This window comes from Saccharothrix sp. ST-888, from assembly GCF_000955975.1.
GTDB lineage: Bacteria > Actinomycetota > Actinomycetes > Streptomycetales > Streptomycetaceae > Kitasatospora.
On record NZ_JYJF01000008.1, the window covers coordinates 1 to 57,671 of the forward strand.

The following is a 57,671-nucleotide window of genomic DNA, read 5'->3' on the forward strand; positions in this document are numbered from 1 at the left end:
GGCGGGACATCTACGATGCCCTGCCGATCACCCCCGAGGAGACCGTCTTCGGCCAGAACTTCGTCGGCTGGAACAGCAGTTACGACGCGAGCCCGATCCCGGTCGAACAGATGCGGGAGTGGCGGGACGCCACGGTGGCACGCATCCTGGCCCTGCGCCCCCGCCGGGTGCTGGAGGTCGGCGTCGGTACCGGCCTGCTCCTGTCGCAGGCCGCACCGCACTGCGAGTCCTACTGGGCGACCGACTTCTCCGCCACCGCGATCGACGCACTGGCCGCCCAGGTGGCCCGGCAGGACGGCCTGGCCGACCGCGTCGTGCTGCGGACCCGCCCGGCGCACGACACCGACGGGCTGCCCGCCGGATCGTTCGACACCATCGTGCTGAACTCGGTGGTGCAGTACTTCCCGTCCGCCGACTACCTCGCCGAGGTGGTCGAGCGGCTGATGCGGCTGCTCACCCCCGGCGGCGCCCTCTTCGTCGGCGACGTCCGCAACCTGCGGCTGCTGCGCCCGCTGGCCACCGCCGTCCAACTGCACCGGGCCGCCGACGGCACCGATCTGCCGACGGTGCGCCGAGCCGTCGAACAGTCCCTCCTGGTCGAGAAGGAACTCCTGGTCGACCCGGACCTCTTCACCGTCCTGCGCGAACGCGGCACGGACATCGGCGCCGTCACGGTGGAGGTCAAGCGCGGCCGGCACCACAACGAGCTGAGCCGCTACCGGTACGACGTCACGCTGCGCAAGCACCCGGCCGCCCGGGCAGCCTCGGTGGAGACGTCCGAACTGGACTGGGGCCGGGACGTGGACGGCCTGCCGGGCCTGCGCGGACTCCTCGCGCGGCAGGACTGCGGCCCGGTGCGGATCACCGGGGTGCCGAACCGTCGCGTGGCGCGCGAGACGGCCCTGGCCCGGGCCGTGCAGAGCGGGGACGTTCCGCTCACGCAGCTGCTGGACCGGCTGCACGCCCCGGACGACGACGGCCTGCCCGACCCGGAGGACTTCCATGCCCTCGGGGACGAGCTCGGCCGGCGCGCGGTCGTCACCTGGTCGGCCACCGCTCCCGACGCCGTGGACGTCGTGTTCGCCGGACCGCACCAGGACTCTCCGGCCGAACCCCACCGGCCGGTCCGGGACACCGGCCGAGCGCTGTCCTCCCTCACCAACCGCCCGACCGGGAGCCGCGGCACGGGCGCCCTCATCGATGAACTCCGAGAGCGGCTCCGCGAGCGGCTGCCCGACTACCTCGTGCCCTCGGCCTTCGTCGTCCTCGACGCGCTGCCGCTGACCGCCAGCGGAAAGCTCGACCGGCGTGCCCTGCCCGCCCCCGACCTGGGGACGGCCGGAGCCGGGAGGGCGCCGCGCACCCCGCAGGAGCAGCTGCTCGCAGGGCTGTTCGCCGACGTGCTCGGGCTCGCCCAGGTCGGCGTCGAGGACAGTTTCTTCGACCTCGGCGGGCACTCGCTGCTGGCGACCCGCCTGGCCTCCCGGGTCCGGGCGACCTTCGGCGCCGAGCTGGAGGTGCGGACGCTGTTCGAGACCCCGACCGTGGCCGGGCTGGCAGCCCGCCTCGACGGCTTCGTCACGGCGCGGCCCGCGCTGACCGCCCGGCCGCGGCCGGAGCGGATCCCGCTGTCCTTCGCGCAACGCCGCCTCTGGTTCCTGCACCGCATGGACGGGCCCGGTGCCACGTACAACATGCCGCTCGCGCTGAGCCTGACCGGTCGGCTCGACCAGGATGCGTTGCGGGCCGCACTCGCGGACGTGACCGCCCGGCACGAAAGCCTGCGCACGGTGCTCCGGGAGGCGGACGGCGTTCCCTACCAGCTCGTGCTGGGCGAGGCCGACACGTGCCCGGACCTGACGGTGACCGAAGTCGACGAGAACCGGCTGTCCGAGCGGCTGGCCGAGGGGGCCCGGCGCGGCTTCGACCTGGCCGCCGAACCGCCGATCCGGGCAGAGCTGTTCGCGCTCGCTCCGGACCGGCACGTCCTGCTGGTCGTGGTGCACCACATCGCCGGCGACGGCTGGTCGATGGGCCCGCTCTCCCGCGATCTCGCGGCCGCCTACGCGGCCCGTTGCCGGGGCGAGGCGCCGCAGTGGTCGCCGCTGCCGGTCCAGTACGCCGACTACACCCTGTGGCAGCGCGACCTGCTCGGCGACGCCGCCGACCGAGGCAGCCTGTTCGCCCGGCAACTCACCTACTGGAAGGGGGAGTTGTCCGGCCTGCCCGACCAGGTGCAGCTGCCCGCCGACCGGCCGCGCCCGGCCGAGGCCTCGCAGCGGGGCGGCCGGATCGAGGTCCGGCTGGACGCCGACCTGCACCGGGACCTGCGGAACCTGGCCACCGCGCACGGCGCCAGCATGTTCATGGTGCTCCAGGCGGGCCTCGCCGCGCTGCTCACCCGGCTCGGCGCCGGTGACGACATCCCGATCGGCAGCCCGATCGCCGGGCGCACCGACCAGGCGCTGGACGAGCTCGTCGGGTTCTTCGTCAACACCCTGGTGCTGCGCACCGACACCAGCGGTGACCCCGGCTTCGCGGAACTGCTCGGCCGGGTGCGGCAGAAGGCGCTGGCCGCCTACGCCCACCAGGACGTGCCGTTCGAGTACCTGGTCGAGGTGGTCAACCCGGCCCGGTCGCTGGCGCACCACCCGTTGTTCCAGGTCATGCTCGCCCTGCAGAACGCCCCGGTGGGCGAGTTCAGCCTGCCCGGGTTGGAGACCGGCCACCTGGAGGCCCCGACCGGCACCGCGCGGGTCGACCTGACCGTCAGCCTGGTGGAGCAGTACGGCGCGGACGGCAGCCCGGCGGGCGTGTTGGGCGCGGTGGAGTACGCGACCGACCTGTTCGACCCGGGCACCGTGGAGCTGCTGTTCGCCCGCTGGGCGCGGCTGCTGCGCGCGGCGACCGCCGACCCGGACCGGCCGATCGGCCGGATCGACATCCTGTCCGGCGAGGAACGCCACCGGCTGCTGGACGAGTTCAACCGGACCGACGCCGAGCTGCCGGAGGCCGGCCTGCCGGAGCTGTTCGCCCGCCGGGTGCGGGCCACGCCGGACGCGGTGGCGGTCGTCGCGGGCGGTACCGAACTCACCTACCGGGAGCTCGACCTGCGGGCCAACCGCCTGGCGCGGGCGCTGATCGGCCAGGGTGTCCAGCCGGAAACCCCCGTGGCGGTGCTGGTGGAGCGTTCGGCGGAGCTGGTCGTGGCGATCCTGGCGATCGTCAAGGCGGGCGGTGCCTATGTGCCGCTCGACCCGCGGTTCCCGTCCTCCCGGATCGACCTGATCGTCCGGGAGACCGGGGCGGCGCTGGTACTGACCGAGGATGTGCTGACCGCCCTGAGCCAGGCCGAACCCGACGACTCCGACCCGGAAGTCGGCTGTGACCCACGGCAGTTGGCCTACGTGATGTACACCTCCGGCTCGACCGGCCGACCGAAGGGGGTGGGTGTCACCCACCGTGACGTGGCGGCGCTGGCGCTGGCCCCGTGCTGGCGCGAGGGCGGCCACGAGCGGGTGCTGCTGCACTCGCCGACGGCCTTCGACGCCTCGACCTACGAGCTGTGGGTGCCGCTGCTCGGCGGCGGCCGGGTCGTCGTGGCACCGCCCGGCCGGCTCGATCTCGACCTGCTCCAGGGCGCGGTCACCGACCACGGGGTGACCGGGCTCTGGCTGACCGCCGGCCTGTTCCGCTTGGTGGCCGAGGAACGGCCGGGGCTGCTCACCGGGGTCCGCGAGCTGTGGACCGGCGGCGACGTGGTGCCGCCGGCGGCCGTCGCCCGGGTGCTGGCGGCCTGCCCCGGCCTCGCGGTGGTCAACGGCTACGGCCCGACCGAGACCACGACCTTCGGCGCCCACCACCGGGTCCGCGCCCTCCCGGATTCCGCCGCGACCGTGCCGATCGGCCGGCCGATGGCGAACATGCGGGCGTACGTGCTCGACGCGGGACTGCGGCCGGTGCCGCCGGGCGTGGCCGGAGAGCTGTACCTGGCCGGGGCGGGCGTGGCCCGGGGCTACCTGGGCCGGCCCGGCCTGACGGCGGAGCGGTTCACCGCGGACCCGTACGGGCCCGCGGGAGCGCGGATGTACCGCACCGGCGACCTCGCCCGGTGGCTGCCCGACGGCACCCTGGAGTTCGCCGGCCGCGCCGACGACCAGGTCAAGCTGCGCGGCTTCCGGATCGAGCCCGGCGAGGTCGAGGCCGTCCTCGCCGGGTGCCCGGGTGTCGCGCAGGCGGCCGTCGTCGCCCGCGAGGACCGGCCGGGCGACCGGCGGCTGGTCGCCTACCTGGTCCCCGAGTCCGAGGGTGCCGTCGAGCCCGGCGAACTGCCCCACCGGCTCGGCCGCGAACTGCCCGAGTACATGGTGCCGTCGGCGTTCGTCACCCTCGACCGGCTGCCGCTGACCGCCAACGGGAAGCTGGACCGGGCCGCCCTCCCGGCACCCGAGTACGACGCGGCGGGCACCGGCCGCGGCCCCCGCACGCCGCAGGAGCAACTGCTGTGCGCCCTGTTCGCCGAGATCCTCGGCCGGGACCGGGTCCACATCGACGACGGCTTCTTCGACCTGGGCGGGCACTCGCTGCTGGCCGCCCGCCTGGTCTCCCGCGTCCGCGAGACGCTCGGCGTCCAGGTGGGCCTGCGCACCCTGTTCGAGGCGCCCACCGTGGCCGGTCTCGCCGACCGGCTGGCCGTGAACGACCCCGAGGACGCCTTCGACGTCGTGCTCCCCCTGCGGCCGACGGGCAGCCGCCCGCCGCTGTTCTGCATCCACCCCGGCGGCGGCATCAGCTGGTCCTACTCCGGACTGCTGAACCACATCGGCCCGGACCACCCGGTGTACGCGATCCAGGCGCGCGGCCTCGCCCGGCCCGAGGACCTGCCGGCCTCGTACGAGGAGATGGCGGCCGACTACGCCGACCAGATCCGCAAGGTCCGGCCCGACGGCCCCTACCGGCTGCTCGGCTGGTCCGCCGGCGGGCTGATCGCCCACGCGATCGCCTGCGAGTTCCAGGCCCGTGGGGAGCGGACCGACGTGCTGGCGATCCTCGACGCCTACCCGGTGCAGGACGTCCGCTTCGAGGAGGTGCCCGTGCCCAGTGAACGGGACGTCCTCGTCGGCATCCTGGACTGCGACCCGGACGAGCTGGGCGACGAGTCGCTGGACTACGCCGAGGTCGCCGAGATCCTCGGCCGGCGCGGCAGCGCCCTGGCCGGCCTGGACGAGCAGCGCATCGAGGCCGTCGTCCGGATCATGATCAACAACGCCAGGCTCGCGGTCGACCACGCCCCGAGCCGGTTCGACGGAGACCTGCTGCTGTTCAACTCCACGATCGACCGCACCGACGACTCGGCCGGCGCCGGCATCTGGCAGCGCTACATCGCCGGACGGGTCGAATCGCACGACATCACCACCCGCCACGACCGGATGACCCAGCCGGGTTCCTTGGCCCAGATCGGACCGATCCTGGCCGCCCGGCTCGCCGAGGCCACCGGCGACAACCCCACCCCCACCAGGAGGACTGACCGATGAGCAACCCCTTCGACGACCAGGACGGCACCTTCCTCGTGCTCGTCAACGAGGAGAACCAACACTCGCTGTGGCCGCAGTTCGCGGACGTCCCCGCAGGCTGGACCGTCGTCCACGGTCCCGACACCCACGCCGCCTGCCTCGACCACGTCGAGCGGAACTGGACCGACATGCGGCCCCAGAGCCTCGTCGACGCCATGGCAGCCCAGCGGTAGCGCGGCCGACGTGACCTCCACCGACACCCTCGGCGGCGCCGCCCCCGGCGCCGCCGCCCCGGCCGAGGCCCGCCCCGGCGCGGACCCGGCCGGGGCCGCCGACGTCGCCGGGCCCGCCGCGGTCGCCGACCTCGCCGCGGAGCTGAACACGCCCGAGGCCCGCCGGGACCCGTATCCGTTCTACGCCCGCATGCGGCGCGAGAGCCCGGTCCACCGCAGCGCCCAGGGCATCTGGTACCTCACCCGGTATGCCGATGTCGACGCGGCCCTGGGCGACTTCCGGCTGTCCAACGACCGGGACCGGATGACCCGCGCCTACGGGACGCTCGGCGGCGACCTGAAGGCCCTCGGCCGGCTCACCGACCGGCTCGGCCGGGTGATGACCAACACCGACCCGCCGGACCACGCCCGACTGCGCAAGCTGGCGAACCGGGCGTTCACCGCCCGGCGGGTCGAAGCCCTGCGCGCGGGCGTGCAGAGGATCGTCGACGGGCTGGTCGACGAGGCCGTCGCGGCCGGACCGGCCATGGACCTGCTGGAGGCGGTCGCCTCCCCGCTGCCGCTCGCCGTGGTCTGCGAGCTGTTCGGCATCCCGCCCGAGGACCGCCCGCAGGTCAAGACCTGGTTCAGCCGACTCAGCAGGCTGACCGAGGACATCGACAAGTCCGAGGCGGTGATCGACGAGTACGAGGAGTACCTCGCGGAACTCGTCCGCCGACGTCGGACCGATCCCGGTGAGGACCTGATCAGCGCCCTGGTCGCGGCGCAGGCGCAGGACGACCGGCTCACCACCGCGGAGATCCTGTCCACCTGCTTCGTCCTCATCACCGCCGGCGACGAGACGACCACCCACCTGATCGGCAACAGCACCCTCGCTCTGCTGCGCCACCCCGACCAACTGGCCCGGCTGCACGAGGACCCGGCGCTGATCCGGACCGCCGTCGAGGAACTGGCCCGCTACGACACGCCGACCCAGGCGATCGTCCGGGTCGTCGCCGAGGACCTTCCGATCGGTGGGCTGGCCCTGCGCGAGGGCGAGCTGGTGTACCTCTTCCTCGGCGCGACCAACCGAGACCCCGACCGCTTCGACGATCCGGACCGCCTCGACCTGGCGCGGGCCGGCAACCGGCATCTGAGCTTCGGCAACGGCCCGCACTTCTGCCTCGGCGGCCCGCTGGCCAAGCTCCAGGCCGAGGTGGCCATCGGCACCCTGGCCCGCCGGCTTCCGCACCTGCGGCTCGCCGACGAGTCGGCCCTCCAGTGGAAGCCCAACCCGCTTCAGCGGCGGCTCGACGCTCTGCCGCTCACCTACTGACACCTCACCACCGCAAAGGAGTTTGACCATGGCCCGGGAGTTCCAGGTGCGCCGGGAGCAGGACCTGCCCGTCGCACCCGAGCAGGTCTGGCAGGCCGTTGCCACCGGGGTCGGCAACCTCGGCTGGCTGTACCCCATGGAGGTCGAACCGCGCGTCGGCGGGGCGGTCACCCGCGGCGGAGGCACCGTCGTGGAGTGGGAGCCACCGCGACGCTTCGCCGTCCGGGCCACCCTGGACGGCGGCTTCTCCAACACGCTCAGCTACCACATCGAGCCGGGCGACGGCGGGACGAGCCGGCTGCGGATGGGCATCCACTGGGTACACGAGGGCGTGGTCGACGAGGGCTGGGACACCAAGGCCGACGCGGCCGAGAAGCACGTCGGCTTCTACCAGCACAGCCTGGCCGAGTACCTCACGCACTTCGCCGGCCGCCCCGCCGTCTACGTCAAGGCCGCCAGGCCCGAACCGACCTCGGACCCGGCCGAGTTCGCCGCCCTGCGCCGACGCCTCGGCCTGGACGACGACACGGCCGTCGGCGACCGGCTGTCGCTCGAACCTCCGAGCGGGGACGGCGCCCGGGCGGACGTGGTCGTGGACTACCTCAGCCGCGACTTCGTCGGCCTGCGCGGTCCGGACGCGCTGTACCGGTTCTTCGACGGCAGCTCCTGGAACTGGCCGATCTGGCTGGGCCACCACTTCTTCGCCAAGGACGCGGACGAGCAGCGGGCCGTGCAGGCCTGGACCACCTGGCTCAACGGTGCTTAGCCCCGCTTCCGACGCCGACGAACGACCGAACACCGAAGGACCTCCGATGGAGACACTGCTCTACACCGCCGAACTCATCGAGCAGGGCGGCAGCTACAAGCTCGTGGTGCAGGACCTGATGCGCGACACCGTGCAGACCACGCCCGTTCCCAGGACCGCCGTGGACAGGCTCCCGGTGTTCCTGTCGGCGCTCAGCTCCAAGCTCAACTCCTCGCTGCCGCACGGCCGGTGGTAGCCGGTGGAGCAGGTGGCGACAACGACCGTCCGGGCGTCCGGCGCGCCGCCCGGCCGGAGCGACCCGAAGGTATGGTTCCGCGTCCACCGACGAGCACGGCAGCCGAGGCTCCGCCTGGTCTGCTTTCCGCACGCCGGCGGCTCCGCCCAGTTCTTCGAGAGCTGGCCCGCCCTGCTGCCCGCCGACATCGAGCTCCTGGCGGTCCGCTACCCGGGGAGACAGAACCGGTTGCTGGCCCCCTTCGCCCCGGACCTGCCGTCCCTCGCGGACGACATCCACTCGGCCCTGGACGCCTACCTCGACCGGCCGTTGGCGCTGTTCGGCCACAGCATGGGTTCGTCGGTGGCCTATGAGGTCGCGCTGCGGCTGGACAGTCGCGGCCTCGCCCCCACCCGCCTGCTGGTCTCCGGCCGCGCCGCCCCGCACCACGCCGCCCGCACCGGCCTGCACACCACCGACGACGAGACGCTGATCGCGGCGGTCCGGCAACTGGGCGGCCCCGGATCGGAGGTCTACGACGACCCGGAGCTGCGAGAACTGGTCCTTCCGGCGCTGCGCGCCGACTACCGGCTCATCGAGACCTACCGCCCCCGGCAGCCACGACCCCTGCGCTCACCCGTCGTCGCGTACGCCGGGGACAGCGACCCCCACTGCCCGCCGGACGGCATGCGTGCCTGGTCCGAACTGACCGGCCCCGGCGGTTTCGATTACCGCTCCTTCCCGGGCGGCCACTTCTACCTGGCGTCGTCCGAGTCCGACCTGCTGGCGGACATCACCGCCCGCCTCGCGTGAACGCGGCGGCTCGGCCCGGCGTCTGCCCGGCCGAGCCGCTGATGCGGCGGGACGTCCGACGGGTCGCTTCAGTGGGAGCTTCGGCCTCGTCCACTTCAACTGGGATGCGGCGCCGTACCCCGAGGGCGCGGTACGTCTGGTTGTGACTGAGCGTTTTAGTTGGCGGGTGAGCGTTGTGCTTGGCGGGTTGAGCACTGGCGGTCGAGGGTGGCCGCGAGTTGCTCGACGTAGGTGCGCCTCCAGCCGTCGACGTTCGGCCAGCATCATGGTCGCGGCGCGAGTCGTCGGGTGGTCGCCCCGAGAAGCTCCGAGAGGCCAGGTCGCAATCACTAGAGCGCCGGTGAGGTGCACATTGGTGAAGTAACGGGCGGACTCCTCTGCGGGGTGGTCGGGGCTGAGCATGCCCAGGACCCGCCGCTGGAGCGCGAGGTGTCCAGGCCCTCCCATCGTAGGGATCGGTGTCGTTGAGTTCGCCTACGTAGCCAGTTGGTCGTGGACGTGACAGCCGGGGTCGAACTTCAGTCTCATCTCTGCCGGGAATCCCAACTCCCCCGACAGTCACGGCCTCTATGTTGCGGGGGAGGGTCACAAGCTGATCCGAGAAGGTGTCAGGCGCAGAGTTGAGGCGCTAACATTCTGGCGTGTCGCGTTCGTTCATAGCGTGACGAGTCGCGCGGGGGGCGCAGATGGTCTCTGAAGCAACTTCATCCAAGCACCAGGCCAACATCGACGGGCAGCTCAAGGTGCGGGACGTGGTCCGCGACGTGGTGGCCGAGATCGCTCCGACGGAGTTGGTCCTGGTGGACGGGCTGGCTCGCTTCGACGACGCCACGGCAGTTCGGAGGTTGCGCCCACAGGGTGGGCGACGGGAGCCGCTAGGGTTCGGCCTGGGTGAGATCGTGACCCTGGTGACACCGGTGGTGTGGCTGGCTCTGGACGAGACGGCCAAGAAGCTCGCGGAAACCGCGTCTGACGCTGCGGTCAAGGGCGGCCGTGCCATGCTTCGCAAGGTCTTGCGCAGGCCGACTGCACCGGTAGTCGTGCCCCCTCTAACTCCTGCCCAACTCGCCGAGGTGCGCGAGCGGGTGCTGGAGACCGCGTCCCACCGAGGTCTGGAGGCGGCGCGTGCCGAAGCCATCGCTGACGCGGTGGTGGCCAGATTGGCGCTCGCAGCGGCAGATCCGGATCCGCAGGGACCGTCCGGTCCGACCGGCGCCGGCACCCCGAGCTAGAGCCGGGGTGCGGGATGACCACAGTGCATCCTCGGCCAAGACTGGACGAACGTGCGATGGTGGCCGGCACGACGACGCGTTTCGCGTTGCTGCTCGTCCTAATGCTCGCGAGTAGCAGCTCGATGCTGCGACTGGCCCTCGCCGCCGCCGGACTCGATGAGGGCTCCGAGTGCCTTTATGCGGCCGGTGGTAGCGTCAACGAGTCGCCTTCCGCCGAGATCACTCGAAGCGCTGCCTACCGAGCCTGCATCGCCCATCATGTGCTGCTGCCCGGGTGGGCCTCCCCGGTGGCGCCCGTCATCCTGTTGGTCCTGGCCAGTGGCCTGTTCCTCGCCCTTCCGGTCTGGAAGACACGGCGCAACCGGGTTATCCCCCTGGCGGCGGTGGACCACGACGGACGGATCCTGCGTCAGCTGGAACAACTGGCAGCGGTGGCCGGGTTGGAGCGGGTGCCGCGGGTTGTAGTGGATCCGTGCGCCGCCTCGACCGGCGCCGTGGTGTTCGGGCGCAATCGTCGGCCGACAGTGTGCCTGCACGGTGGCCTGCTAGCCCGAAGGACCGTGGCACCGCAGGATTTCGAGGCGGTACTGCTGCACGAGCTGGCCCACATCCGCAACGGTGACGTGACTCTCGCCTACGCGACGGTCGCCCTGTGGCGGGTGTTCATCGCTGCTGTGCTCCTTCCCTATGCGGCGGGCTTCGGGGTACTCATCCTCACCGCGTTCGTACAGAAGCCGCAGCCGTATCAGATCGGCCTGCCGACGTGGCGCGCCCTCGTGCTCCCGGTGCTCATGACGGTGGTCGTCTATCTCGCGCGATCGGATGTGCTGCGCAACCGGGAGTTCCATGCTGACCTTGCCGCCGCCCGATGGGGGGCGGACCCGCACATCTGGGGTGCCGTCGCACCGGCGCCGACCGCGCGGGTGCTGACCCGCGCATGGCGTGGGTTCAGCGAACTCTGGCGCACGCACCCACGGTGGGATCTGCGTAGAGAAGCGCTGGCCGACTCGGCGTTGGTGTTCGAGGTGCCCGCGCTGCCGATGTTCCTGACGGGGACCGCCGCTGTGCAGGTCAACGCCCAGCTGTGGCTTATAACGGGTGAGTACGGCCTGGCGACTCAGTGGGCATCGAACCTGGCGATGGCGCTCGTGCCCGCCGCACTGATCACCGGGGTCGTGGGGGTCGCCTCGTGGCGTGCGGTGGTCCACCGGTTGCTGACCGAGCGACGTCGGTTCTCCGGTGCACGAGCTGGCTTGTGGCTCGGCATCGGGATGACGGTCGGGGAGATGTTCGCGAACCGGATCGCGACATTCCAGTGGCTGCCCGGCGAGCCTGTCGTCGTGCTGCTGGTCGTGCTCGCGGGCATGGCGTTCGCCTGGTGGGTCGCCCAGTGCGCGCACCTGTGGGCCACTGTCTGGCGCGGGCGGACGATCCACCCGCCGATGGTGCTGGTTCTTACAGGGGCCTGCCTGGCGTTGTGCGCGTGGTTCTGGTGGTGGCAGGGCCCCGGTGTGATCCTCGCGAACGAGCAGGGCCTGCTGTCCCACCCGCTTGGCCCAGGAAACGAATCGAGCCTGGTGGATCCCACCGGGCAGCACACCACAACCTACGCCGTGACCGAGGTCGCGGTGTCACTGCTAACCACCGCCACCGCTGTTCCGCTGGCGCTGCCGGCAGTCGCCGTGCTGTGGGTGGTGCCCGTGCTGGCCTGGGCGGTTCGCCCCCAACCCAGGACCTGGGTCCGCCGTGCTGTCCAGGGAACCACCGAGACCGATGTCCAAGGCGACCCGCTGCCGGCGCTCCGTCGCGCACTGCTCGCCGGACTGTTCGGCGGAGTTCTGTGCTGGGCCGCTGTCGCGGGCGTGAAAGCCTACATGCACACCTGGCAGCCGTCGGCCCTAGGGCTCACCGGCGGCATCCTGTTCCAGGGCTGGGTGTCCGCCGCCATCCTGGCGGGAGTCGCGGTCGCGGCCGTCGCAGCGAGCCTGCTCGTCCGCCGCTACCCGCTGATCGCCGCGCTCGTCGCAGCCCAGATCGCGGTGCTGGCGGGCTACGGCGGAATGTGGGCGCTGACCGCGTCGGACGGCTGCATCCCGGCCCTCAGCACGTTCACGACTGCTTGCGAATGGAGACCGGCCGCGATCTGGCAGGGCCTCCAGTACCTCCTGAGCAGCCTTCTTGTCCTCGCCACTATTGTGGCCATCGCCTCGGCCGCCGTCACGTCCGTGGTCCGGCGGCTGCTACGGCGATGGACACGCTCCGCGATCCCTCCGTCGCCCAGGAAAGAGCTCCGGGGGCTGCTCGCCCGCCGCCTGGCTGTAGGGGTGGTGTGCGCTGCGGCGATCGGGGTTCCCGCATCCGTTCTGATACTCCCGGAACCCCAGGGCAACAGTGCAGCCGGGCAGGACGCGAACCCTTCCGCCAACCCAGTACTCGCCGCTCAGGCGTCGGACCAGGCGGACGCCTGGTACAGCCTGGGCGGGCGGGACCTGGTTCTCCGTTACAACGCCGACCTCGGTCGGCTGCGTGCCATCTCGGGTGCAAGTAACGCATCGGACAGTGACACTCTGTCTCAACTCCGGTCGGTCTGCGTCGCGTTCGGAAAGCTCGGGAAGGACGCAAGCGACTACTTCCCCACCCCGGACCCTCGGGTCGAGCCAAGCTGGCAGACCTTCACCACGATGGTGGCAAAGAGCAGTCAGGACTGCCTGAGCGGCCTGGACCAGAACGACAGCGCCACCGTCGTCACAGGAGTGGAGGACCTCCGGCAGGCGACGAGCGCCCTCGACTCGGTCCTCACCTGGGTCACCGCTGAGGAGTCCACCGTCGGCACGCCCATCCCGAAGCCGAGCGCGCCTGTCGCCTCACGGCTGTCCGGGCTACAACTGCAGGGAGCGCTGTTGCCGTCCACGGCATTCGGCAAAGACTTCCAGATGCTAGCCCAGACCGAGCAGAACAGCAGCACCAGCCCCGAACCCAAAACGCCGAGGTTCCGCGCGACCGCGCCATGCCAGGAGCTGGTCGGCACCGGCGGCAACGAGGGCTTCGGTGAGACGAGCTACGCCGAGGCGACGGCGCTGGCCCCGAACGGTCTCTACTACACCCAGGCGGTGTACGAGTTCGACTCGACCGCCACCGCTTCGCAAACATACGAGGAGATGTCCGCGACACTACGCGGATGCTCCAGCGGCGAGACGCTCAACTACGGCCTCGGACCCGCGACCCCCATGCGCTACACGCTCACCGACCCGTCCTCGCCGCCCGGGATCGGCCAAGCCGCGCTCTGCATGGACCTAGTCGGAAAGTTCGCAGAAGATGAGGTGTACAGCAAGCAACTGATGGCGCTCGACGGTACACACATCTACAACGTAGACATCGTCGCGCCGTCCCCGGACGAACTCTCTCAGACACCCACAGTCGAGACCGTCACTCGCCAACTGACCAGCAGTATCACGGCCGCCGGCGGTGGATGAACCGCGTGCGGAAGCTCACCTGATCGAGCATCAGGAACTGTGCATCCTCTGCTGGAAGGCCCTCAGTCCAGCGGCTTTGGCCTCTCGACGCTCGGTCAGTGTCGGGCGCTCGGTGTCGAACTGAGGGCGGGGCTCACCGGGCCCGGACCAAAGGGAACTTCCGGAACGAAAGCCCTTCTCAGCCTCCTCCATAGGCGCCAGCCGGCATCGGGCCCGGCGCTGATTCTCCTCGTCCAGGTCATCGAACAGCTGCCGCACCTCGCCTATCAGGACCTCCCCGCCGGGTAGATCCACGAAGCGTCCCCGAACGGCAGTGCCAGATTCATTGCCACGCGCCGGTGCGCCACCGAGGATCGCTGGAGAGCCGGGCTGGAGCAGCAGCGGACACGCGGTGGGCAAAGGATCATCGATCGCGCACGAGTGCGACCAGACAGGGCTAGTGTCCGCTGAATCGGCGTCCGGAGAGACCATGCCTTCAGGACACCTGCAAAGTGGCCGCTAAAGCACCAGAATCACCAGAAATCCGACGATCAGAACCGCAAGGGGGCACTACCCTGTCCGCTCTCGCGCTCACCCGCCAACTAAAACGCTCAGTCACGCTGGTACCGGGACCTGATCGCCGCCCATCGGGCGCTCCACGGACGGTAGTTGGCGCGCCGCGACCGGGCTGGTGCCGTGTGACGCGACAGCCGGGGCTGCGAGTCGAGCGGCGTTTGCCAGGGAGGAGTGCGGAAACCACCCGAGTCGGCTCTTGCGGCGGGGCGCTCGTTCGGACAACTTCGTACCCAAGGTCCGCCTGATCGTCATACTCCGGCTGCTTCAGCGCTGTTGGCTATACAGGTCTGCTCCTCAGCATGTCACCGCCCCACCCTCGCGCGACTCTGTCCCGTGCTCCCCGATCCATGTATCGAGAGGCTTCGCCATGCCACTGCGCAGACTTCCCGGGCGCGTCCGCGCCACAGCCCTGACGGCGGTCATCTCCTGTCTGGTCGCCCTGGTCGGCGCCTTCGCGGTGGCCCCGGCCGCGCAGGCCGCCGTCGTGTCGGGCCCGATCACCGGCCTGGCCGGCAAGTGTCTGGACGACTCCGGTGCCGGCACCGCCGACGGCAACCAGATCATCCTGTGGCACTGCACCGGCGCGGACAACCAGACCTGGACCCTGCCGGGTGACGGCACCATCCGTACGCTCGGCAAGTGCCTGGACGCCACCGCCGGTGGCACCGCCGCGGGCACCTACGCCGACCTGTACACCTGCAACGGCCAGGGCCGCCAGCAGTGGGCGGTGCGGGGGACCACGCTGGTCAACCCGGTCTCCGGCCTCTGCCTGGACGCCTTCGGCGGCAGCTCCACCGATGGCACCCGGATCGATCTGTGGACCTGCGGCAGCGGCCAGGCCAACCAGCAGTGGACCGTCCCGGCCGCCGGCTCCACCAGCAGCGACAACCTGCTGGTCGACCCGGGTGCCGAGTCCGTCGCGATCTGCTCGCCCAACGGCCTGGACGGCATGACCGTCCCGGGCTGGACGATCACCAGCGGCATGCCGAACCTGGTCTGCTACGGCGCCAGCGGCTACCCCGACGCGAGCACCCCGGGCCCGACCGGCCGCGGGACCGCGTTCTTCGCCGGCGGAGCCACCGGTAACTCCGGTCTCTCCCAGGGCGTCGACGTCTCGGCAGCCGCGCAGTCGATCGACACCGGTACCGTCGGCTACAACCTCTCCGGCTGGCTCGGCGGCTACGCCGCACAGAACGACCGGGTCGGCCTGAACGCCACCTTCCTGAACGCCGCCGGCGCCACCCTCTCCACCGCCCAGATCGCCCCGGTGACCAGCACCGACCGAGGTCTGAGCACCGCGCTCCTGCAGCGTACGGCCACCGGCACGGTCCCGGCCGGCACCCGCTCGATCAAGGTCGACCTGGCCTTCACCTGGACGGCCGGCAACACCACCGACGGATACGCCGACAACCTCTCGCTCACCCTGACCACGGCGGTGCCGACCCCGGTACTGACCGCTCCGGTCAACTCGGTTCCCGGCTATGACCACGTCTTCCTGGTCTACATGGAGAACGAGAACTACGAGAACATCATCGGCAACACGTCGCAGGCCCCGTACATCAACAGCCTGCTCCCGCAGGCGACTTCTCTGACCAAGGCGTTCGCCACCACCCACCCGAGCGACCCGAACTACGTCGCACTGGCCGGGGGCGGCCTGTACGGGCTGACCGACAACAGCGTCTCGACCACCACCATCAACGCCCCGCACCTGGGCAACTCGGTGGAACAGGCCGGCAAGACCTGGAAGGAGTACCTGGACGGCGCGAACGGCAACTGCGACACGTCGAGCCACGGCTACTACGCGCCGGACGACGCACCGTTCTACTACTTCCAGAACATGAAGAGCAACGCCGCCTACTGCCAGGCGCACATGCAGCCGCTCACCCAGATGACCGCCGACCTGCGGTCCACGGCGACCACCCCGAACTTCGCCTGGTTCGCCGCCGACGACTGCAATGACATGGAGGCCTGCGGCACCACCGCCGGCGACAACTGGCTCAAGCAGACCCTGCCGACCATCCTCAACTCGCCCGCGTGGACCACCCAGCGCTCGTTGCTGATCCTGACCTGGGACGAGGGCGCGACCAAGGCCTACGGCCCGGGCTACCCCAACCGGATCCCGACTCTGCTGCTCGGCTCGCAGAACACCGTCAAGACCGGCTACCAGTCGAGCCAGCGCACCGACCAGTACGGCCTGCTGCGCACCATCGACGGCGCACTCGGCCTCAACCCGCTGACGAACAACGACCGCTACGCGGCCACGGTCAACGACGCCTGGCAGTAGACCTCGACCAGGGGCCCGGTCACCGTACCGGGCCCTCCCGGCCGGGGCCCGGTACGGTGACAGCCTGGTCGGCGGACCGAGGGCTGCCAGCAGCGCTCCGGCCTCCGGGTGCGCCGTTCTCACTCCACGGAGGGTCTCGGAGTGTGCTGGACGGCGCTGTTCACCTCCGGCATCGGCGGTGCCGGGTGGCCGCGCCGTCGGTGCAGCCAGATGTAGAGCAGCAGGCACGGCAGCAACAGGAAGCCGACGCCGAGAACGAGGAACGCCGTGAGGCTGCTGATGTGCCGGATCAGCCAGTCGAAGTTCTGCCCGAAGAAGCCCACCACGAAGGACAGCGGGAGGAACACGGTCGCGAGGATCGTGAGCCGCTCCATCGTGGCGCTCTGCCGGAGATTGATCCTGTTCTGCTCGACCGAGATCACCGCGATGTTCGCTTCCAGGACGGTGGCCAGCAGGTCGCGTTGGGCGGCGACCTCCTCGTTGACCAGCAGGAGATGGTCGTGCACGTCGCGGAAGTACGGCAGGAGTTCGGTCGGTGACCTGCTGGGCTGGAGCCGCCGGGCGAGCACGGCGAGCAGCGGGTGCACGGCGCGGTAGAAGTCGGTGGCCTCACGGCGCAGGAAGTAGATCCGTTCGGTAGGAGCGACCGTGCCGGAGAACACCGTGGCCTCGATCTGCTCGATGTCGCGTTCGAGTTCGGCGACGACGGGCGCGTAGCTGTCGATCACCTGGTCGAAGATCGCCCACAGTGTCGAGACGCTGCCGGTCCGCAACAGTTCGGGGCGGCGTTCGAGCCGGCTGCGGGCGCCGGCCAGCTCGCTGGCGATGCCCTGGCGGACGGTGATCACGAAGTGTTCGGCGAGGAAGACACTGATCTCGCCGGTGTCGATCTCCTCGCGCTCGTCGTCGTAGCGTGCGGTGCGCAGGATGATCAGCTCGGTGCCGTCCTCGTACTGCTCGGCCTTCGGCCGCAGGTGGAAGGCCTGGGCATCCTCGACGGCGAGTTCGTGCAGTCCGAAGCTCTCACGTACTCTGACCAGTTCCTCGGGGCCCGGCTCGAACATGCCCAACCAGACGAACCCGCCCTGCGCGCAGCGCGAGGCCGCCTCCTCCAGCGGCATGAGGCCCTCGTGCTGACGGCGTCCGTCGCGGTAGTGCGCGCAGTCGACGATCATGGCTTCCTCCTCACGCCCGGCCGACCGTGCCGCGTCTCGCCCCGCCGGTGGCGTAGCGCGCCGTGGACTCACAGCAATAGATGCTCCTCCGATTCGGCCGGACCCGCCCCACGGCGGGTCCGGGCGTCCGCTCCGGGCGTGCCGGGACGTCGTTCCGCTTCCGGTTGTCGCCTCCGTTGGAGAACGTCACGGTCGGAGAGCGGCACGCGCCGTCGGTCAGGGGGTGCCGAGGACGAGGACGGTGCGGGGCGGGTCGGGGCCGGTGGGGCAGGCATGGCGCGACGACGGGGCCGAGGTTCCGCTCGGCGGACCGGCCCGCCGAGCGCTGCCGGCGCTGCTGCCGGTCCGCCCCGGTGAGGTGGTCTCCGCCGACCGGCTGGCCGAGGAGGTCGACCCGGCCGCCGCGGACGGCGACCACCGCATCGCCTACGCCCGCTGCCAGGAGCAGCTGCGCGAGTACGCGACCGGCTGCCGGAAGATGGGCGACGGCGTCGCGAAACTCATGGTTCCCGACAGCCGCTTGATGGCCTCGGCCCTCAACCGCCACTACAAGGTCATGCCCTACCTGCCGGGAAAGAACATGGCCGCCAGGATCGCCCGTCGAACCGCCGAGAACATCACGCTCCCCGACTACCCCAACGTCCTGGCCCCGGCACCGATGACAGGGTGCCCGACGGGCCGAGGGCTGCCACCGGCGCTTCGGCCCGCACTGCCCGCCGGTCGTCCGCACCTCCGGCTGACTCCCGCACCGTGGGATCCGGCACTCATCGACGCGATGGCCGAACTGCGCGTCGCCGTGGTCGAGGAAGTGATCGCCGACGTGCTCCTGGAGGACCTGGACCGCCCGTCGAAGTGATGATCGATCAGCTGATTGTCGGTTTGGACGATTTCCTGTCATTAACACCCGAAAGGATGCGAGGATTCGTCTCCCCGGTCGGAGCTGACCGGATGTCAGAGGAGAACCACGTGCGACGAACCATATTGAGATCCGTTGTGGGAGCGGCAGTTACGGCGGTGCTGTCGGCCGCAGCGCTCCCGTCGGCCTCGGCGGCGAGCGCGACCGGGCCGGTGGACCGGACGACCGTCGCGTCCTTCGACCGGATGGCCGAGGCCGTTCTGTCCCAGCGGACGGCAGCGCTCGTGGACAAGGCCCCGGCGCAGCACGACGCCCTGGGAGCCGATGCGCACGTCGGTCTGGCGGCCGGCCTGGCGCGGGCCGAGGACACCGCGTCCTCCTCGCTGCGGACCCGCAAGGCGCGACTGGCGGTCGTGGGGGAGGCGTACAGCGCCGGCAGCACCAAGGTCTCCGTGGACAAGGTCCGGGTCAGCGGCGGACGTGCCGACGTCGAGGTCACCGAGACCACGACCCTGACCTACAAGAAGATCCGCGGTGACGAGCCCGCGACGACCGGCTTCCAGGCACACCACATGGTGACCTTCGCCTCAACGTCCCACGGTCACTGGGAGCTGACGGGCATCAAGAACGTGGACTCGGGCGTCCCGGCGGTCAACCAGCCCGCCCCGCCCGTGTCGAAGCCAGCAGACGTCGATCCCCCGGAGGCGACCCCTGCCGCCACCTCCTGGCCGGCAGCGTCGAAGCCGAAGGCCGCAACGGGCGGTGGGAACAACTACGCGGCCATGGCGGCCTATGCGGAGAAGTACTGGAGCAAGTACAACCCCGCCTACCCGCAGTTCAACGGCGCCGGCGGGGATTGCACCAACTTCGTCAGCCAGGCGCTGAAGGCGGGCGGTTGGAAGAACGTCCCCGGCGAGGACTCGGACTACCACAACTGGTGGTCCGGCTCCGACTCCCAGAGCTGGTCCTGGGTGGGGGCCGATGAGTGGTCCTGGTTCGCGCTCTCCAGCAAGCGGGTGTCGAACCTGGCGAACGTCTACCAGCTGGGCGTCGGGGACATCCTGCAGGCGGACTTCGACCGCGACGGCTCCAAGAACCACTCCATGATCGTCACGTACCTGGGCCTGGGCGGCATGCCGTACGTGACCTACCACTCGACCAACACCTACCGCAGGTCGGTGGCGAGCCTCGTCATGTCCAACCCGAACGCGGCGTTCTACGCCTACCGCACCTGACAGCCCATGGCATGCCCCCCGTCGTCCGCGTCTGTGACGGGCGCGGACGACGGGCGGGGAGCAAGCGTTCGTAGGCGGCGGCCTCGTGTGCCTGGTGCCGGGACCTGAGCGCGGCTCGGCGGGCCTCGGCCGAAGAGGCGCTCAGGTTGCGACGGACCGGGTTCGGAGGGTGTCCGGGGCCACCGGCGGCGGCACGGAGATGCGCCTGGGCAGCGGGAGTTCGAGGCCGCCGGGGGCGTCCTGGCGGAGTGCGAGCGCGGTGGCGGCGTCGATGGGCATCGGGCGCAGGCCGAGCAGGGCGCCGGTCAGCCCGGCGGTCGCGCGATGCCAGTCGGAGGCTCGGCGCAGCAGGGTGTGACCCGAGCCGTGGACGGTGTACCCGGCGACCTCGGCGCCCGCCGCACGGGCCCGGCGGGCGAAGCGGAGGGTGTCGGCCGGGTCGGTCGTCCGGTCGCGATCGCCGTGCAGGGTGAGTAGTTGACAGCCCTTCAGGTGCTCGTACGGGTCCTCCATCGGGCACCACGGCGCGAGGGCGACCACGCCGGTCACGCAGGGGTGGCCGGCCGCGCGGAGGGCGGCCCGGCCGCCCATCGAGTGGCCGATCAGGACGGTCGGGACCAGGCCCAGCTCCTCGCTGACGTCGTAGAGCGCGGCGGTGGTGTCCCGTGCCGCGTCGGCCCGCTCGCCGTTCCACCCCCGGTGGCGGTAGCGCACCACGCCGACCGCCACCTGGGCGCCCGCCGTCGCCCCGGCCACGGCCCGGACGAACCCGTTCATCCGCAGACCCGGCAGGTTCACCGGCCCCGGACGGGCCTCGTTCGCCACCTCGCCGCCGTGCAGTACCAGCACGGCGGCGACCGGCGCGGTCGGCCGCACCCGCCAGGCCAGTGCCTGGTGTCCGTTCGCCCCTGACCTGCTCGCTGCCATCTCCACCTCTGCCCGGTCCCGTCCTGCTCCGTCGTGCGTCGTCCCGTCCTGCTCCCGGGACGGTCACTGTACGCCGAACGGCGGACCGGGGCCGCAGGTTCCGCAGCGGCTACTTGGTTCCGTGACCCCACTGGAGGTTCCAGCCGTAGGCGGCGTCGATCATCCGGTGGACGGAGAGTTCGGGGGTGCGCTGGAAGTACCGTCCCTCCCGGCGGACCACCAGCCCGGTCCCGTCGTTCTCCAGCAGTGCGACGGCGCAGGCGGTGGCGGGGAAGTCGCAGCCGTCCAGGGCCAGTTCGACGGTCGGGCCGTTGACGGGGAAGAGCGTGGCCACGCCGTTCAGCCCGGTGAGCGGGAGGTTGTTGTAGTCGTGCGCGAAGACCAGCAGCCGGCGGATCTCGGCGGACCGGTCGAGGTTGATCCAGAGGTCCTCGCCGGTGGCGACCGAACCGGTGCGGTCGTCGTTGGCCAGCTGCACGTACGGCGGCCCGTACAGGTTGCCGAACCGCCCGCCGATGGCCTGGATGATGCCCTTGGCCCCGTCCTGGAGCTCCCAGAGGCAGGAAAGGTCGAGATCCCGGCCTCCGGGTCCCGGCTGGAGGGCGGCGCGCAGCTTCTTCGCCAGCCAGCCGCCGCCGCCCTGGCGGCCCGGATCGGCGGAGCCCTGCGGGGAGCCTGCGGGGGCCCAGTTGAGGTTCACCCGCAGCATGCCGCCGTTGGTCCCGTGCTTGGTCAGGGAGACCATCGGGTCCTTGGCGGTGAGGTGGATCTTGCTGAGACTGACCGGTGCGGGCGCCTGCGCGGGCACCGGTGTGGGGGCCGGCGGGTAGCCGGGCACGGGTGCGGGCACGGGTGCGGGCATGGGTGCGGGCGCGGGAGCCTGGGGGAAGTCGGGGGCCGGCGGCTGCACGGGTACGGGAGGAACGGGGGGAGCGGCCGGGACCGGGGGAGCGACCGGAGCTGCCGGGGGTGCGAGGAGGAAGTCGTCCGACGTGAACGGCTCGGGCTCGGGCTCGGGCGCGGGCGCAGGTGCCGGTGCGGGCGCCGGTGCGGAGACGGGCGCGGGCGCGGGAGGAGGGGGCGGTAGCCGGGCGGCGGTCGGTGCGGGTTCGTCGTCGACGTTGATCCCGTAGTCGGTGGCCAGCCCCGCCAGCCCACTGTCGTACCCCTGGCCGACCGCGCGGAACTTCCAGCCGCCGCCCCGCCGGTACAGCTCCCCGAGCACGAAGGCGGTCTCGCTGCTCGCCCCGGTGTCCTCGAACCGCGCCACCTCCTGGCCGGACTGCGGGTCGAGCACCCGGAGCTGGAGGCCGGGCAGCTGTCCGAAGGAGCCGCCGTCGCTGGACGCCGCCAGCACCACGGTCTCCACCACGGCGTCCAGCGCGTCCAGGGCGACCGTCAGGGTGTCGACCACGCCGCCGTCCCCGCTGCTCTGCTTCCCGAGGTGGCGCACCGCGCCGGAGGCGTCCTGCGGCTGGTGGTAGAACACGAAGTCGGCGTCCGAGCGGACCCGGCCGCCCGCGAGCAGCAGCGCGGAGGCGTCCGCGTCGGGGACGCCGGGCCCGCTGCGCCAGTGCAGCTCCACCCGGACTCCGGTCGTGGCCAGCGCGATGTTCGCGCCCTTCGCTATCAGCATCAGCAGTCCGTTCCGCTCCGACGGTGCACGAAGGTGGACGTACCCTCGCAGCTCCTACCCTAGAAGCCCGACACCGTACGACCTTCGTAAGGCCGCACGATCGCCGGCCCGACGGTGCCGGCTCCTAAGGTGGAGTCAGGACGAGACCGAAAGGCAGTCACCGTGGCTGACACCATCGCAGGCACCGCCCGACTCCCGCGTGCCGAGCTCGGCGTGATCGGAGGCTCCGGCCTCTACGCGCTGCTGGACGACGTGACCGAGGTCGCCGTCGAGACCCCGTACGGTCGCCCCAGCGACTCGCTGTTCGTCGGCGAGGTGGCCGGGCGCAGCGTCGCCTTCCTGCCCCGGCACGGGCGCGGGCACAGCCTGCCGCCGCACCGGATCAACTACCGCGCCAACCTCTGGGCACTGCAGTCGCTGGGGGTGCGCCAGGTGCTCGGGCCGTGCGCGGTGGGCGGGCTGCGCCCGGAGTTCGGCCCCGGCACGCTGGTGGTCCCCGACCAGTTCGTGGACCGCACCTCCGGCCGCGAGCAGACCTACTACGACGGGCTGCCGCTGCCCGGCGGCGGGGTGCCCGAGGTGGTCCACGTCTCGACGGCCGACCCGTACTGCCCCGACGGCCGCGTCGCCGCGCTGGCCGCCGCCCGGGACAACGCCTGGGAGCCGGTGGACGGCGGCACCCTGGTGGTGATCCAGGGCCCGCGCTTCTCGACCCGCGCGGAGTCGCGCTGGTTCACCGGCAACGGCTGGTCGGTGGTCGGTATGACCGGCCACCCGGAGGCGGCGCTGGCCCGTGAACTCGGCCTCTGCTACACCTCGTTGGCCCTGGTCACCGACCTCGACGCGGGTGTGGAGACGGGTGAGGGCGTCACCCACGCCGAGGTCCTGGCCGTCTTCGGGCGCAATGTGGACCGGCTGCGCACCGTACTGTTCAAGGCACTTGAGGGCCTGCCGAGCACCCGGGACTGCGTCTGCTCGCATGCCCTGGACGGGCTGGAGACCGGACTCCCCGGGGTCTGACCGGCCGTCCGGTCCACGGGGTGACGACCAGGCAGGGGCGCTGCGGCGCCCCTGCCTCAGGCGCGTCGGCGTCGGCGGCGGAGCCGGGACCAGAGGGCCGTGAGCCCGGCGGCAACCGCCGTCACGGCCAGCAGGATCAGCCAGTTGCGCAGGTAGGGCAGCGGCAGCAGGGAGGCGTTGCCGTTGTTCTGCCCGTCGCGCAGGATCGGCGGCAGGGCGACCGCGGTGAACGCAGCCGCGACGATCAGCCAGCCGCGCAGCACCCGCCCGCGGACGAAGGTCGCTCCCAGCACGCAGAGCAGCGGCACCCAGAGCCCGTCGTGGATCACCAGCCCGCCGACCAGCCAGATCAGCACGTCGAGCGGGTCGTTGATGAAGCTGTCGTGCAGCAGCCCGTACACGCCGTACCCGATCAGGCCGACGCCGACGGCTGCGGTGACCACCCGGAACGTCCGCATCAGAACACCTCCATCCGGGTGACCCACTTGGTCTGCAGCACGCCGGGCCGGTTGGGGGCGATGATCCGCGCCGGGTAGCCGTGGTTGGGCGTCAGCACCTGGCCGTTCACCCGTACCGCCAGCAGGGTCAGCGGGTCCTGGGCGTAGGCGGCGGGCATTTCCATGATCCGGTACGGCCCGTTCTGCTCCAGCGAGGTCACCCGGACCCGGGCGCCGGCCGGGGCGCCCGCACGGGCCAGCAGATCCCGCACGCGGACCCCGGTCCAGTGCGCGGAGGCGCTCCAGCCCTCGACGCAGGCGATCGGCAGGCGGGACTCGTACTGGGGGAGGGCCAGCAGCTGGTCCATCGTCAGTTCGTACGGCTGCGGGCCGTCGACCCGCAGGCGCCAGTCGGCGGGCGTGACGGTGGTGCCCGCCTGGGCGGCCGTGCGGGTGATCGGGAGACCGAGTTCCCCGATGTCCGGCCGGCGCGGGGCCAGCAGGGTGAGCCGGCGCAGCCACGGCACGGTCTGTCCGGCCGTGGTGAGGGTGACGACCGCCACCGCCGCGGTCACGGACCCGAGGAACAGCCGGCGCTCCGGCAGACCCGGCCTGACGCGCCGCCAGTGCTCGGCGATCATCGGCCCCTTGGCGGCGATGTGCAGCAGCAGGCCGCCGGTCGCCAGCCAGGCCAGCCAGAAGTGGGTCTGCCGGAACGGGAACGGCCAGGGGTACCACTCGATGATGTTGAGCGTCCCGGTGAACAGCTCCAGCACCATGGTGGCGACCAGGATCGCGATGCCGAGCCGCTCCAGTGCGTGCAGCACGCTGCGGGCCGGGGGCCACTCGAAGAGCCGGGGGTAGACCGCCCAGAGCTTGGCGCCGAGCAGCGGGATCGCGGCGATGCCCGAGATGACGTGCAGACCCTGGGTGACCCGGTACCCGTCCACCGGGCGGCTCGGCAACTGGTCGCGTAGCCAGGTCGGCGGCTGCTGGAGGACATGGCTGAGCAGCCCCGTCAGGAAGCAGACCAGCAGCGCAGCACCCAGCCAGCGGCCGAGGACGACGGTGGTGCGCGGCTCGTGCAGCGAGGACGTGAAGGTGCCTTCGCGCAGCGGGCCCCGGCGCAGGAATCCCGGGGGAGTGGGGAGGGGGAGGTCGTACCGGGAGAGCGCTGTCTCCGGGACCTCCTCGGCCGGTGCTGGTGGCGGTGGCGGTGGCGGTACCGGTGCTGGTGCTGGTGGGGGCGGCGTCGGCGGTCCGGACGGCGGTGCGGGCTCGGGGCGTTCCGGTCGTTGCGGTCGTTCCGGACGGTCGGGTTCGTTGTCGGGGTTCGTTGGCTCCACGCGTCCATGAGACCGCCTGGGGGCCCCGAAAGCGGGGTTCGACGTGCTTACGGAAGTCGAACGGCGGCTCGCGGGGCGACACCGCTGCCGCGCCGGCCGGCTCGGTGGGGCCGCCGGCCGGCGCGGCGACCGGTCACTGTCCCGGGGTGCCGCCCGCGGCCTGCGCCGCCTGGTCGGTGCGGGGCGTGTGCCGGGCCTGGTAGCCGGAGAGGAAGGCCAGTGCGGAGGGGACGAGGGCGAGGATCGGGGCCTGGAGCCAGGCGGGGACCGGGCCGAGGAGGGAGTTGTCGGCGGTGACGGCGTTGAGGGCGGCGATGGCGATGCCGACGAGGAAGGTCGTGGCGGACGCTGCCTTGACCTTCGTTTCGATGGGGGCGGGCATGCCGGTCTCCTCTCAGGTGACGTTGTCGGTGCGCATGGCGGCGGCCCAGGTCTGCGGGCCGACGATGCCGTCCTGGGCGAGGCCCTTCTCGGCCTGGAACTGGCGGCAGATGCTCGCCGAAGCGGGGCCGTACCAGCCGTCCACGGTGATCGACCAGCCCCGGTCGCGCATCCGCTGCTGCCAGGTCCGCACGTTGCCGCCGTGCAGCAGCGGCGTGCGCAGCGCGAGGTACTCACCGGGCCAGGCCGGGCCGGCCGCCGGGGCGGGCCCCTGGGCGGGCTGGAACGACAGGGCCCAGGACCGCAGTTCACCGATGCTGCCGAGGTTGCAGTAGTCCTGGTCCACGGGCGAGTCGCCGTACTGGTGGAAGAGCCAGGCATGTCTGATCCCGGGGTCGCCGGCCGCCCGCCCGGAGGTGGCTATCCACAGGAAGTCCTGGACGTAGCTCGTGGTGTCGACGTTCTGCCAGTAGTCGTTGTTGCAGTACAGGCCGACCGGGGTGTGCGGCGCCCGGCCCTTGACGTACCGGAGCCAGGACTCCTTGTACGTGAACTGGTCGGCCCGCGACACCGACGCGTTGGCGTCGTCGTAGCCCTCCCAGTCCAGGCACAGCAGCTCACCGGGCTGCGGCTGGGTCACGGCGAGGAAGCGATCCGCCTCCGCCTGCACCGAGTTGGCCATGTGCGGGTAGTGGTAGTAGCCGACGACGAGGCCGGCGCCGCGGGCGTGGTCCCGCTGTGCCGTCCACTTGGGGTTGGTGTAGCTCAGGCCCTCGGTCACTTTGATGAACACGAAGCCGAGGCCGCTCGTGTCGGGGGTGGAGGACTGGTAGCTCGCCCAGTCCTGGCCGTAGATGCCCATGGTCACCGCCTGGGGTCGGAGGGTCGCCGGAGCTGGTCCGGGCGGATGGCTGGTGGATCCGTCGCGGACGGCGGCGGATCGGTGAGTGGTGGGTGAGGGTGTGCCGGGGTTCGAGTCCGGCAACTCCCGGGCCGGACAAGTCCTTGGCCGAACAATCACTGTGATGCCCACTTCGCGGGCCGGTCGACCCTTTAGCGGTGGATTGCGTTCGTGTAGGTCCCGATCTCCGCGTCCACCGGCGGTTCGCATCCGATCCGGCGGGCCGCACGTCCACGGGAGCGCGTCCGCCGTCCCGGGCGTCGACGTGCTTACGGAAGTCGAACGGCGGCCCGCCGTTGCGCCCGGGCGGTGGTTCGCGGTGGCAGGGTGAACCCGTGTCCACCACCCGCCCGACCTCCCGTTCCGCGACCGTGCTCGCCCCCGCCCTCGCCGCCGGTGCGCTGGCCGTCCTGGTCGCCGCCCTCGCGCTGACCGTCACCCGGGGCGGCACGCTCGGCAACTCCCGCCCGTTGCACGGCTGGTACCTCGCCGACCTCGGCCTCTTCGCGCTGGCCGTGGCCCTGCTGCGGCGGGTGCCCGCGCGGCAGGTCGCCGGCCTGGTCCTGGTGGGAAGCGTGGCCGTCGCCGCCACCGGCCTGCTGGCCCCGCCGCGGACCAGCGACGACGTCTACCGGTACGTCTGGGACGGCCGGGTCCAGGCCGCCGGGATCTCCCCGTACCGGTACGCGCCCGACGACCCGCCGCTCGTGCGGCTCCGTGATCCCGCGCTCTTCCCGCCGGAGAGCAGCTGCACCGCCTGGAACGAGCGCCGGACCGCCACCGGCTCGTGCACCCACATCAACCGGCCCGCCGTGCACACCATTTACCCGCCGGTCGCCGAGTTCTGGTTCCTCGGCCTGCACATGGCCGGCGGAACGGTCCGGACGGCGCAGGTGGGCGGCGCGCTGCTCGCGGTCGCCACCACCGGGGCGCTGCTGCTGATCCGCCGTCAGGACTGGCGCGCCGGGCTGTGGGGCTGGTTCCCCGGGATCGCGATCTGGTCCGTCAACGACGCCCATGTGGACACGCTGGGCGCGCTGCTGCTGGTCGTCGCCCTCGGTCTGGCGGCCCGGCGGCAGGCCGTCGCCGGCGGCGTCGCGCTCGGCGCGGCCATCGCCACCAAGCTGCTGCCCGGACTCGCCCTGCCCGGCGCGATGTCCGGCGTGCTGGCCCGCCGTCCGCGCCCACGGGACCTGGTGCTGCCGTGCTCCGCACTGGCCGCCTTCGTGCTCGCCTACCTGCCGTACGTGCTCGCCTCGGGCACCGGGGTGATCGGCTACCTGCCCGGCTACCTGCGCGAGGAGGGGTACGAGGACGGCCAGATCGCCCGGTTCGGCCTGCTGCGGCTGGTGTTTCCGGCCGGCTGGGCGCCGTACGCGGCGGCGCTGGTGCTGGCGGTGGTCGTCCTGTACGTGCTGCGGCGCGGCGACCCGGCGCGGCCGTGGGGCGGCGCGCTGCTGGTCACCGGCACCGCGCTGCTGCTGGTCGCACCCGCCTACCCCTGGTACGGCCTGCTGGTCGTGGCGCTGGCCGCGCTGGACGGGCGCTGGGAGTGGCTGGCCGTGCCCGCCGCCGGCCAGGCGCTCTACCTGCTCGGCGGCGACGCCCAGCAGCCCGCCTACGCCGCCGCGTTGGCCGTCGTCCTGGTCGGTGTCGTGGTGCGACGGCTCCGGTCCGTCGCCATGGTCGTACCGAGCTGAGGAGTGGTCAACTGTGCGCCACGCGAGGCTGATCGGGGGAATCGTTTCACCGGGTTTGCGGCCTTTTAGGGTGATCCCTGTCCGACTTGGCACACCTGCCATCGAGAAGGAACACCTGATCATGCGTCTTCGCAACGCCGCAGCGGCGGCCGCCGCCGCTCTCTCGCTCGTCCTCACCCTGCCCACCTCGGCCAGTGCGGCCCAGGGCGAGTTCACCTACCGGTTCATCGGCCTGGACGGCGCTCCGCAGACCGGCCGGCTGCTCGACCCGGAGAGCCGGGAGTGCATCAACCTTCCCGAGGTGGCCGACCCGGACTCCTCCGAGCCCGCCGACTCGCCGCGCAACCGCACGGACGCGACCGCCACGGTCTTCAAGGACCCCGACTGTGAGGGCGACTACTTCACGCTCCGCCCGCTCACCGGTCACGGCTCCGAGCGCCTGAAGATCCGCTCGGTGGTCTTCTCCTGACGTACCGGACGTGCCGAATGCCTGCCCCGGCCCGCCGTGACGGACCGGGGCAGGCCGGTCATGGCCGCCGGTGGTCAGTGCCCGCGGCCGTCCTCCCGGCGCGTGGCCCGCGCGTGGTCGCGGTGTCCTGCACGAATGCGAAAGCGACCGGCCGTTCGGCGTCGGCCCGCCGGGCGTCCCGTGTCGCGAAGCCCGAGGTCAACTCCTCGGCGGAGCCGTCCGGTTACCATCGGTCGAGCACCTCCGCAGAACCGGGCCGACACGAGTGAGCGAGGCAGCAGCATGGGCGAGGGAACCACCGCGGACGCCGTCGAGACGGCACGCCGCTACTACGGAGCCAGCGAGGTGGACGGCTTCTACTCCGCCGTGTGGGGCGGGGAGGACATCCACACCGGCAGCTACGCCGATGAGCGCGAACCGATCGCGGCCGCGTCCCGGCGCACCGTCGAACGGGCCGCGGCGAAGATCGCCGACCGTCTCGGCCCCGAGGCCACGGTGCTGGACCTGGGATCGGGATACGGCGGCGCGACCCGCCATCTGGCGGAGCGCTTCGGCTGCCGGGTGGTCGCCCTCAACATCAGCGAGTCCCAGAACGAGCGGCACCGCAGGACCAATGCGGAGCGCGGTCTGGACCGGCTCGTCGAGGTGGTCACCGGTTCCTTCCAGGACATCCCGTTCCCCGACGGGCGGTTCGACGTGGTCTGGTCGCAGGAGGCGTTCTGTCACAGCCCCGACCGGACCCGGCTGCTGACGGAGGCGGTCCGGGTGCTCAGGCCGCAGGGGGATCTAATCTTCACCGATGTGATGGCGGCCGACGGCGTCCCGCCCGAGGCGCTGCGGACCGTCGTCGCGCGGCTGGAGGTGACCGCCCTCGCCGCACCGGAGTACTACCGCAAGCAGATCGCCGAACTCGGCCTCACCCGGATCGACTTCGAGGACGACAGCGCGCAGCTGCTCACCCACTACCTCCGGCTGGAGGAGGAGACCAGGCGGCGGGCGGCGGAACTCCGGGACCTTCTCGGCCCCGGCTATCTGGCGGGCCTGCTGGAGAACCTGCCGCTGTGGGTGGACGCCTGCCGGGCCGGCCGGCTGAGCTGGGGCATCTTCCACTGCCGCGGCGACCGCCAAGGCTGACTGCCGTGTGGGCCTGGGTGGTTGATCCTTGCACCGGGGAAATCGGTTGGTCTGCGGTCGAACCGGCCGGATTCCGTGGGAGGAGAGCGTCATGACCGCCATCGAGGGTGCCGTCGCGCTCGTCACGCCGTCGCCCGCCAGGGGCTGGACGGCATCGAGGCCGGAGCCTTCGAGGTGCTCGCGGACGAGACGTCCTGCCGGGTGAAGGCCGGGCTGTCCGGCGATCCGGCGGCCTGCTACCCGGAGCTCGGCGGGACGGCCCTCTGGTAGCGCGGCCGGTCCTGGGCCGCCGGTCGTGGGTGCGGGGGTGTTCAGACCGGCAGCAGCCGGGCCACGAGTTCGCCGAGGCGGCGTGCGTTGCGGCACGGGTGCATCTCGACGAGCCCGGCGTAGGCGTGGGCGGCGGAGTCGCCGGTGGACCAGAGCTCGATCCGCTCGGGGTTGAGCCAGTACACCCGGCGGGCGCGGTCGGCGATCCGGCCGAGGGCGGGCAGGTTGGGGTCCCGGCCGTTGTTGCGGGCGTCGCCCAGGATCAGGACGCAGGTGCGCGGGCCGACCGCGGCCAGATGCCGGTCGGCGAACTCGCCCAGTGCGGCGCCGTAGTCGCTGTTGCCGTGGAAGCCGAGCACCTTCGCCTCGGTGAGGATGCGCCGGCCGAGTGCGGCCGGGTCGGCGGAGCCCGCGGTGACCAGCCGGGTCACCTCGTCGGTGCGGTTGACGAAGGCGAAGACCCGGACCTTGCTGAACTGGTCGCGCATCGCCTGGACCAGCAGCATGGTGAAGTCCGCGAAGCCCGCCACCGAACCGGACACGTCGCACAGCAGGACGATCTCGGGCCGGCCCGGCCGGCGGCGGCGGTAGGCCGGGCGCAGCGGTACGCCGCCGGTGGAGAGCGAACGCCGCAGGGTGCGGCGCAGGTCGATCCGGCCGGCGTGGGCCTTCCGGCGGCGGGCGGCCAGCCGGGTGGCGAGCTTGCGGGCCAACGGCTGCACGGTCCGGCGCAGCTCGGCGAGTTGGTCCCGGTTCGCGGCCAGGAAGTCGACCCGGTCGGTGCTGGGGGCGATGGCGCGCTGGGCGATCCGCTCGGTGCCGCGCAGTTCGGCGGCGCGCCGCCGGGCCTCGGTGCCCACCTGGCCGCGGAAGCCCTGGATCCGGCGACGGATCTCGTCCGCGTCGAGCCGGTCGGTGAAGCCGGGCGACTGTCCTGCGCGGCGGGCGGCGAGCAGGCCGGCCAGCAGGGTCTCCGGTGCCAGGCGGCTGAGGGTCTGGTGCGCGGACCACCCCTGGGCGGCGGGGCTGGAGCCGTAGCGGCCGAGGGTGTTCACCGCCTCGCCCGCGAGCTGGGTGAGCGCCGAGCGGTCGTCGGCGGCGAGTGCCTCGGCCAGCCGCTCCCGCAGGTCGGCCAGGACGGCCCGGTCGGTGGGGTTGGTGGGGCTGACGGGGTTGGCCGGGCCGGTCGGCTCGGCCCCCGGGTCCGCTCGGGCGGCTTCGGGTGTGCCGACGCCGAGCGGGAAGTAGAGGTCGAAGGTCGCGTCGAACACGGCGCGTTGGCCGTCGGCCCGCAGCAGCGCGGCGGCGAGACCTTCGCGGATGTACGCGCGATCGGTCAGGCCGAGTGCCGCCAGGACGGCCCCGGCGTCGACGGTCTCACCGGGGCCGATCCGCATGCCGTGGTCCCGCAGTGCCTGGACGAATCCGGTCAGCCGCTCGGGAAGGCCGTGCACGGGCTCGCGCACGTCGGTCGCGGTCGGGTCGGCTCCGGTCACGTCAGGGTCAGCTTCCGGGTGGCCTTCAGCACGTCGTCCTGGTGCTTGAGGATCACCCCGAGGCTGTCGCGGACCACCGCCTCGTCCAGGGTGTCGGCGCCGAGCGCGAGCAGCGTCCGGGCCCAGTCGATGGTCTCCGCGACCGAGGGCGCCTTGCGGAGTTCCATGGCGCGCAGCGCGCCGACGACCTTGACCAGGGAGTCGGCGAGCACCTGGTCCAGCCCCGGCACCTTCAGCCGGACGATCCGCTGTTCGAGTGCGGCGTCGGGGAAGTCGAGGTGCAGGAACAGACAGCGGCGGCGCAGCGCCTCGGAGAGCTCGCGGGTCGCGTTGGAGGTGAGCAGCACGAACGGGCGGCGGGTCGCGGTGATCGTGCCGAGTTCGGGCACGGTGACCTGGAAGTCGCTCAGCACCTCCAGCAGCAGCCCCTCCACCTCCACGTCGGCCTTGTCGGTCTCGTCGATCAGCAGCACGGTCGGCTCGCTGCCGCGGATCGCGGTGAGCAGCGGGCGGGTGAGCAGGAACTCCTCGCCGAAGATGTCGGTACGGGCCTCGTCCCAGCTCTCGTCCCGTCCGGCGGTGATCCGCAGCAGCTGCTTGGCGTGGTTCCATTCGTACAGGGCGCGGGACTCGTCGATGCCTTCGTAGCACTGCAGGCGGACCAGTCTCGCCGCGCCGACGCGGGCGACCGCCTTCGCCAGCTCGGTCTTGCCGACCCCGGCCGGGCCCTCGACCAGCAGGGGCTTTCCGAGCCGGTCGGCCAGGAAGACCGTGGTGGCGACCGCAGGCGAGGCGAGGTAGCCCGCCTCGGCCAGCTTCGCGGACACATCGTCCACGGAGGTGAAGAACCCGGTCCCGGCCGGGTGCGTGCCGTCCTCGCTCATATCGCCGACTCCCCTTCGCCCACCATCGTGTGGAGTACCTTACTGGGCGGTCACTTGCCGGATCCGGTCAGGACCGAAGTCCCTCCCGTGGCGCGGCCCCGAACCGGCCGCTGTCTCGGCCCTCCTGACGGATGGCGAGGGGATGATGCCGTGTGCCGGGGTCGACGAACCGCTCGGTCAGGGCTGGGTGCAGGCCGCGGAGTTCGGGCTCACGCTGCCGCTGTCGTGCGCGATCGGCCGTGGGGACCGCGGGCGGGCGGAGCGATGGACCGGCGGCCGTCAGTGCGCGGTGGCGGCGAGCAGGCCGTGCAGGGACGCCTTCAGGTTGGTGACGAAGGAGTCGCGGGCCGCGTCGTCGAGGAGGTCCAGCGACAGGTACGGGTTCAGATCCTCCAACTCGACCAGCAGGAGCTCCCCTTCGGGTGTCCGGCAGGCGTCGACCCGCTGGATGCCGTGGTCGATGTCGTTCCAGTCGACGAAGCGCTGGGCGAAGCCGAGGTCGGCGGGGGAGGGGGCGTACGGCTCCAGGAGCCAGCGCTGGTCGGGGCGGGGGGCGTACAGGGCGTACTGGAAGGCGCGGTCGATGAAGTAGAACGAGACCTCGTAGCGGAAGTGGATCCGCGGCTGGACCAGGACGTCGCCGTGGGCCACGGCCGCGATCCGGTCCCGGGGGACGAACTCCAGACCTATCGAGTCCGCGCCCAGCCTGGGCTTGACCACGTACTCCGCCACCACGGGCAGGCGGTCGAGGTCCTGCGGGCGGTCGACGGTGGGGATGACCGGGTATCCGGCGGCGGACAGGTCGAGCAGGTACTGCTTGCCCGCCATGTCGCCCTTGCCGGAGAGCTGGTTGTAGAGGCGCGCGCCACGGGCGGCCGCCTGCTCGCGGAAGGCGTCGTACTGGGCCTGGTAGTGCAGCACCGGCCCGCTGTTGCGGACCACCACCACGTCGAAGGCGTCCATCAGCGCGGCCGCGTCCAGGGGGTGGCACAGGGCGATCTCGAAGTCCTCGCGGAGGCGGGCGGAGAGCCGGATGTCCTCGTCGCAGTACCGCCGCCCGCGTGCCTGGTAGGCCAGGTCGGTGACGTAGAGGACCTTGGGCTGGGAGGCGGCCATGCTTCTCCTGAAGATCGTTTGATGGCCAACCTACCTGCTTCTCCGGCGTCCGGCACCGGGGTTAGGGTGGGCACCGCGCAATGAAGGCACGCCCTCGCAGAGAGTGAAGGATCCGGTGGACTCCACTCAGGCCGTGGCCACGGGCCGGTACTTCCCGGACCACGGCGATCTCCGCTACCGGGTCCGGCGGTACGAACTGACGCTGGACTACCGGCCCGAGACCGACCGCCTCGCCGGCAGCGCCGGGATCGAGGCGCTCGCCGCCCAGGGGACCGACCGGCTGCGGGAGTTCGCGCTGGACCTGGCCGACTTCCGGATCGGGCGGGTGCTGGTGGACGGCCGGCCGGCGCACCACACCCATCGCGGCGGCAGACTGCGGATCCGCCCGGCCGAACCGCCGGCGGCGGGTGCGGCGTTCACCGTGGAGGTGCGGTGGTCCGGCAGGCCGAAGCCGGTCCGCAGCCCGTGGGGCGGCATCGGCTGGACGGAGACCACGCACGGCGCCCTGGTGGCCAGCCAGCCGGTCGGCGCGCCGTCCTGGTTCCCGTGCAACGACCGGCCGTCGGACAAGGCGAGCTACCTGATCTCGCTCACCGTGCCGTCCGCGTGCACCGTGGTGCTCGGCGGGCGCCTGCTGGCCCGGACCGCGCACGCGAGCACCACCACCTGGGTGTACGAGCAGCCTGCCCCCACCCCGGCCTACCTGGTCGGCCTGTCGATCGGCTCGTACCGGGAGGTCCGGCTGGACGATCCGCAGTCCGGTGCCGTCCCCCAGCTCGGGTACGTCCCGGCCCGCCTGGTGCCGCGCTTCGAGGCCGACTTCGGGCGGCAGCCCCGGATGATGCGGCTGTTCCAGGAGCTCTTCGGCCGCTACCCGTTCGGCGAGTACACGGTGGTGGTCGCTGACGAGGACCTGGACGTCCCGGTCGAGGCCCAGGGGCTCTCCTCCTTCGGGGCCAACCACCTGGACGGGCAACGCGGTTGGGAACGGCTGGTCGCCCACGAACTCGCCCACCAGTGGTTCGGCAACAGCGTCACCGTCGCCGACTGGCAGCACATCTGGCTGAACGAGGGCTTCGCCAAGTACGCCGAGTGGCTCTGGTCGGAGCACTCCGGCGGACCCGCAGCCCACACCCTGGCCGCCGCCGCGCACCGCCGACTCGCCGCCCTGCCACCGGACCTGCGGCTCGCCGACCCCGGCCGACGGCAGATGTTCGACGACCGCGTCTACGAGCGCGGCGGCCTCACCATGCACGCCCTGCGCTGCACCCTGGGCGACGAGACCTTCTTCGGACTGCTCCGCGACTGGACCACCGTCCACCGCCACTCGACCGTCACCACCGCCGACTTCACCGCCGCCGCCACCCGTCACGCCGGGCGGCCGCTGGACGCCTTCTTCGCGGCCTGGCTGACCGAACCGGCCCTCCCGCCCCTGCCCGCCGGTGCCGAGTCCGGTGGTGTGTAGCGCTGCTGTCGGCGCCGTTAAGCGGTGCTGTGTTCCGTCGGGTGGCCGCGTTCGGGCAGAGTGACCGGCAGGTCGCGGGGGCGTGCGCTGCGCTGTCGCTTGCTCGACGAGGTGATGGTCTTGTCCTGTTCCGCCATGAAACGCGCGCTCAATGCCGTGGCTGCCGTCCTGCTGCTCGCTGCCGGGACGGCGGCGTGCGGGTCCGGCTCATCGGGTTCGGCCGCTGCTGCGCCTGCCGGGCCTGCTGCGCCCGGGAATCCGGGGGCGGCCGGGGCGGCGCAGGCGGCGGCGTACCGGCTCGGCACACCCGGCAGCGCCGGCGGCTACGCCTTCCACCAGGCCACCGGTGCCAGCGAGCAGAAGATGTCGACGGAGGAGCAGCGGATCACCGGGCTGCTCGGGATCAGCGGTACGCCGGTCCGGGCGCTCTACGACGACGCCGCCGAGAACGAGTGGATCGTCTTCATCGGAGTCAACGGCACCGGCTTCGACCCGTCCCGACTGCACGCCAGGCTCTGGCAGCCGCCGATCACCCGACCGGACGGGTCGGGCAACCGGTCCACCCTCTCCTGGCAGGACGCCGACCCCGGGCCGCATGGCGGCCGGGCGATCTGCTCGGAGGAACTGCTGCAGTCGGGTGCCATGGCGGCCGAGAACAGCGCCTGCATGTGGATGACCCCGACCACCTTCGGCGAGGTCTCCTTCTATCCCAAGGGCTTCAGCGACCGCCTGCTCAAGGGCTTCACCACGGCCGATGCGGTCAACCTCATGCGAGGGATCCGCGCCGACGTCGAGCAGTCGGCGTAGCCGTCCACGGCTCTCGCCCCGCCCGGCCGCGAAGCGTGGGCGGGGCCGGCCCGGGTCTGCCGGGGTCGGGCAGTTCACCGGTGTGATGAACTGCTGGCCGTCAGGTCGGTTCGGAAGGGGCGTCATGGAGTTGGATCCCAGGCGGTTGCTGATGCTGCACGCCGTTGCGCAGTCCGGTGGGATGGCGGCGGCGGCCCGTCGGCTGGGGGTGACGCCGTCGGCGGTGTCGCAGGCGCTGGCCCGGTTGGAGAAGCAGGCGGGGCTGCCGCTGGTCGACCGGGACGGTCCCCGTGCGGAACTCACCGCGGCAGGACGGGCCTTGGCCGGTCGAGGGGCCCGCATCTCGGAGGAACTCGCCGCCGCGGCACGGGACCTGGCCGCGCACGACGGGCGTATCGCCGGTCCGGTGGCCATCGGAGTGACCCTGGGTGTCCTCACCACCATGGCGACCAGGGTGATTCCGCTGCTCGCTGCCGAACACCCCGCCCTGGCCGCCGGGTTGCGCGAGATCGAGTACCCGGCCAGCCTGCAGGAACTCCGGCAGGGGCGGCTGGACGTCGTCGTCGTCACCGCCGACCGGGACCACGCCCCGACACCGCCCGCCGGTACCGCGGACCGGGTGGTCATGGAGGACGAGTACCGGCTGGTCGTACCGGAGAGCTGGTCCCCGGCCCCGACGTCGATCGCCGAGCTCGACGGCCGTCCGTGGATCAGCGCGCCGCCCGACTCCGCGCGCGGTCACGCCCTCGCCCGGCTCCTCGGTGACCAAAGACCCGCACCGGCCCGCGAGCACCTGGCGGTCACGCCCACCGCCGTACAGGCGATGCTGGCAGCGCAGTTGGGCGCCGTGGTCCTGCCGGCCAGCTCCGCCGCCCAGATGCAGCGCCGGACGGTGACCACGATCCCGGTCCCGGGCACGTTCCAGACCCGGGTGCTCTACCGCACCGCGCCCGGCGGTCCGCCCCCGGCCGTCGGCGCGGTCCTGGCGGCGCTGCGCGGGGCCGTCCACGCCGCCGCCGAGGAACTCGCGGCACGAGGTGTCCTGGAACGCGAGCCGATCGTGAAGCCCCGGCTGGGAAGGTGAGCTTAGAGGTACTCCGCCGGTTCTTGAGGGTCAGTCCCGGCCTTGTCGCACGGCGTCGGCCTTCACAGCCAGGCGGGCTGCTCCCCGAGCGCCTGTCGCAGCCGGACCACGGTGCCGCGCATGGCGTCGCGGGCCACCGGGTCCGCGCACCACTCGCCGGAGGCCTCCAGAAGCTCGGCGGCAGCCTCGGCCACGGCCGCAGGCAGCGAGATCTCGCGCAGGTCGTGCAGGCGGGCGGCGGCCCGCAGCCCCACCACGGACTGCTCGGCGGCGGGTACGCCGGACGGACAGGTGTGCGGGTTGACGGCGGTCGGGGCGAGCAGGTGCTGGGGTGTTCCGCTGTCCCGGGCCGGTTGGGCGGGATGGTTGGCCTGGAACTCGTAGACGGTCATACCCGGTGAAACAGCCGTAGGGCTGTTGTGGTCACGGCATACGGCCCGGTCGGCCCGGTCAGCCCGACCGGCGGGGGAGAATCCGCCGGAGCGGTGGGGAGGCGGCCGGAGTCCGCTCCTGGCCGGCACCGGTGTCGAAGCACGGCGCCAGCGCCGCGACCGTCCGGCCGCCCTGCTCCGACGGCCGCCGGGAACACCACCGGGCCCGCCCGGCTCTCTGCGGAAACCATGCGGAACGCGCATCCGGCGCCGTTTTGGGCCGGTCGGCGCGTCGCCCGTGCCCGTCTCGCCAGCCGGGCGGGCCGGGCGGACAGTTGGAAAGGGGCCCGCAGGGAGGCTGGATGACCATGGACCGATACCCGCCGATCGCCGACCACGGCCTCGTCGGCGACCTGCAGACCGCCGCGCTGGTCTCCTCCCAGGGCGTCGTGGACTGGTTCGCGGCCCCCCGGTTCGACTCGCCCAGCATCTTCGCCGCGCTGCTCGACCACGACCGCGGCGGCTACTTCCTCCTCGGACCCGAGGACCGGAGCGCCACCTGCAAACAGCTCTACTACCCGGACACCGCGGTCCTGGTGACGCGGTTCATGTCGCCCGACGGGGTCGGCGAGGTCTACGACTACATGCCGCCGGACCGGACGGGCGCGCCCGCCGACCGGCACGTCCTGGTCCGCGGGGTGCGGGCCGTGCGCGGCACGGTGCGCTTCGTCATGGAGTGCCGGCCGCGCTTCGACTACGGCCGGGCCGCCCACGACCTCGACCTGCGGGCCGACACCGCCACCTTCCGGGCGCCGGGTGTCACCGCGCACCTGCAGAGCACCTTCCCGCTCCGGCCGGACGCCCGGGACGTACGCGGCGCGGTCACCCTCAACGCGGGGGAGACGGCCGCCGCCGTCCTCACCGTCGGCGGACCGGACGCGGAGGCACCGCCGCCCCCGACCCCGGACGGCGTGGCCGAGCAGCTGTGGGAGGTCGTGGACTTCTGGCACCGCTGGGTACGCGCCTCCCGGTACCGCGGCCGGTGGCAGGGCATGGTCAACCGGTCCGCCATCACCCTCAAGCTGCTCACCTACGCCCCGACGGGCGCCCCCGTCGCCGCGGCCACCATGGGCCTGCCCGAGCAGGTCGGCGGTGAGCGCAACTGGGACTACCGCTACACCTGGGTCCGCGACGGCTCGCTGTCCGTACGAGCGCTGCTCGACCTCGGGTTCACCGAGGAGGCCGCCCAGTTCACCGGCTGGCTGGGCGACCGGCTGCGGGGCGGGGAGGGCGTCGGCGGAGAACCGCTCCGAATCATGTACCGGGTGGACGGCGACCCCGCGCTCACGGAGGAGATCCTCGAGCACCTGGAGGGCTACCGCGGCTCCTACCCCGTGCGCGCGGGCAACGCCGCCGCCGGGCAACTGCAGCTCGACATCTACGGCGAGGCGCTCTACGCCCTGGCCGAGGGCCATGAGGTCTCGCTGCGGGCCGGCTACCACGGCTGGAAGAACCTGGCCCGGACGCTGGACTGGCTCGCCGACTCCTGGGACCGCCCCGACGAGGGCATCTGGGAGACCCGGGGCGGACGCAAGGACTTCACCTTCAGCCGGGTGATGTGCTGGGTGGCCTTCGACCGCGGCCTGCGGCTGGCGGCCGACTACAGCCGCCCCGCCGACACCGTCCGCTGGACCGCCGCTCGCGACGCCATCCTCGAACAGGTGATGGAGCGCGGCTGGAACGCCAGGGAGCAGGCCCTCGTCCAGTCCTACGGGGGCGAGGTCCTCGACGCCGCGCTGCTGCTCATCCCCCGGGTCGGGTTCCTGGCCCCCCGGACCGAGAGCTGGCTGTCCACGCTGGACGCCATGGACCGCACGCTGGTGTCCGACAGCCTGGTCTACCGCTACGACCCGGTGGCCTCGCCCGACGGTCTGCGCGGTTCCGAAGGCACCTTCAGCCTCTGCACCTTCCTCTACGTGGACGCCCTGGCCCGGGCCGGCCGGCTCCGCCTGGCGCGCTACGCCTTCGAGAAGATGCAGACCTATGCCAACCACGTCGGCCTCTTCGCGGAGGAGATCGGCCCCAGCGGCGAGCAACTGGGCAACTTCCCACAGGCGTTCACCCACCTCTCGCTGATCATGGCGGCCACCACCCTCGACGACGCCCTCGACCGCCAGCGCGACCGGCCGTAGCAACCCGGCCCCCGGGCACCGCGATGCCCCGGCCCGCCCGTACGGGGCAGACCGGGGCGCCGGGGGAGCGGTGCCAGGTGATGTCGCCAGAGGCCGTGCCCACCTGAGCACCCGCAGCAACTGGTCAGCGCAGAAGGTGGATTGAAGGTGCTCCCCACTGTGCCGGCGGGGACCTTCGTGTCTCGTGGGAGTCAGGCGGCTTTGAGCCGCGCCACCTCGGCCGCCCGCTGATCGAGCCGCCTCACGGCTCGCACCTCGGTGAACGGCGCGATCCCGGACCGCAGCGCGCGGAAGTGCGAATCTCCTCGCGCCGAGCTGATCACGGCGTAGTCGGATGGGGTCTCCGCGCCCCGTACGACCGGATCGAGGCGACCCGCTCCGTTCGCCGGGTGCCGGCGGCCCGGGTCCGGCAGATGCACACCCAGGTACCTGGTGTCGAGGCGTGACCGATGAGCATCAGAGTGGGTTGAGGCGGGCCTTGAGCAGGCAGAACTCATTACCTTCGGGGTCGACCAGGACATGCCACTGCTCCTGCCCTGTCTGGCCGATGTCGGCCGGGCGCGCGCCGAGCTCCAGAAGGCGTTGGAGCTCGGCGTCCTGATCGCGGTCGGTGGCGTTGACGTCGATGTGCAGCCGGGATTTCCCCTGCTCCGGCTCATCCCTGCGACTGAGGATGATCGTCGGCTGCGGACCGCCGAACCCTTCGCGCGGACCGATCTCCAGCGAGCCGTCGTCCTCGCGATCGAGCACGACGAAGTCCAGGACCTCGCACCAGAACCGCGCCAGCACCTCAGGGTCGCGGCAACCGAGCACGAGCTCACTGATACGACATGCCATTGACGAAACCTGCCTCTCAGTCCGGGAACTGCCGGGAGACCACACGCGAACCTCATGGGCTCCCAGCAGTGAAACAATCCCGCGACCGTAGCGGACGGGGCGAGCACGGGCGAAATGATTTCAGGGCCGACCCGGTCCGGGCAGCCGGGCAAGGCCGTTGGCCACGCAGCAGGGAAACTCAGGGCTTGAGTCCGTCGAAGGCGATGCCCAGGTGCCGGGGCCCGCGCAGGACCGCGTTCTGGCGGTACGGGGGAGGGTCCTCGACCAGGCGCGGGTTGTCGAGCCGGCGGACGAGTTCGGTCAGGGCGAGCTGTGCCTCCAGCCGGGCGAGCGGGGCACCGAAGCAGTTGTGGATGCCGCTGCCGAAACCCAGGTGCTGGTTGTCGGGACGGTCGGGAATGAACCGGTCGGGGTCGAGGAACCGCTGGGGATCCCGGTTGCCGGAGGCGAGCACGAGATAGACCGACGCGCCCTTGGGGATGGTGGTCCCGGCGATGTCGATGTCGGCCAGGGCGTTGCGCTGCGGCAGCAGTTGCACGGGGGGCTCGAAGCGCAGCAGCTCCTCCACCAGCGGGACGGCCAGGCCGGGGTCGTCCCGCAGTCGCTGGAGGACGTCGGGGTTGCGCAGCAGGGTGAGCATCCCGTTGGTGATGAGGTTGACCGTGGTCTCGTGGCCGGCGATCAGCAGCAGCGACGAGGTGGTGACCATTTCCACCGGTGTCAGCTGTCCGTCCGGGCCGTGGTCGGTGGCCATGGCGGAGAGCATGTCGTCGCGGGGCGAGCGACGGCGCTCCTCGATCAGACCGGCCAGATAGGCGGCGAGGCCGGCCCGGGCCTGCCGGACGGCTTGCTTCTGGGCTTCGCGCTCCTCGTCCGTGCCGACCGGGTCGAGGCCGGCGGCGATCGTGTCGGCCCAGGTGTGGAAGCGGGTCTCGTCCTCGCGTGGGACACCGAGCAGCCGGCAGATCACCGTGACGGGGAAGGGGTAGGAGAAGTCGTCGACGAGGTCGATCGTCCGGCGGTCGCGGAAGGCGTCGATGAGCCCGGAGACGATACCGGCGAGTTCGCCGTGCATGTCGTACACCCGTCGAGGGGTGTGCGGGGGGCCGAACGGGCGCATGGCCAGTCGGCGCAGCCGGTCGTGCTCGGGAGGGTCGAGCCGGAGGAAGTTCGGCGGCAGTTCGGGGTCCTGGTCCTGGCCGGTGGCCTTGGCCGCCTGGGGGCTCAGATTGCGCGCGTCGGAGCTGATCCGCGGGTCGTGGAGCAGGCTGTGGATCTCCCAGTACGTGCTCACCAGGTAGGGGCCCGCCTCGTCCTGCACCACCGGGGTCTTCCGGAGTTCGGCGTACAGGGGGTACGGGTCGGCGCGGTTGGCGAAGTCGGTGATCTGGTGCAGGAGTGCGACCGACGTCATCGTGTGGATCCTTCCTGTCAGGCGTGGAGGGGCGTGAACGAGATCCGCCGGTCGATCGGTGAGTGGCCGCTGAGGGTGACCGTGGGGCCGTGGGAGGGAAGTGAGGGGTCGGGGAACTCGGCCGGTACCGGATGCGCCTCTTCGGGCCGCCGGTCGACCGTGCCGAACTCGGGCGGGAACGGCGCGGCCCGTTCGATCTGCTGCTGGTAGAACTCCAGCCACTTCGCCTGGTCGAAGGTGACGGCGGCGATGACGCGGCCCTGGTGGCCGTAGACCGCGGTGAAGCGCCGCTCGGCCAGCGAGCCCTGGACGACCATGATCTCGTCGGCCATCGGCGGCACACCGACGGACTTGATGTTGACGCCGAACTGCGCCGACCAGAAGGACGGCGTCCAGATGTGCGGACGGCGGTCCGAACTGGCGCTGATCATGTTGTGGGCCGCGGTCTCGGCCTGCGCGATCGCGTTGCCCCAGTGCTCCAGGGAGAGGAACTGGTAGCCGAAGAGCGGGTGCGGCGAGCGGGCCACGTCCCCGGCGACGAAGACGTCGTCCGTGACGATGCCGCGCACGTCGAAGGCCCGGCAGCCGGCGTCACAGGCGATCCCGCGCGGGCCCGCGCCCAGACCGGAGGAGGCGAGCCACTCGGTGTTGCGCGTCGCGCCCAGGCAGACGACCGCCACCTCGGCCTCGACCGTGCTGCCGTCGGAGAGGTGCGCGCACCGCAGACGCCCGGCGGGGTCCCCCTCAAGCCCGGTCACCGTCACCCCGCAGCGCAGGTCGACACCGGCCTCACGCTGCATGTTCGCGGCCACCTCGCCCACCACGCCGCCGAGCGCACCCACCAGCGGCGCCGCCCCGCGTTCGGCGACGGTGACCTCCAGCCCCCGCTCGCGGCAGGCGGAGGCGATCTCGGAGCCGGTGAAACCGGCCCCGATGACCAGCACCCGGCGCGGGCCCGCGCTCAGCCGCCGGTGCAGCTGCGCCGCGTCGTCCGTGGTGCGCAGCACGAAGACCCCGTCCAGGTCTGCCTCCAGCTCGTGCGGCCAGGGGCGGGCACGGACGCCGGTCGTGATCAGCAGCCGGTCGTACTCGACCGCGTCGCCGTCGGCGAGCTGCACCCGCTTCTGCGCCACGTCCAGACCGGTGGCCGCGACCCCGAGCCGCCACTGCGCGTCCAGCGCCCGGCGCGGGGGCAGCGCCGTGTGGTCGGCGGGCACCCTGCCGAGCAGGACCTGCTTGGACAACGGCGGTCGGTCGTACGGCTCGTAGGGCTCGTCGCCGATCATGGTGAGAGTGCCGGCGAAGCCCTCCTCCCGCAGCGTCTCGGCGGCCCGCAGACCCGCCAGCGAGGCGCCCACGACGACGATCCGTCCCTCGCGCCTGAACTTCTCCAGCGATCCGTCAAGCGACATGGGAGGCACCCGCCCTGCCTGCGGTCGCCGCGCCGTCCTCGGCCTCCACGATGATGGCCTTCACCGGGCATGCCGCCGCAGCGCGCAGTACGTGCTCCCGCTGCGCCTCATCGGCCCGTGGGTCGTACATCAGCGCCTCGTCACCGTGCATGGTGAACACCTCCGGGGCGAGGAAGGCACACTGCGCATACCCCTGGCATCGGTTGAGATCAACGACAAGCCTCATGAGGTCTCCGTTTTCTTCGCCGGCATGGTCCCGGGCGCCACCGCTGGGGTGCGCCGGCATCCAGCCCGGGCACGGGATGTCCCCGGCCAGGATGGAAGAGTCCCGGGGGAGGCGCACGTCCACCCGGTCAACGGGGTGAGGCGCCGCAGGCGGCCGACCGGTGGCACCGTCCCGGCCCCGGGCTGCGCCCCGGTCGCCTGACGGTGGCCGTCGATCGCCGTGCGCAAAGTTGAGCAGATTGTCCCGCCCCGCCCTCGGTAGCGTCGGCCCCGGCTCGCCGAATCGGCTCAGGAGGCGCGATGACCACCATGTACGAGCACGTCGGAGGGGAATCGGCGATACGGAGGTTCGCCGAGCACTTCCACGGCACGGTGCTGCGCGATGCGCTGCTGGAGCCGCTGTTCGCCCACGGCTCGGGCCACCACGTCGACCACCTGACGGCGTTCTTCGTCGAGATGCTCGGCGGCTCCCGGGGCTACTCCGACAAGGTCGGCGGCTTCGGCGCGCTGATGCTCGCCCACCTCGGCCGGAACATCTCCGACGAGCAGGGGGAACGTTTCGTCGCGCTGATGCTGGCGGCCGCCGACGTCACCGGACTTCCTGCGGACGAGCGCTTCCGGGAGGCCCTCGCCGCCAACGTGCGCAAGGCCGCGGGGTTCTCCGTGAAGATCTCGCGCTCCGACACCCCGCCCTACCGGCCGCCCTATCCGGAGCTCAGCCCCTGGCAGTGGTGACTGCCGGCGTCCGATCCGTACCCGCTCCTGCCCGGCCGGGTACGCACCCTGCCCGCTCGGCCTGGGAGATTCCGATGCACTCCGTACCTGACAGCGCCCGGGCCGGACAGCCGGCCCCGGCGCAGCGGCAGCGGTCGGCGGCCGAGGTCGCCGACATCGTCCTCGACCTGCTGCGCGAGCTCCTGCCGGCCGGGGCCGAGGTCTTGCCGACCGCGCCGCTGTCCTCCTTCGGCCTCTCCTCGCTGGCTGCGGCACGGCTGGTGATGGAGCTGGAGAGCACGCTCGGCGTGGAGGTGCCGCTGAGCCTGCTGGGCGACTGCCATGACCCGGCGGCGCTCGCCCGGCGGCTCGCGGCGCTGGTGCCGGACGGCCGCGCCCCGGCCGCACCGGTGGTCCGCGCGCGGCCGGCCGAGCGCGGCGACCCGTTCCCGCTGACGCCGATCCAGCAGGCGTACACGGTCGGCAAGTACGTGGAGCTCGGGCCGGACGCGGTCGGCTGCCACCAGTACCTGGAGTTCGCGGTGGAGGTCCTGGACGACACCGGCGTGGCCCGGCTGCGGGCCGCCTGGCAGCGGGTCGTGGCGCACCACGAGATGCTCCGGAGCACCGTCAGCGGGGTCTTCCAGCGGGTGTCCGAGGACGCGCCCCCCGATGAACTGACGGTTCATCAGGTAGAGCCGCCCGAGGAGTTCGAGGCGCGGGTCGCCGAGGCCCGGCAGCGGCTCTCGCACCACCGCTACCCGCCGGGCGCGTGGCCCGCCTACCGGATCGAGGCGACCCGGACCGCCGACGGCCGCGCCGTGGTGCACTTCTCCGTCGACGCGATGCTCACCGACGGCCACGGTCTGGAGGTGCTGCTGGACGACTGGTGGCACTGGTACCGCGACCCCGGGTGGCAGCCCGAGCCCGTGCCGTTCTCGGTACGGGACTGCGTGCTCGCCATGGCCCGGCACCGCACCACGCCCGCCTACCGGGCCGACGCCGACTACTGGGCCCGGCGGCTGGCCGAACTGCCGCCCGGACCACGGGTGCTGGCGCCCGCCGCACCCACCGAACCGGACGGTCCGGACTGCTTTCTGCGCACTCCCCGGACCGGCCGGCTGGACGCCAAGGACTGGCAGGCGCTGCGGGACCGCGCGCTGGACTGGGGCGTGTCGCCGACCGCTCTGGTGCTCACCGTCTTCACCGAGGTGCTCGGCACCGCCGACGCGGGCGGCCCGCTGACCCTGGTGCTGACCGCCAGCGACCGGCTGCGGCTGCCCGCCGCCGCCGACCGGCTGGTCGGGCCCTTCACCTCCACCGTGGTGTTCCCCACCGAGGCCCGCCCCACCACGGCCGACGCGGCGCGCGCCGTGCACCGCCTGCTCTGGGAGGACCTCGGCCACGCCGCCGTGTCCGGGATCGAGGCGCTGCGCGAGCGGCGCCCCGGGGAGCAGCTGCCGGTGGTCTTCACCAGCATGGTCGACACCAGCCGCCCGGACCGGCCGGTCGGCAGCTTCGCGGACGGGATCCGCTACGCCGTCAGCCAGACGTCCGGCGTCGCGCTCGACCACCAGATGTGGGAGCGCGACGGCGGCCTCGACTTCCGCTGGGACGTCGCGGAGCGGCTGTTCGCCGACGGCCTGGCCGACCGGCTGTTCGCCGCGTTCGAGGCCGCCCTGCGACGGGTCGCGGGCGCGGACCGGGGCGCGAGTGCCGACGGCGTCGCGGGGGCGGCCGGAGAACCGCTGGTGCGCCCGCTGAACGCGCTCCAGCAGTCCTACCTGGTGGCGCGGGCCACCGGCGGCCTCGACGGCGGGGCCCAGGGCGGTGAGGGCTGCCAGGTCTACCAGAGCTTCCGGCTGGCCGGGCTGGACCGCGACCGGCTGGAGGCGGCCTGGCTCCGGCTCGTCCGGGAGCACGACGTGCTGCGCTCCACGGTGACGCCGGACGGCCGGCTGCTGACCGCCGCGCAGACGCCGCCCTGGCACCTGCCGGTGACCGCCCTCCGCGCCGCCGGCGCCGCCGTCCTTGCGGAGCTGCGGACCGAGCTGTCCACCCGGCCGTTCCCACCGGACGCCGACCGGCTGTGGGAGCTGACGGCCACCGTCGACGACACCGGCGCCGCCGAGGTGCACCTCACCATCGACCTGCTGGCGGCGGACGCGCGCAGCATCACCTTGCTCGGCCGGGACCTCATGCGGCTGTACACCGATCCGGGCGCCGCGCCGCGCCGGGTGCTCCCGGTGGAGGCTCCGGTGCCGGGAGCCGACGGTGCGGCGCCGCTCGCCGAGGCCGAGGCGCACTGGCGGGAGCGGGTGGCGGAGCTGCCGTCCGGTCCGCCGGTCGAGCCGGGCAGCGGGCCGCGCCTGCGGCTGGACCTCCGGCTCGACCGGGCGCCGCTCGCCGACCGGGCCGCACGGCTGGGCACCGGCCTGGACGCGCTGCTGCTGGCGGCCTTCACCGAGGCGCTCACCGAGCACTGGCCGGAGCCGTTCGCCGTCCCGGTGGTCCGCTGGAGCGCGTCGCGCGAACCGGCCAGACCGGCCGAACTCACCGCGCTGAGCTGGGTGGTGGCGCCCGACGGCGACCCGTCCACCGAAGCGGCGGCGGCCCGGTACCAGCGGACGCTGGACGAGGACGCCGCGATGGACGCGGCGGACGGACTGGTCCAGCTGCGGGCCAGGGCGATGCGGCTGCGCCGCTCCGGGAGCTTCGCCCATCCCGTCGTCTACACCTGTGTCCTCGACCTGGGCGCGGACCCGCTGCCGCCGGGCGTCGAGGCCGGGCCCTGGCGGACGGCCACGCCCGGTGTCGCACTGGACTGCGTCACCGTCGACGACGGACGGGTGCTGGAGATCGGCTGGGACACGGCGGCGGACGCCTTCCCGGAGGGCCGGCCGGCGGAGCTCTTCGCGCGCTTCCGGGCCGCGCTGGCCGGATCGGAGTCCGCGCCGGCCGTACCGGAGTCCTCGGCGGCCGGTGCGGCGGCGGAGGGCGAGCGGCGCAGGCTCCTGTACGACTGGAACGACACCGCCGCCGACTACCCGGACGACCGTCCGGTGCAGTGCCTCTTCGAGGACCGGGCGGCGGAGCAGCCGGAGGCGGTCGCGCTGCGCTGGCGCGGCGGCACCATGACGTACCGCGAGCTGAACCGCCGGGCGAACCTGCTCGCCCGGCGGCTGCGCGGGCTCGGGGTCGGTCCCGAGGTGCCGGTGGCGATCTCGGTGCGGCGCGGACCCGGGATGGCGGTGGCGGTGCTCGGCGTGCTCAAGGCCGGTGGTGTCTACCTGCCGGTCGAGCCCTCGCTGCCCGCCGCGCGGGCCCTCGGGATGATCGCCGACGGCGGCGCCGAGGTCATGGTCACCGACGGTTCCTGGGGCGACCGGCTGGGCTCGCACGGCCTGCGGCAGGTCGACCTGGACGAGGTGGTGCGGGCCGGTGACGGCGACGACCCCGGGAACCTCCCGCCGTTCAACTCGGCCGACTCGACCGCGTACTTCATCTTCACCTCGGGGAGCACCGGGCGGCCCAAGTGTGTGGCGGTGGCGCACCGGCCCGTGCTGAACCTGCTCACCTGGTGCTACCGGACGTTCGACTTCGGGCCGGCCGACACCGGACTGTGCGTCACCTCGCTGGGCTTCGACCTGTCGGTCTTCGACATCCTCGGGCTGCTCGGGCGCGGTGCCGGGCTGTACCTGGCCGACGAGGCGGAGCAGCGCGATCCGGCACTGCTGGCCCGGGTGCTGGTGGCGGAGCCGATCACCTTCTGGAACTCGGCTCCCACCACGCTCGCCCAACTCGCGCCGCTGCTCGCCGACTTCACCGGGCACCCGGGCACCGCCGACCTGCGGCTGGTCTTCCTCAGCGGTGACTACACGCCGCTGCCGCTGCCCGACCGGCTGCGCGCGGTCTTCCCGCGTGCCGAGGTCGTCAGCCTGGGCGGGGCCACCGAGGCGACGGTGTGGTCCAACTGGTTCCGGATCGGGGAGATCGACCCCGAGTGGCGCAGCATCCCGTACGGCCGGCCGATCGACAACGCCCGCTACTACGTCCTGGACGAGCGGTCCGAGCCCTGTCCGGTCGGGGTGGAGGGCGACCTGTACATCGCGGGGCCGTGCCTGAGCCTCGGGTACCACGGGCAGCGGGAGTTGACCGCGGAGCGGTTCCCGGCCGACCCGTTCCGGCCCGGCTCCGGCGAGCGGATGTACCGGACCGGCGACCGGGCCTGCCACCTGCCGGACGGGAACCTGTGCTTCCTGGGCCGGGCCGACGGCCAGGTCAAGATCCGTGGACACCGGGTCGAACTCGGCGAGATCGAGCACCGGCTGCGGCTCCATCCGGCCGTGCAGGACTCGGTGGTGCTGGCCCGGCCGGACGCCACCGGTGATCGCAAACTGGTCGCCTACCTGGTCGCCGCGGACGATGCCGTCACCCCCTCGGTGCGCGAGCTGCGGGACTTCGCCGGGGAGACGCTGCCGGGCTACATGGTCCCCAACTTCCTGGCGTTCGTGCCGGGTTACCCGGCGTCGCCGAACGGCAAGCTCGACCGTGCGGCACTGCCCTGGCCGTTGGAGGCGTCGGGTGCGGTCCCGGCGGACGCGGGGGCGCCGACGGCGGTCGATGAGCCTGCGGCGGCGGCCCCGCTCGCCGAGGAGATCCGGGGGCTGCTCGCCGGGCTGCTGGGCGTGGCGTCCGTCGACCCCGACCAGGACCTCTGGGACCAGGGCGTGACCTCCTTCACCGTGGTGCAGCTCTCGGCGGCGCTCCAGGAGCGGCACGGGCAGCGCATTCCGGTCTCCGCGCTGCTGGCCGACCCCACCGTCTCGGCGATCGCCCGGCAGGTCGCCGCGCTGCTGCCCGGCGGGCCGGGCCCGGCCGTACCGCCCGCCGCCGAGCGGACCGCCGAGGGGCCGTCCGAGCCGGGCCCGGAGCAGGCCGAAGAGCGGAGTGCCGCCGAGACCGCCCCCGCCGAGGTCGACTTCTTCTCCCCGGAGCAGCGGCGGGAGTTCAAGGCCGCCCAGTGGCAGCTGCGCCCGGAACGGCCGGACGAGCACCTCTTCGCGCTGACCGCCGTCGAGATCCCCGAGGAGCAGTACGCGGCTCGGGCCAGCCGCCGCGACTTCGTCCCGGAGCCGGTCTCCGTCGAGGCGCTCAGCGGCCTGCTCGCCCTGCTCCGCCGGGACGAGCGCGGCGCAAAGCCCCGCCACCTCTACCCCTCCGCCGGGGACACCTACGCGGTGCAGGTCTACCTGCACGTCAGACCCGACGGCGTGGCCGGCCTGCCGGAAGGCGTCTACTACTACCGGCCGGACCGGCACGTCCTCCAGCGGGTCGCCGACGTCTCCGGCATCGACCGCAACGCGCACTTCTTCTACAACCGCCCGGTCTTCGACGCGGCCGGGTTCGAGATCTACCTGATCGGGCAGCCGAAGGGCATCGAGCCGCTGTACGGCGAGCTCACCGGCGAGTTCCTGACCCTGGAGGCCGGCTACCTCGGGCAGCTGCTGATGAGCGGTCAGGCGGCATCGGGCATCGGGCTGTGCCCGGTCGGCACGATGCAGTTCGACGCGGTGCGCGAGCACTTCCGGCTCGACGCGGGCCAGCGGTTCCTGCACGCCTTCATCGGCGGGGCGGTGGCCCCCGAGGCGCCCGCCGCCCCCGTGCGTGGCGAGGCCACCGCCGTCGCGCTGCACACCGCAGAGTCCGGGGCCGGGGGCCGGGCGGCGGCGGAGGTGGCGGTGATCGGGATGGCCGGCCGGTACCCCGACGCGGCCGACCTGGACGGGTTCTGGCGCAATCTGAGCACCGGCCGCCGCTCGGTGCGCCCCCTCCCGGCCGACCGGGCCGCCGCGCTGGCCGCCGCCCGTGGCGCCGCCGCCGACCGGGCGTTCCCGGACGGGGGCTATCTCCAGAGTCCGGACGGCTTCGACAGCCTGCTGTTCCGGATCTCGCCGCAGGAGGCGGCGACCCTCGACCCGCAGCTGAAGGCGGTCCTCCAGGTGGTCTGGGAGTGCCTGGAGAACGCCGGGCACACCGCCGCCTCGCTGCGGCGCACCGCCGAGCGGGTCGGTGTCTTCGTCGGTGTCATGTGGCACGACCACCGGCAGACCGGCGCCGACCGCCACCGGGCGGGCGGGCCGGCCGAGTTCGCGGCAGCGGCCTCCGACATCCCGAACCGGATCTCGCACGTCTTCGACTTCCGGGGGCCCAGCCTGGTCGTGGACACCTCCTGCTCGTCCTCGCTCGCGGCCGTGCACCTGGCCGTGCAGAGCCTGCGGCAGGGTGAGTGCGACGCGGCCGTGGTCGCGGGCGTCAACCTGATCACGCATCCGTACCACCTCGACCTGCTCGCCGGCCTCGGCCTGCTCGCGGAGCACGGCGCGGCAGGGGCGTTCGACGGCGGTGCCTCCGGGTGGTCGCCCGGCGAGGGGGTCGGGGCCGTCCTGCTGCGGCGGGCCGAATCGGCCGCCCGTGACGGCGACCTGGTGCATGCGGTGATCGAGGCGTCCGCGGTCGGGCACGCGGGGCGGAGCAGCCGTTACGGCGCCCCCCGCGCGCAGGCGCTGGCGGCCTCGCTGGAGCGGCTACTGGCCGGATCGGGCCTCAGCCCCTCGGACATCGGGTACGCGGAGTGCGCGGCGGCCGGTGCGAGCATCGCCGATGCCGCCGAACTCGAGGCGCTGGCCGCCGTGTTCGACGGCGGCGGGCGGGATCGGCCGCTTCCCCTGGGCACCCTCAAGCCCAACATCGGCCACCTGGAGTCGGCTGCCGGACTGTCCCAACTGGCAAAGGTGGTGCTCCAGTTGAAGCACGGGACGCTGGCCCCCACGCTGGTGGCGGACCGGCCCAGTCCGCTGGTCGACTGGGACGGCCTCCCGCTGCGGGTGGTGGACCGGCCCACCCGGTGGGACGGCGCGGACGGGACCGTCCGCCGCGCGCTGATCAACGCGCTGGGCGCGAGCGGGACATACGGACATCTGGTGGTCCGCTCCGGCGGGCCCGAGGCGAGGGAGGACGGCGGCGATGGACAGCCCCTGGCTGACTAGTGCGGCCACCGGTCGGGACCCGGCCGCGGTGCGGCTGTTCTGCTTCGCCCACGCGGGCGGCGGCACCGCCTTCTTCCGGCCCTGGCGGTCCGCGCTGCTGCCGGAGGTGGAGGTCTGCCCGGTCCGGCTGCCCGGCCGGGAGTCACGGCACCTGGAGCCCGCGTACACCCGGATGCACCGGCTGATCGAGCCGCTGGTGGCGGCGCTCAGGCCGTACGCGGACCGGCCGTTCGCCGTGTTCGGGCACAGTATGGGTGCCGCCGTCGCCTACGAGGTGGCCCGCCGGTTCTGCGCCGAGCCGGCCGACGGACCGCTGCAGCGGCTGCTCGTCTCCGGGCGCCGGGCGCCGCACCTGGCGGCCCGCCGCCGGCCGATCGCGCACGCGCCGCAGGAGGAGTTCCTGGCGGCGGTACGGCAGTTGGGCGGCACCCCGGAGGAGGTCTTCGACCAGCCCGACCTGGTGCGGCTGTTCCTGCCGGGGATGCGGGCCGACTTCGAGCTGAACGAGACCTACGCCCCGGCCGACGGACCCCGGCTCACCTGTCCGGTGTCGGCCTTCACCGGCGACCGCGACCCGGAGGTCACCCCGGCGGAGATGGGCCGCTGGCGGGAGACCACGGATGTGGCGTTCCGGCTGCGGGTCTTCACCGGTGGGCACTTCTATCTCAGCGGCCCGCGAACGGAGTTGGTCCGGGAGATCCGCTCCGACCTGCTGCAGGCCGTGCCGATGTGAGCGGACCGGGGCCGGCCGTGCGCCGGCCCGGCCCGCCGTGGCGGCGGCCGACTCCGCCGACCGTGCAAAAGTGAGCAGACCGCCGGTGCCGGTGGCGGTAGAACGGTGTCTCCGGGCTGCGACGGCGGCCCGCCGAGCAGGCAGGGAGCACGGATGGGGACCGGCATCGAGGCCATCAACGCCTACGTCGGGCGCGCCTGCGTGGACGTCGAGTCGCTGTTCCGGGCGCGCGGGCTCGACCTCGCCCGCTTCGGCAATCTGATGATGCATCAGAAATCGGTGAACCTGCCCTGCGAGGACGCCGTCACCAACGCGGTCAACGCGGCCCGCCCGCTGCTCGACGCGCTCGCCCCCGCCGAACGGGACCGGATCGAACTGCTGGTGGTCGGCACCGAGTCCGGTCTCGACCTGGGCAAGCCGATCAGCACCTACATCCACCACCACCTGGGGCTGAACCCCCGCTGCCGCTCCTTCGAGGTGAAGCACGCCTGCTACGGCGGCACCGCGGCACTGCGCACCGCCGCCGGTATCGTCGGCTCCGACCCGATGCCCGGCGTGAAGGCCCTGGTGATCGCCACCGACGCGCCGAGCGCCGCCTCCCGGGGTACCTACTGGGAGCCCTCCGAGGGCGCCGGTGCCGTCGCCATGCTGATCGGCGACCGCCCCCGCATCCTGGAGCTCGACCCGGGCGCGGCCGGGTACCACACCTACGAGGTGATGGACACCGCCCGGCCCCGGCCGGACCTCGACGTGGTCGACTCCGACCTCTCCCTGCTGTCGTACCTGACCTGCCTGGAGAAGAGCTTCGGCGCCTACCTCGACCGGGTGGCCGGCGCCGACCTGCGGGAGAGCTTCGCCCACCTGGTGCTGCACGTCCCGTTCGCCGGCATGGTCAAGGGCGCGCACCGGGTGCTGGTGCGCAAGTACCTGGGGATGTCGCCGCGCGAGGCCGAGACCGACTTCGAACGGCGGGTCGGCAGCAGCCTCGGCTACGGCAGCCGGGTCGGCAACCTCTTCTCCGCCTCGCTCTACCTCGCCCTGTGCTCGCTCATCGACTCCCGGCCGGCCGAGGATCCGCAGCGGATCGGGCTCTTCTCGTACGGGTCGGGCTGCGCCTCCGAGTTCTTCAGCGGGGTGGTCGGCGGTGGCGCCAAGGCGGAGCTGGCGCGGTTCGGCATCGGCCGGGCGGTCGCCGAGCGCCGCGAGCTCGACACCGCGGAGTACGACCGGCTCAGCGAGCTGGGCGGCGACCGGGCGTTCGGCGTCCAGGACCGGGTCTTCGACCCGGCGTCGTACGGCGCGGTGTACCGGGAGCGGTTCGAGGGCGCGGGCCTGCTCGTACTGGACCGGATCGAGAACTTCCATCGCCGCTACCGGTGGAGCTGACCATGGACTGGACGACCCTGAGCTGCCGCGCGGACGGCCCGGTGCTGCGGGTGACGCTCCGCCGGCCGGACCGGCAGAACGCCGTCGACGCCACCCTCATCGCCGAACTCGGCAAGGCGCTCGATCTCGCGGAGCAGGACGGCGGCTGCCGCCTGGTCGTGCTCGACGCCGAGGGGACCACCTTCTGTGCCGGGATGGACATGCGCGAGGCCGCGCGGGGCAAGGCCGCCGACGCGCTCGGCGACCCGGCCGCCGAACTGGGCGGCGCGGCCTTCTTCGCGCTGCTGCGGCGGTTCACCACCACGCCCCGGGCGCTGGTGGCGACGGTGGACGGCCGGGTCTCCGGCGGCGGCGTCGGGCTGGTCGCGGCCTGCGACTTCGTGCACACCACCGGGCGCGGCGGCTTCGGCCTGCCCGAGGCGCTCTGGGGGCTGCTGCCGTGCAGTGTGCTCCCGTTCCTGATCCGGCGCACCGGCCACCAGCGGGCCGCCACGATGACCCTGAGCACCCTGCCGCTGACCGCCCAGCAGGCCCTCGCCTGCGGGCTGGCCGACGAACTGTCCGACGACGCGGGCCAGTTCGTCCGGCGGCTGGCCGGTCGGCTGGCCCGGCTGGACGGCACGGTGATCGGCGACGCCAAACGCTACCTGGGCAGCCTCGCGCCGATCGGGGAGCAGCAGGGCGAGCGGGCCGTGGCGGAGTTCGCCCGGCTGATGTCCCGGCCGGAAGTCCGGTCCGGTATCGAGGAGTTCGCCCGGAGCGGCCGCTACCCCTGGGAGCGCTGAGCCGCCTGGGGCGGACCCGGCCTGCCGTCGGCGCGTCCGCAGATTCGTCCGCCGACCCGCGAGGAGTGACCGCATTGGCGACTGTATGGGCCTTCCCCGGTCAGGGGTCCCAGCGCAAGGGGATGGGCGCCGGTCTGTTCGAGGAGTTCCCCGAGCTCTGTGCGGAGGCGGACGAGATCATCGGCCGCCCGGTGCGGGAGCTCTGCCTCGGAGCCGACCGCCGGCTGTTGCACCAGACCCGCTACCTCCAGCCCGCCCTGTTCACGGTCAGCGCCCTGATGTACCTGCGGCGGGCCCGGGAGGACGGCCCGCCGGAGTTCCTGATCGGGCACAGCCTCGGTGAGTACGCCGCCCTGTTCGCCGCCGGCAGCCTCGGGTTCGCGGACGGGCTGCGCCTGGTCCGGGCGCGCGGCGAGATCATGGGCCGGGCGACCGGGGGCGGGATGCTGGCCGTCGTCGGCCTGGAGTCGGACCGGCTCCGCGCGGCCCTGGACGGTCCCGGCGCCGCGATGGTGGCGGCCGGGGTCGAGATCGCCAACCACAACTCGCCCGACCAGACCGTGCTCTCCGGCCCCGAGGACGCCGTCCGCGACCTGGCGGACGTGCTGCGGGCGGCGGGCGCGGCCAAGTGCGTGCTGCTGAACGTCGGCGTCGCCGCGCACTCGCGCCACATGGCGGGCGCGGCCGGGGAGTTCGGCGTACTGCTGCGGCGGGTGGACTTCGCCGAGCCCCGGGTTCCGGTGGTCTCGAACGTCACGGCCCGGCCCCACCGGCCCGGCGAGATCGGCGAGTTGCTGCACCGGCACCTGCTCCGGCCGGTCCGCTGGTGGGACAGCCTGCGGTACCTGCGCGAACAGGGTGTCGACGCGCTGGTCGAGCTGGGCCCGGGGAGCGTCCTCGGCAAGCTGTGGGCGGTGGCCGAGCAGCGCCTCCCGAAGGGTGCGCCCGAGCACCGTCTCTCTGCAGGCGCCCCCGAGCACCGTCTTCGCAAGGGCGGCCCCGAGCCGCGTCCCCGGCCCGTGCCGACGATCACGCCGGAGCGCCTGGGCGCCGCGAGCTTCCGTGCCCGGTACGGGCTTCGGCGGGCCTACCTGGTCGGTTCCGCCGGTACGGGAGTGGGCTCCGCCGGGCTGGTGGAAGCGCTCGGCCGGGCCGGGCTGATGGGGTTCCACGACATCCGGCCCGGCACGGCCGGCTCGGGCGCCCCCGTCGGCGGCACGGTGCCCGGCGGTGCGGTGGCCGGTGGTGCGCTGCTGGGCGGTGTGCCGCTGGGGCGCTCCGGGGCGGAGGCCGCCACGGTGGACGCTCTGCTCGGGCAGGGGGTGGACCGGGTGGAGTCGGACCATCCGCTCGGGCCGAGCCGTGAGCTGGTGCGCTTCCGCTGCTCGGGCGCGCACCTCGACGCGTCCGGCCGCCCGACCGCGGTCCGGCACGTCCTCGCCCGGGTGCACGGCCCCGACCACGCGGCGGCCTTCCTGTCGCCGCCCGCCGACGCGGTGCTCGACGCACTGGTGCGCGACGGGGACCTGACCGACGAGGAGGCCGCCGCCGGCCGCCGGCTGCCGGTCGCCTGCGACGTCTGGACCGACGCGGGCTCCGGCTGGCGCACACACACCGCCGACACCGGCCAACTGCTGTGCTCGGTCAGGAGGGTGGCCGAACAGGCGGCTGTTGCCCACGGCTATCGGGAACCGCTGCACGTCGGCGTCGGATCAGGTGTCGGCGGCCCGGAGTCGGCGGCCGCAGCCTTCGCCCTCGGTGCCGACTTCGTCGTCACCACCGGGATCAACCTGTGCGCCGAGGAGTCGCCCGTACCCGCCGCCGTGCGGGAACTGCTGGCGGCCGTAGGGCCGGCGGACACCGGGTGGGCGCCCGCCGCCGACCACTTCGAACTCGGCGCCCGTGTCCGGGTGGTGCGCCGCGGCACACTCTTCCCCGCCCGGGCCAACCGGCTGCTGCGGCTGTACCGCACGCACCGGGCGTACGGCGACATCGACTCCCGGACCAGGCGGCACATCGAGAGTGCCGTACTCGGCCGTCCCTTCGAGGAGCTGTGCGAGGGGTTGTGCGCGGAGCTGCGGGCGGCCGGGCGGCCGGTGCCCGACGGGCCGCGGCGGCGGATGGCGCTGGCCTTCCGCTGGTACCTGGAGGAGTCGGCGCGCTGGGCGATCCGTGCCGAACCCGGCCGGTCGGCCGACTACCAGCTGCGCTGCGGGCCGGAGTTGGCGGAGTTCAACCGGGCGGCGTCCGCGCCCGGGGCCTCCGGCTCCGCGCCGTCCGGCGGACCGGACCGCAGCGTGGCCGGGATCGCCGACTGGATCATGTCCGGGGCCGCCGAGCTGCTGGCCCGGGGCCTGCACGGTGCTCAGTTGTGAGCAGACCGGCCACGGGGCCCGGACTAGCGTCGCGCGCAGCGGCGGCCTGCGTCCTTGGACCACGGAGGACCCGTCGTCGCGAGCTTTCGAGACGACCGTCCGACACATCCGGGGTGGGCCGCCATGGACCTGAACGCGCGTACGACGGGAGCGGAGCCGACCGGGCCAGGGGAGGTGGTGCCCGCACCCTTCGACCCGCCCGCACCGTTCGACCCGCCGGTGGTGCTCGTCTCGGCGGCGGGCCGTGACACGCTGCTGCGGTACGCGGAACGGCTCCGCGACCAGCTGGCCCGCCGCGCCGGATCGGCGCCGGCGGACCTCCTCCCCCGGATCGCCTGGACCACCCAGACCGGCCGGGTGGCGATGGCGCACCGGCTCGCCCTGAGCTGTGCGAGCGTCGGCGGGCTGGTCGACGCCCTCGACGCCTTCCTGGCCGGCCGGCCGCACCCCGGTCTGCGCAGCGGCGTCGCGGAACCCGGCCTGCCCGGCGACCCCGCCGACCCCGCCCGGCCCGGTGGCGGACAGGCGCCGCCGCGCACTGCGGCCGAGGCGGTGGACCGCTGGCTGGGCGGCGCCGATCTGCCCTGGCACACCTACTGGGCGACGCCCCCGGGGCGGGTCGAGCTCCCCGGTTACCCGTTCGCCCGCCCGGGGGTGGCGCCCGGCGTCGACGGGCCTGCCGTCGAGGAGGCCGTGGTGGAGGAGGCCGTGGTCGGGGAACTCGTCGAGCTGCTGCGCCGGGCCTACGCGGAGGTGTCCGGCCTGCCGGTGGCCGAGGTCGGTGCCAGGGTGCCCTTCGACCACTACGGGCTGACGTCGTTGCAGGTCAACCGGCTCAACGCGGTCCTGGAACAGGAGCTCGGCGAGCCCTCGCGGACCCTCTTCTTCGAGCACCGCGACCTCGCCGGGGTCGCCGGTGAGCTCGCCCGCAGACGCCGTCGTCCCGCCGCCCCGACGCCACCCACTGCCCCGACGACACCCGCCGTTCCGGCAGCGCCGGTCGGTGCCGACGACCGGGCGATCGCCGTCATCGGCCTTGCCGGACGCTACCCGCAGGCCCGTGACCTGGAACAGTTCTGGGTCAACCTCTCGCAGGGCCGCGACTGCGTCACCCAGCTGCCGCCGCACCGGCACCGTCCCGGCTGGCCGGTCGACCGGATGTGGGGCGGCTTCCTCGACGACGTCGAGCACTTCGACCCGCTGCTGTTCGGCATCACCCCGCGGGACGCGGCTCTGATGGACCCGCAGGAGCGGATCTTCCTGGAGACCGTGTGGGAGCTGCTGGAGGACGCCGGCTACACCCGCGAACGGCTGCGCGAGCAGCACCGCTCGCGGGTCTCGGTGTACGCCGGGTCGATGTACGCCGACTACACCTTCTTCGGCGTGGAGGAGTCGCTGCGCGGCCGCCCCGGGTACTCGGGCGGGGCGCTCGGCAACATCG

General features: G+C 72.8%; 42 protein-coding genes (1 of these 42 running past the window's edge). 27 read left to right on the forward strand and 15 right to left on the reverse strand.

From position 1 onward, the window contains the following. The 9 genes from UK12_RS05565 to UK12_RS05615 all read left to right on the forward strand — a co-directional run. Window positions 1-5,534: non-ribosomal peptide synthetase (locus UK12_RS05565; RefSeq protein WP_045300199.1), on the forward strand; the 5,534-nt coding region annotated here is incomplete at its 5' end. Further along, window positions 5,531-5,746 (forward strand): MbtH family protein, encoded by a 216-nt coding sequence (locus UK12_RS05570; RefSeq protein WP_045300201.1) that lies wholly within the window; start codon window positions 5,531-5,533, stop codon window positions 5,744-5,746. The genes UK12_RS05565 and UK12_RS05570, both read left to right, overlap by 4 nt. Window positions 5,747-5,756: 10 nt before the next feature. Continuing rightward, the gene (locus tag UK12_RS05575) at window positions 5,757-7,061 is read left to right on the forward strand and encodes a cytochrome P450 (RefSeq protein WP_082119334.1); all 1,305 of its coding nucleotides are present in this window, start codon (window positions 5,757-5,759) and stop codon (window positions 7,059-7,061) included. Between the two features lie 28 nt (window positions 7,062-7,089). Beyond that, window positions 7,090-7,827 carry an SRPBCC family protein gene (locus tag UK12_RS05580; protein WP_045300202.1) on the forward strand — a complete coding sequence of 246 codons (738 nt, stop codon included), beginning with the start codon at window positions 7,090-7,092 and terminating at the stop codon, window positions 7,825-7,827. Between the two features lie 46 nt (window positions 7,828-7,873). Then, on the forward strand, window positions 7,874-8,062 hold the full coding sequence (locus tag UK12_RS05585) for a hypothetical protein (RefSeq protein WP_045300204.1): 189 nt from the start codon (window positions 7,874-7,876) through the stop codon (window positions 8,060-8,062). 12 nt (window positions 8,063-8,074) lie between these two features. Next, window positions 8,075-8,854 (forward strand): thioesterase II family protein, encoded by a 780-nt coding sequence (locus tag UK12_RS05590; RefSeq protein WP_045300293.1) that lies wholly within the window; start codon window positions 8,075-8,077, stop codon window positions 8,852-8,854. Window positions 8,855-9,540: 686 nt separating this feature from the next. Then, window positions 9,541-10,086, forward strand: a complete 546-nt coding sequence (locus UK12_RS05595; RefSeq protein ID WP_045300206.1) for a hypothetical protein — start codon at window positions 9,541-9,543, stop codon at window positions 10,084-10,086. A 56-nt stretch (window positions 10,087-10,142) separates the two neighbouring features. Further along, entirely contained in the window at window positions 10,143-13,559 is a 3,417-nt protein-coding gene (locus UK12_RS05600) for a M48 family metallopeptidase (RefSeq protein WP_045300208.1), read from the forward strand. 922 nt (window positions 13,560-14,481) lie between these two features. After that, on the forward strand, window positions 14,482-16,398 hold the full coding sequence (locus UK12_RS05615) for a ricin-type beta-trefoil lectin domain protein (RefSeq protein WP_052681599.1): 1,917 nt from the start codon (window positions 14,482-14,484) through the stop codon (window positions 16,396-16,398). Window positions 16,399-16,517: 119 nt separating this feature from the next. On the opposite strand, the gene UK12_RS05620 is transcribed toward UK12_RS05615, so the two are convergent. Then, entirely contained in the window at window positions 16,518-17,573 is a 1,056-nt protein-coding gene (locus UK12_RS05620; protein WP_045300211.1) for a CorA family divalent cation transporter, read from the reverse strand. Between the two features lie 262 nt (window positions 17,574-17,835). On the opposite strand from UK12_RS05620, the gene UK12_RS40935 reads away from it, so the two are divergent. Both UK12_RS40935 and UK12_RS05630 read left to right on the forward strand, forming a co-directional pair. Continuing rightward, window positions 17,836-18,429 (forward strand): DUF2399 domain-containing protein, encoded by a 594-nt coding sequence (locus UK12_RS40935; RefSeq protein ID WP_045300213.1) that lies wholly within the window; start codon window positions 17,836-17,838, stop codon window positions 18,427-18,429. Window positions 18,430-18,566: 137 nt separating this feature from the next. Next, window positions 18,567-19,664 carry an amidase domain-containing protein gene (locus UK12_RS05630; RefSeq protein ID WP_197084593.1) on the forward strand — a complete coding sequence of 366 codons (1,098 nt, stop codon included), beginning with the start codon at window positions 18,567-18,569 and terminating at the stop codon, window positions 19,662-19,664. Window positions 19,665-19,805: 141 nt separating this feature from the next. Here UK12_RS05630 and UK12_RS05635 read toward each other — a convergent pair whose 3' ends face one another. After that, entirely contained in the window at window positions 19,806-20,591 is a 786-nt protein-coding gene (locus tag UK12_RS05635) for an alpha/beta hydrolase (protein ID WP_082119342.1), read from the reverse strand. 109 nt (window positions 20,592-20,700) lie between these two features. Then, window positions 20,701-22,227, reverse strand: coding sequence for a TerD family protein (locus tag UK12_RS05640; RefSeq protein WP_045300215.1), 1,527 nt, complete (start codon window positions 22,225-22,227; stop codon window positions 20,701-20,703). A 162-nt stretch (window positions 22,228-22,389) separates the two neighbouring features. Between UK12_RS05640 and UK12_RS05645 the strand changes: the two genes are divergently transcribed. Continuing rightward, window positions 22,390-23,247, forward strand: a complete 858-nt coding sequence (locus UK12_RS05645; protein ID WP_045300217.1) for an S-methyl-5'-thioadenosine phosphorylase — start codon at window positions 22,390-22,392, stop codon at window positions 23,245-23,247. A 56-nt stretch (window positions 23,248-23,303) separates the two neighbouring features. Here UK12_RS05645 and UK12_RS05650 read toward each other — a convergent pair whose 3' ends face one another. The 4 genes from UK12_RS05650 to UK12_RS43015 all read right to left on the reverse strand — a co-directional run bounded on the left by UK12_RS05650 (window position 23,304) and on the right by UK12_RS43015 (window position 26,273). Next, complete coding sequence (locus tag UK12_RS05650; RefSeq protein ID WP_045300219.1) at window positions 23,304-23,705, reverse strand: hypothetical protein; 402 nt, start codon at window positions 23,703-23,705, stop codon at window positions 23,304-23,306. After that, complete coding sequence (locus tag UK12_RS05655; RefSeq protein ID WP_231591053.1) at window positions 23,705-25,030, reverse strand: molybdopterin-dependent oxidoreductase; 1,326 nt, start codon at window positions 25,028-25,030, stop codon at window positions 23,705-23,707. Before UK12_RS05655 ends, UK12_RS05650 begins: the two co-directional genes overlap by 1 nt. Window positions 25,031-25,163: 133 nt before the next feature. After that, entirely contained in the window at window positions 25,164-25,412 is a 249-nt protein-coding gene (locus UK12_RS05660; RefSeq protein WP_045300221.1) for a hypothetical protein, read from the reverse strand. Window positions 25,413-25,424: 12 nt separating this feature from the next. After that, on the reverse strand, window positions 25,425-26,273 hold the full coding sequence (locus UK12_RS43015; RefSeq protein ID WP_063838215.1) for a GH25 family lysozyme: 849 nt from the start codon (window positions 26,271-26,273) through the stop codon (window positions 25,425-25,427). Window positions 26,274-26,647: 374 nt separating this feature from the next. Here UK12_RS43015 and UK12_RS05670 point away from each other — a divergent pair, with 374 nt between their 5' ends. The 4 genes from UK12_RS05670 (at window position 26,648) to UK12_RS40945 (ending at window position 29,885) form a co-directional block, all read left to right on the forward strand. Continuing rightward, the gene (locus UK12_RS05670; protein WP_052681602.1) at window positions 26,648-28,012 is read left to right on the forward strand and encodes a hypothetical protein; all 1,365 of its coding nucleotides are present in this window, start codon (window positions 26,648-26,650) and stop codon (window positions 28,010-28,012) included. Window positions 28,013-28,133: 121 nt separating this feature from the next. Next, complete coding sequence (locus UK12_RS05675; protein WP_045300222.1) at window positions 28,134-28,481, forward strand: hypothetical protein; 348 nt, start codon at window positions 28,134-28,136, stop codon at window positions 28,479-28,481. A 282-nt stretch (window positions 28,482-28,763) separates the two neighbouring features. Beyond that, window positions 28,764-29,615, forward strand: coding sequence for an SAM-dependent methyltransferase (locus UK12_RS05680; protein WP_045300224.1), 852 nt, complete (start codon window positions 28,764-28,766; stop codon window positions 29,613-29,615). 75 nt (window positions 29,616-29,690) lie between these two features. Continuing rightward, window positions 29,691-29,885, forward strand: coding sequence for a hypothetical protein (locus UK12_RS40945; protein WP_197084594.1), 195 nt, complete (start codon window positions 29,691-29,693; stop codon window positions 29,883-29,885). Window positions 29,886-29,926: 41 nt separating this feature from the next. On the opposite strand, the gene UK12_RS05685 is transcribed toward UK12_RS40945, so the two are convergent. The 3 genes from UK12_RS05685 to UK12_RS05695 all read right to left on the reverse strand — a co-directional run bounded on the left by UK12_RS05685 (window position 29,927) and on the right by UK12_RS05695 (window position 33,381). Continuing rightward, a complete protein-coding gene (locus tag UK12_RS05685; RefSeq protein WP_082119344.1) occupies window positions 29,927-31,282 on the reverse strand; it encodes a vWA domain-containing protein in 1,356 nt (451 codons plus the stop codon). 95 nt (window positions 31,283-31,377) lie between these two features. Further along, the gene (locus tag UK12_RS05690; RefSeq protein ID WP_045300226.1) at window positions 31,378-32,265 is read right to left on the reverse strand and encodes an AAA family ATPase; all 888 of its coding nucleotides are present in this window, start codon (window positions 32,263-32,265) and stop codon (window positions 31,378-31,380) included. A 279-nt stretch (window positions 32,266-32,544) separates the two neighbouring features. Beyond that, window positions 32,545-33,381: a hypothetical protein gene (locus tag UK12_RS05695; protein WP_045300228.1), complete on the reverse strand. Its 837-nt coding sequence runs from the start codon at window positions 33,379-33,381 to the stop codon at window positions 32,545-32,547. Window positions 33,382-33,496: 115 nt separating this feature from the next. Here UK12_RS05695 and UK12_RS05700 point away from each other — a divergent pair, with 115 nt between their 5' ends. From UK12_RS05700 to UK12_RS05710, 3 genes are all read left to right on the forward strand, one after another. Continuing rightward, window positions 33,497-34,846: a M1 family metallopeptidase gene (locus tag UK12_RS05700; RefSeq protein ID WP_231591054.1), complete on the forward strand. Its 1,350-nt coding sequence runs from the start codon at window positions 33,497-33,499 to the stop codon at window positions 34,844-34,846. Window positions 34,847-34,981: 135 nt separating this feature from the next. Then, window positions 34,982-35,653 (forward strand): hypothetical protein, encoded by a 672-nt coding sequence (locus UK12_RS05705; protein ID WP_045300230.1) that lies wholly within the window; start codon window positions 34,982-34,984, stop codon window positions 35,651-35,653. Between the two features lie 124 nt (window positions 35,654-35,777). After that, window positions 35,778-36,737 (forward strand): LysR family transcriptional regulator, encoded by a 960-nt coding sequence (locus UK12_RS05710; RefSeq protein WP_045300232.1) that lies wholly within the window; start codon window positions 35,778-35,780, stop codon window positions 36,735-36,737. A 62-nt stretch (window positions 36,738-36,799) separates the two neighbouring features. On the opposite strand, the gene UK12_RS05715 is transcribed toward UK12_RS05710, so the two are convergent. Beyond that, entirely contained in the window at window positions 36,800-37,129 is a 330-nt protein-coding gene (locus UK12_RS05715; RefSeq protein ID WP_045300234.1) for a hypothetical protein, read from the reverse strand. A 341-nt stretch (window positions 37,130-37,470) separates the two neighbouring features. On the opposite strand from UK12_RS05715, the gene UK12_RS05720 reads away from it, so the two are divergent. Next, window positions 37,471-39,300 carry a glycoside hydrolase family 15 protein gene (locus UK12_RS05720; protein ID WP_231591055.1) on the forward strand — a complete coding sequence of 610 codons (1,830 nt, stop codon included), beginning with the start codon at window positions 37,471-37,473 and terminating at the stop codon, window positions 39,298-39,300. Between the two features lie 456 nt (window positions 39,301-39,756). Here the strand turns inward: UK12_RS05720 and UK12_RS05730 are convergent, their stop codons facing one another. From UK12_RS05730 to UK12_RS05745, 4 genes are all read right to left on the reverse strand, one after another. Then, window positions 39,757-40,137, reverse strand: a complete 381-nt coding sequence (locus UK12_RS05730) for a VOC family protein (RefSeq protein ID WP_045300238.1) — start codon at window positions 40,135-40,137, stop codon at window positions 39,757-39,759. A 178-nt stretch (window positions 40,138-40,315) separates the two neighbouring features. Continuing rightward, window positions 40,316-41,551, reverse strand: a complete 1,236-nt coding sequence (locus UK12_RS05735; RefSeq protein ID WP_045300239.1) for a cytochrome P450 — start codon at window positions 41,549-41,551, stop codon at window positions 40,316-40,318. Between the two features lie 17 nt (window positions 41,552-41,568). After that, window positions 41,569-42,963: an NAD(P)/FAD-dependent oxidoreductase gene (locus UK12_RS05740; protein WP_045300240.1), complete on the reverse strand. Its 1,395-nt coding sequence runs from the start codon at window positions 42,961-42,963 to the stop codon at window positions 41,569-41,571. Continuing rightward, window positions 42,953-43,189 carry a ferredoxin gene (locus tag UK12_RS05745; RefSeq protein ID WP_045300242.1) on the reverse strand — a complete coding sequence of 79 codons (237 nt, stop codon included), beginning with the start codon at window positions 43,187-43,189 and terminating at the stop codon, window positions 42,953-42,955. Before UK12_RS05745 ends, UK12_RS05740 begins: the two co-directional genes overlap by 11 nt. Before the next feature lie 299 nt (window positions 43,190-43,488). Here UK12_RS05745 and UK12_RS05750 point away from each other — a divergent pair, with 299 nt between their 5' ends. From UK12_RS05750 to UK12_RS05780, 7 genes are all read left to right on the forward strand, one after another. Continuing rightward, window positions 43,489-43,923 (forward strand): group II truncated hemoglobin, encoded by a 435-nt coding sequence (locus UK12_RS05750; RefSeq protein ID WP_045300244.1) that lies wholly within the window; start codon window positions 43,489-43,491, stop codon window positions 43,921-43,923. Between the two features lie 74 nt (window positions 43,924-43,997). Next, window positions 43,998-50,951: a non-ribosomal peptide synthetase gene (locus UK12_RS05755; RefSeq protein WP_082119338.1), complete on the forward strand. Its 6,954-nt coding sequence runs from the start codon at window positions 43,998-44,000 to the stop codon at window positions 50,949-50,951. Further along, window positions 50,929-51,684, forward strand: coding sequence for a thioesterase II family protein (locus UK12_RS05760; RefSeq protein WP_045300318.1), 756 nt, complete (start codon window positions 50,929-50,931; stop codon window positions 51,682-51,684). The genes UK12_RS05755 and UK12_RS05760 overlap by 23 nt, the downstream gene beginning before the upstream one ends. Window positions 51,685-51,837: 153 nt before the next feature. Next, window positions 51,838-53,070 (forward strand): hydroxymethylglutaryl-CoA synthase family protein, encoded by a 1,233-nt coding sequence (locus UK12_RS05765; protein WP_045300246.1) that lies wholly within the window; start codon window positions 51,838-51,840, stop codon window positions 53,068-53,070. Between the two features lie 2 nt (window positions 53,071-53,072). Beyond that, complete coding sequence (locus tag UK12_RS05770) at window positions 53,073-53,855, forward strand: enoyl-CoA hydratase-related protein (protein ID WP_045300248.1); 783 nt, start codon at window positions 53,073-53,075, stop codon at window positions 53,853-53,855. Between the two features lie 74 nt (window positions 53,856-53,929). Next, complete coding sequence (gene fabD / locus UK12_RS05775; protein ID WP_156178557.1) at window positions 53,930-56,230, forward strand: ACP S-malonyltransferase; 2,301 nt, start codon at window positions 53,930-53,932, stop codon at window positions 56,228-56,230. A 123-nt stretch (window positions 56,231-56,353) separates the two neighbouring features. Then, window positions 56,354-57,671, forward strand: the 5' end (the start) of a protein-coding gene (locus UK12_RS05780; protein ID WP_156178558.1) for an SDR family NAD(P)-dependent oxidoreductase. The gene runs 5,018 nt beyond the window's last position; only the first 1,318 of its 6,336 coding nucleotides appear in the window; the start codon lies at window positions 56,354-56,356; the stop codon falls past the right edge of the window.

What these genes read in the sequence shown, in the direction of transcription:
- UK12_RS05570 (WP_045300201.1), top strand. Translation starts at nt 5,531, where the DNA reads ATGAGCAACCCCTTCGACGACCAGGACGGCACCTTCCTCGTGCTCGTC.
- UK12_RS05580 (WP_045300202.1), top strand. Translation starts at nt 7,090, where the DNA reads ATGGCCCGGGAGTTCCAGGTGCGCCGGGAGCAGGACCTGCCCGTCGCA.
- UK12_RS05585 (WP_045300204.1), top strand. Translation starts at nt 7,874, where the DNA reads ATGGAGACACTGCTCTACACCGCCGAACTCATCGAGCAGGGCGGCAGC.
- UK12_RS05595 (WP_045300206.1), top strand. Translation starts at nt 9,541, where the DNA reads ATGGTCTCTGAAGCAACTTCATCCAAGCACCAGGCCAACATCGACGGG.
- UK12_RS05600 (WP_045300208.1), top strand. Translation starts at nt 10,143, where the DNA reads ATGGTGGCCGGCACGACGACGCGTTTCGCGTTGCTGCTCGTCCTAATG.
- UK12_RS05615 (WP_052681599.1), top strand. Translation starts at nt 14,482, where the DNA reads ATGCCACTGCGCAGACTTCCCGGGCGCGTCCGCGCCACAGCCCTGACG.
- UK12_RS05620 (WP_045300211.1), bottom strand. Translation starts at nt 17,573, where the DNA reads ATGATCGTCGACTGCGCGCACTACCGCGACGGACGCCGTCAGCACGAG.
- UK12_RS05635 (WP_082119342.1), bottom strand. Translation starts at nt 20,591, where the DNA reads ATGGCAGCGAGCAGGTCAGGGGCGAACGGACACCAGGCACTGGCCTGG.
- UK12_RS05640 (WP_045300215.1), bottom strand. Translation starts at nt 22,227, where the DNA reads ATGCTGATAGCGAAGGGCGCGAACATCGCGCTGGCCACGACCGGAGTC.
- UK12_RS05650 (WP_045300219.1), bottom strand. Translation starts at nt 23,705, where the DNA reads ATGCGGACGTTCCGGGTGGTCACCGCAGCCGTCGGCGTCGGCCTGATC.
- UK12_RS05660 (WP_045300221.1), bottom strand. Translation starts at nt 25,412, where the DNA reads ATGCCCGCCCCCATCGAAACGAAGGTCAAGGCAGCGTCCGCCACGACC.
- UK12_RS43015 (WP_063838215.1), bottom strand. Translation starts at nt 26,273, where the DNA reads ATGGGCATCTACGGCCAGGACTGGGCGAGCTACCAGTCCTCCACCCCC.
- UK12_RS05675 (WP_045300222.1), top strand. Translation starts at nt 28,134, where the DNA reads ATGCGTCTTCGCAACGCCGCAGCGGCGGCCGCCGCCGCTCTCTCGCTC.
- UK12_RS05680 (WP_045300224.1), top strand. Translation starts at nt 28,764, where the DNA reads ATGGGCGAGGGAACCACCGCGGACGCCGTCGAGACGGCACGCCGCTAC.
- UK12_RS05685 (WP_082119344.1), bottom strand. Translation starts at nt 31,282, where the DNA reads ATGCGGATCGGCCCCGGTGAGACCGTCGACGCCGGGGCCGTCCTGGCG.
- UK12_RS05690 (WP_045300226.1), bottom strand. Translation starts at nt 32,265, where the DNA reads ATGAGCGAGGACGGCACGCACCCGGCCGGGACCGGGTTCTTCACCTCC.
- UK12_RS05695 (WP_045300228.1), bottom strand. Translation starts at nt 33,381, where the DNA reads ATGGCCGCCTCCCAGCCCAAGGTCCTCTACGTCACCGACCTGGCCTAC.
- UK12_RS05705 (WP_045300230.1), top strand. Translation starts at nt 34,982, where the DNA reads ATGAAACGCGCGCTCAATGCCGTGGCTGCCGTCCTGCTGCTCGCTGCC.
- UK12_RS05710 (WP_045300232.1), top strand. Translation starts at nt 35,778, where the DNA reads ATGGAGTTGGATCCCAGGCGGTTGCTGATGCTGCACGCCGTTGCGCAG.
- UK12_RS05715 (WP_045300234.1), bottom strand. Translation starts at nt 37,129, where the DNA reads ATGACCGTCTACGAGTTCCAGGCCAACCATCCCGCCCAACCGGCCCGG.
- UK12_RS05720 (WP_231591055.1), top strand. Translation starts at nt 37,471, where the DNA reads ATGACCATGGACCGATACCCGCCGATCGCCGACCACGGCCTCGTCGGC.
- UK12_RS05730 (WP_045300238.1), bottom strand. Translation starts at nt 40,137, where the DNA reads ATGGCATGTCGTATCAGTGAGCTCGTGCTCGGTTGCCGCGACCCTGAG.
- UK12_RS05735 (WP_045300239.1), bottom strand. Translation starts at nt 41,551, where the DNA reads ATGACGTCGGTCGCACTCCTGCACCAGATCACCGACTTCGCCAACCGC.
- UK12_RS05740 (WP_045300240.1), bottom strand. Translation starts at nt 42,963, where the DNA reads ATGTCGCTTGACGGATCGCTGGAGAAGTTCAGGCGCGAGGGACGGATC.
- UK12_RS05745 (WP_045300242.1), bottom strand. Translation starts at nt 43,189, where the DNA reads ATGAGGCTTGTCGTTGATCTCAACCGATGCCAGGGGTATGCGCAGTGT.
- UK12_RS05750 (WP_045300244.1), top strand. Translation starts at nt 43,489, where the DNA reads ATGACCACCATGTACGAGCACGTCGGAGGGGAATCGGCGATACGGAGG.
- UK12_RS05755 (WP_082119338.1), top strand. Translation starts at nt 43,998, where the DNA reads ATGCACTCCGTACCTGACAGCGCCCGGGCCGGACAGCCGGCCCCGGCG.
- UK12_RS05760 (WP_045300318.1), top strand. Translation starts at nt 50,929, where the DNA reads ATGGACAGCCCCTGGCTGACTAGTGCGGCCACCGGTCGGGACCCGGCC.
- UK12_RS05765 (WP_045300246.1), top strand. Translation starts at nt 51,838, where the DNA reads ATGGGGACCGGCATCGAGGCCATCAACGCCTACGTCGGGCGCGCCTGC.
- UK12_RS05770 (WP_045300248.1), top strand. Translation starts at nt 53,073, where the DNA reads ATGGACTGGACGACCCTGAGCTGCCGCGCGGACGGCCCGGTGCTGCGG.